General features: G+C 43.3%; 40 protein-coding genes and 4 tRNA genes (1 of these 44 cut by a window edge). 29 read left to right on the top strand and 15 right to left on the bottom strand.

Going from position 1 to position 57671, the window contains the following annotated elements:
• Positions 1–114 precede the first annotated feature (114 nt).
• The 3 genes from FTD44_RS05835 to FTD44_RS05825 all read right to left on the bottom strand — a co-directional run bounded on the left by FTD44_RS05835 (position 115) and on the right by FTD44_RS05825 (position 4587).
• Positions 115–2025: a T9SS type B sorting domain-containing protein gene (locus FTD44_RS05835; protein WP_222165587.1), complete on the bottom strand. Its 1911-nt coding sequence runs from the start codon at positions 2023–2025 to the stop codon at positions 115–117.
• 237 nt (positions 2026–2262) lie between these two features.
• Positions 2263–3252: an aspartate-semialdehyde dehydrogenase gene (locus FTD44_RS05830; RefSeq protein ID WP_222165586.1), complete on the bottom strand. Its 990-nt coding sequence runs from the start codon at positions 3250–3252 to the stop codon at positions 2263–2265.
• 57 nt (positions 3253–3309) lie between these two features.
• On the bottom strand, positions 3310–4587 hold the full coding sequence (locus tag FTD44_RS05825; protein ID WP_222165585.1) for a sensor histidine kinase: 1278 nt from the start codon (positions 4585–4587) through the stop codon (positions 3310–3312).
• A 143-nt stretch (positions 4588–4730) separates the two neighbouring features.
• On the opposite strand from FTD44_RS05825, the gene FTD44_RS05820 reads away from it, so the two are divergent.
• From FTD44_RS05820 to porN, 5 genes are all read left to right on the top strand, one after another.
• Positions 4731–6773, top strand: coding sequence for a thioredoxin domain-containing protein (locus FTD44_RS05820; RefSeq protein WP_222165584.1), 2043 nt, complete (start codon positions 4731–4733; stop codon positions 6771–6773).
• A gap of 353 nt (positions 6774–7126) precedes the next feature.
• Positions 7127–8407, top strand: a complete 1281-nt coding sequence (gene porK, locus FTD44_RS05815) for a T9SS ring complex lipoprotein PorK/GldK (protein WP_222165583.1) — start codon at positions 7127–7129, stop codon at positions 8405–8407.
• A gap of 37 nt (positions 8408–8444) precedes the next feature.
• The gene (gene porL, locus FTD44_RS05810; protein ID WP_222165582.1) at positions 8445–9290 is read left to right on the top strand and encodes a type IX secretion system motor protein PorL/GldL; all 846 of its coding nucleotides are present in this window, start codon (positions 8445–8447) and stop codon (positions 9288–9290) included.
• A gap of 51 nt (positions 9291–9341) precedes the next feature.
• On the top strand, positions 9342–10925 hold the full coding sequence (gene porM, locus FTD44_RS05805; protein WP_449505912.1) for a type IX secretion system motor protein PorM/GldM: 1584 nt from the start codon (positions 9342–9344) through the stop codon (positions 10923–10925).
• A 33-nt stretch (positions 10926–10958) separates the two neighbouring features.
• The gene (gene porN, locus FTD44_RS05800; RefSeq protein ID WP_222165580.1) at positions 10959–11861 is read left to right on the top strand and encodes a type IX secretion system ring subunit PorN/GldN; all 903 of its coding nucleotides are present in this window, start codon (positions 10959–10961) and stop codon (positions 11859–11861) included.
• A 137-nt stretch (positions 11862–11998) separates the two neighbouring features.
• Here the strand turns inward: porN and recA are convergent, their stop codons facing one another.
• From recA to mce, 3 genes are all read right to left on the bottom strand, one after another.
• Positions 11999–12988 carry a recombinase RecA gene (recA, locus tag FTD44_RS05795; protein WP_129020109.1) on the bottom strand — a complete coding sequence of 330 codons (990 nt, stop codon included), beginning with the start codon at positions 12986–12988 and terminating at the stop codon, positions 11999–12001.
• A gap of 160 nt (positions 12989–13148) precedes the next feature.
• Complete coding sequence (locus tag FTD44_RS05790; RefSeq protein ID WP_222165579.1) at positions 13149–13463, bottom strand: HU family DNA-binding protein; 315 nt, start codon at positions 13461–13463, stop codon at positions 13149–13151.
• 179 nt (positions 13464–13642) lie between these two features.
• Positions 13643–14047 carry a methylmalonyl-CoA epimerase gene (gene mce / locus FTD44_RS05785; RefSeq protein WP_222165578.1) on the bottom strand — a complete coding sequence of 135 codons (405 nt, stop codon included), beginning with the start codon at positions 14045–14047 and terminating at the stop codon, positions 13643–13645.
• Between the two features lie 116 nt (positions 14048–14163).
• Here mce and FTD44_RS05780 point away from each other — a divergent pair, with 116 nt between their 5' ends.
• From FTD44_RS05780 to FTD44_RS05740, 9 genes are all read left to right on the top strand, one after another.
• Positions 14164–15303, top strand: a complete 1140-nt coding sequence (locus tag FTD44_RS05780) for a cysteine desulfurase family protein (RefSeq protein ID WP_222165577.1) — start codon at positions 14164–14166, stop codon at positions 15301–15303.
• A gap of 4 nt (positions 15304–15307) precedes the next feature.
• A complete protein-coding gene (locus tag FTD44_RS05775; RefSeq protein ID WP_222165576.1) occupies positions 15308–15634 on the top strand; it encodes a HesB/IscA family protein in 327 nt (108 codons plus the stop codon).
• 66 nt (positions 15635–15700) lie between these two features.
• Complete coding sequence (cyoE, locus tag FTD44_RS05770; RefSeq protein WP_129020104.1) at positions 15701–16612, top strand: heme o synthase; 912 nt, start codon at positions 15701–15703, stop codon at positions 16610–16612.
• Positions 16613–16636: 24 nt separating this feature from the next.
• A complete protein-coding gene (locus tag FTD44_RS05765; RefSeq protein ID WP_222165575.1) occupies positions 16637–17224 on the top strand; it encodes a cytochrome c oxidase subunit 3 in 588 nt (195 codons plus the stop codon).
• A 138-nt stretch (positions 17225–17362) separates the two neighbouring features.
• Positions 17363–18121 carry a cytochrome c oxidase subunit 3 gene (locus FTD44_RS05760; RefSeq protein WP_129020102.1) on the top strand — a complete coding sequence of 253 codons (759 nt, stop codon included), beginning with the start codon at positions 17363–17365 and terminating at the stop codon, positions 18119–18121.
• Between the two features lie 56 nt (positions 18122–18177).
• Positions 18178–18627, top strand: a complete 450-nt coding sequence (locus tag FTD44_RS05755; RefSeq protein ID WP_222165574.1) for a cytochrome C oxidase subunit IV family protein — start codon at positions 18178–18180, stop codon at positions 18625–18627.
• Between the two features lie 66 nt (positions 18628–18693).
• A complete protein-coding gene (locus tag FTD44_RS05750; protein ID WP_161971206.1) occupies positions 18694–19344 on the top strand; it encodes an SCO family protein in 651 nt (216 codons plus the stop codon).
• A 4-nt stretch (positions 19345–19348) separates the two neighbouring features.
• The gene (locus tag FTD44_RS05745; RefSeq protein ID WP_129020099.1) at positions 19349–19894 is read left to right on the top strand and encodes a DUF420 domain-containing protein; all 546 of its coding nucleotides are present in this window, start codon (positions 19349–19351) and stop codon (positions 19892–19894) included.
• Between the two features lie 86 nt (positions 19895–19980).
• Positions 19981–20322 (top strand): phosphomannose isomerase type II C-terminal cupin domain, encoded by a 342-nt coding sequence (locus FTD44_RS05740; protein ID WP_222165573.1) that lies wholly within the window; start codon positions 19981–19983, stop codon positions 20320–20322.
• 46 nt (positions 20323–20368) lie between these two features.
• On the opposite strand, the gene FTD44_RS05735 is transcribed toward FTD44_RS05740, so the two are convergent.
• From FTD44_RS05735 to FTD44_RS05720, 4 genes are all read right to left on the bottom strand, one after another.
• Positions 20369–21139, bottom strand: a complete 771-nt coding sequence (locus tag FTD44_RS05735) for a glycosyltransferase family 2 protein (protein ID WP_222165572.1) — start codon at positions 21137–21139, stop codon at positions 20369–20371.
• Positions 21136–22248, bottom strand: a complete 1113-nt coding sequence (locus FTD44_RS05730) for a glycosyltransferase (protein WP_246625355.1) — start codon at positions 22246–22248, stop codon at positions 21136–21138. Before FTD44_RS05730 ends, FTD44_RS05735 begins: the two co-directional genes overlap by 4 nt.
• Before the next feature lie 86 nt (positions 22249–22334).
• On the bottom strand, positions 22335–24485 hold the full coding sequence (locus FTD44_RS05725) for a peptidylprolyl isomerase (protein WP_222165571.1): 2151 nt from the start codon (positions 24483–24485) through the stop codon (positions 22335–22337).
• A 116-nt stretch (positions 24486–24601) separates the two neighbouring features.
• Positions 24602–27118, bottom strand: a complete 2517-nt coding sequence (locus FTD44_RS05720) for a DUF5686 and carboxypeptidase regulatory-like domain-containing protein (protein WP_222165570.1) — start codon at positions 27116–27118, stop codon at positions 24602–24604.
• Between the two features lie 268 nt (positions 27119–27386).
• Between FTD44_RS05720 and purB the strand changes: the two genes are divergently transcribed.
• The 5 genes from purB to FTD44_RS05695 all read left to right on the top strand — a co-directional run bounded on the left by purB (position 27387) and on the right by FTD44_RS05695 (position 30789).
• Positions 27387–28742, top strand: coding sequence for an adenylosuccinate lyase (purB, locus tag FTD44_RS05715; protein ID WP_222165569.1), 1356 nt, complete (start codon positions 27387–27389; stop codon positions 28740–28742).
• Between the two features lie 125 nt (positions 28743–28867).
• Positions 28868–28943 (top strand) — tRNA-Gly (locus FTD44_RS05710).
• A gap of 46 nt (positions 28944–28989) precedes the next feature.
• Positions 28990–29075: transfer RNA gene (locus FTD44_RS05705), tRNA-Leu, on the top strand.
• A gap of 35 nt (positions 29076–29110) precedes the next feature.
• Positions 29111–29183: transfer RNA gene (locus tag FTD44_RS05700), tRNA-Gly, on the top strand.
• 160 nt (positions 29184–29343) lie between these two features.
• Positions 29344–30789, top strand: coding sequence for an ArnT family glycosyltransferase (locus FTD44_RS05695; protein ID WP_222165568.1), 1446 nt, complete (start codon positions 29344–29346; stop codon positions 30787–30789).
• A 71-nt stretch (positions 30790–30860) separates the two neighbouring features.
• Here the strand turns inward: FTD44_RS05695 and FTD44_RS05690 are convergent, their stop codons facing one another.
• Complete coding sequence (locus FTD44_RS05690; protein WP_222165567.1) at positions 30861–33413, bottom strand: YfhO family protein; 2553 nt, start codon at positions 33411–33413, stop codon at positions 30861–30863.
• Positions 33414–33514: 101 nt separating this feature from the next.
• Here FTD44_RS05690 and FTD44_RS05685 point away from each other — a divergent pair, with 101 nt between their 5' ends.
• The 9 genes from FTD44_RS05685 (at position 33515) to FTD44_RS05645 (ending at position 52952) form a co-directional block, all read left to right on the top strand.
• The gene (locus tag FTD44_RS05685) at positions 33515–33823 is read left to right on the top strand and encodes a hypothetical protein (protein ID WP_222165566.1); all 309 of its coding nucleotides are present in this window, start codon (positions 33515–33517) and stop codon (positions 33821–33823) included.
• Between the two features lie 187 nt (positions 33824–34010).
• The gene (locus tag FTD44_RS05680) at positions 34011–38828 is read left to right on the top strand and encodes a GEVED domain-containing protein (protein WP_222165565.1); all 4818 of its coding nucleotides are present in this window, start codon (positions 34011–34013) and stop codon (positions 38826–38828) included.
• Positions 38829–39172: 344 nt separating this feature from the next.
• A complete protein-coding gene (locus FTD44_RS05675) occupies positions 39173–43831 on the top strand; it encodes a GEVED domain-containing protein (protein ID WP_222165564.1) in 4659 nt (1552 codons plus the stop codon).
• 259 nt (positions 43832–44090) lie between these two features.
• Positions 44091–48146, top strand: a complete 4056-nt coding sequence (locus tag FTD44_RS05670; protein ID WP_222165563.1) for a GEVED domain-containing protein — start codon at positions 44091–44093, stop codon at positions 48144–48146.
• A 91-nt stretch (positions 48147–48237) separates the two neighbouring features.
• Positions 48238–49299, top strand: coding sequence for an A/G-specific adenine glycosylase (gene mutY / locus FTD44_RS05665; RefSeq protein WP_222165562.1), 1062 nt, complete (start codon positions 48238–48240; stop codon positions 49297–49299).
• A 36-nt stretch (positions 49300–49335) separates the two neighbouring features.
• The gene (locus tag FTD44_RS05660; protein WP_129020084.1) at positions 49336–49767 is read left to right on the top strand and encodes a single-stranded DNA-binding protein; all 432 of its coding nucleotides are present in this window, start codon (positions 49336–49338) and stop codon (positions 49765–49767) included.
• A gap of 101 nt (positions 49768–49868) precedes the next feature.
• Positions 49869–51170, top strand: a complete 1302-nt coding sequence (gene gldE, locus FTD44_RS05655; RefSeq protein ID WP_222165561.1) for a gliding motility-associated protein GldE — start codon at positions 49869–49871, stop codon at positions 51168–51170.
• A 191-nt stretch (positions 51171–51361) separates the two neighbouring features.
• Complete coding sequence (locus FTD44_RS05650) at positions 51362–52753, top strand: hypothetical protein (protein ID WP_222165560.1); 1392 nt, start codon at positions 51362–51364, stop codon at positions 52751–52753.
• A gap of 125 nt (positions 52754–52878) precedes the next feature.
• Positions 52879–52952: transfer RNA gene (locus tag FTD44_RS05645), tRNA-Arg, on the top strand.
• Positions 52953–53158: 206 nt separating this feature from the next.
• On the opposite strand, the gene FTD44_RS05640 is transcribed toward FTD44_RS05645, so the two are convergent.
• The gene (locus tag FTD44_RS05640) at positions 53159–53461 is read right to left on the bottom strand and encodes a hypothetical protein (RefSeq protein WP_222165559.1); all 303 of its coding nucleotides are present in this window, start codon (positions 53459–53461) and stop codon (positions 53159–53161) included.
• A 702-nt stretch (positions 53462–54163) separates the two neighbouring features.
• Here FTD44_RS05640 and FTD44_RS05635 point away from each other — a divergent pair.
• Positions 54164–56074: a T9SS type B sorting domain-containing protein gene (locus tag FTD44_RS05635; protein WP_222165558.1), complete on the top strand. Its 1911-nt coding sequence runs from the start codon at positions 54164–54166 to the stop codon at positions 56072–56074.
• Between the two features lie 90 nt (positions 56075–56164).
• Here FTD44_RS05635 and FTD44_RS05630 read toward each other — a convergent pair whose 3' ends face one another.
• The 3 genes in view from FTD44_RS05630 to FTD44_RS05620 are tightly spaced (each overlapping or abutting the next) and all read right to left on the bottom strand, a layout consistent with a single transcriptional unit that may run on beyond the window.
• Positions 56165–56830 (bottom strand): response regulator transcription factor, encoded by a 666-nt coding sequence (locus FTD44_RS05630; RefSeq protein ID WP_129020078.1) that lies wholly within the window; start codon positions 56828–56830, stop codon positions 56165–56167.
• A complete protein-coding gene (locus FTD44_RS05625) occupies positions 56823–57608 on the bottom strand; it encodes a sensor histidine kinase (RefSeq protein ID WP_222165557.1) in 786 nt (261 codons plus the stop codon). Before FTD44_RS05625 ends, FTD44_RS05630 begins: the two co-directional genes overlap by 8 nt.
• Positions 57578–57671, bottom strand: partial view of a hypothetical protein gene (locus FTD44_RS05620; RefSeq protein ID WP_222165556.1) — the 3' end only. It continues 548 nt past the right edge of the window; only the last 94 of its 642 coding nucleotides appear in the window; its start codon lies beyond the right edge, outside the window — the gene reads right to left on this strand; its stop codon occupies positions 57578–57580. The genes FTD44_RS05625 and FTD44_RS05620 overlap by 31 nt, the downstream gene beginning before the upstream one ends.

The raw sequence follows: 57671 nt of genomic DNA, 5'->3' as shown, positions 1-57671 counted from the left end.
TGATGAATGTCAGCCCCTTTTATGATTTTTGTCAGCTTTTTGAAATAGCTGAATCATAAAAAGAGCGGCACGCAATTATTGCGTGCCGCTCTTTTTATATGATGTGGATGAATTTTATCTTACGATAGTAATGTCACCTTTTTTCTCATAAATTTTATTATCCGAACAGTTGTATTTCAGGATATACATAAAGACATCACTGGTATAATAGTTGCCGTTTTTATCTTTACCATCCCATCCTTTGGTCGGGTTTTCGTTGTCATAAATCAGCTGACCATTGCGGTGATATACCTGTAAGGTTACCACTTTCTGACCTACCTGAAGGATCGGGTTGAAGTAATCATTTTTACCATCACCATTCGGTGTGAATGCAGAAGGCATACCGATTTCACAACAAGGATGTACTTTGATCAGAACAGAGTCAGAAGCCGAACAGATATCGCCGTTGTATACAGTTACTTTTACATAACCGGTTTGCGGTACCGCTGCCTCTGCAATACTGTATATACCCAATGAAGTTCTTCTCACGTACTCATCCGGAGTCCATACATATTCCAGGTTGTCACCTGTAGCAGTAGCTTTCAGGGTTACCGTATCCTCAGCACAGAAATTGTTTCTGCTCACATAAGAGATCTTCACTGTTGGGTTTGGTTTAACTTTCAGCTCTACGGATTTCGATGTATCCACACAACCTTTATTAGTCGTGATACGTACACGATAGTTACCCGGAGTAGTTGCAGGCAGTGTATCTCTTGTTGCACCTGGTATAGCACCACCGTCTTTTATCCATTGATAAGTAGCGCCGGTTTGTTTCACTGCTCTGAAGATGTATGTATCTCCCTGACAGATCTTAACGCTGCTGTTTTCATTCAGGGTTACATTAGGACGAGGATTTACGGTAAGTGTCAGGATAATAGTACTGTCACAGCTTAAGCCTGTAGTGCTGAAGGTTGTATCATATACACCTGATTTGTACAGTACTTGTCCGTAGAAATTATAAGTTTCACCCGCACAGATAGCCTGGGAAACATACGCTTTCTTATCGTCATAACGAACATGGATAGTATCAAGGAATGTATAGGTTTGTGTCAGATCACAACCAGCCTGTCCTACATATTCTACTACATAATAAGTTCCGGTTGCAGGAGATGGAGGGTTAACTGGTGTAACCGTCATTGTTGGTCCCTGACCTAAGAATGTACCATTTGCATCATACCATTTCAGTAATGCACTATTTGCATTTTCGATGATCTGCCATGGATTGAACGGAATGCTGTCAATTACATAAAACGGAGCAGTCGCGATTGGTGTGTATCTTCTTGATGAGTTGGTGCTACCGATAGTGCCCCACAGATCTGCCGGAGCTCTGTTTGGTGTAAAAAGCTGGTTAGTAGTTGCACCCGTTACATCACGAAGACCCTGGATAGAGTTACCGCCGTTAGCAGCACTGTTTGTGCTCGGACAAGTTGGTGTACCAGGCATATCAGCTGTATGGAACTCAATGATATTGGAACCTTCATACAGGATAATCTGGTTGGTTACCTTGTATTGGTTACAAGAAAAACCATATTTCGGTACCTGGCAATACTCTACGATAAATCTTCTTGAACCAGGAGTACCGAAGGTCTGGTACTTAAGCGTACCACCTTGACTCAAATCCAGATCCTGGAAACCAAGCATAGCCACTTTGTTTAACTGGCCGTTGGTAGAGTTTAAGGCTGTAGTGTACTGGTAAGAACTATACGCTGTAGCCAGTGTGGTATCAAAAGAGATAAAGTTATTGCCGGAGATCACACATTTATTATATGTCTGTCCGTAAAATACAAATGGGAAACCGATATCAATTACTTCATCGGTAAAGTAGTCATCCGTATTCAGGCCATTCACCTGACCGGTAAATGTGGCCCCCATGGTTATAGTGGTTCCCCTACAGATGAGTGTATCATCAAACGTTAACCCGATCTGCGCCCTGGAAAGGAAGCCGGAGAATATTGCAAGCAAAAGCAATATGGTATACTTTTTCATCGTCATACAGTTTATTGGAGTAAAAAAACTTATTTTATTGCATTATAATATAAAGACAGCCAAGGCTTTATTACTGGTTGGTAAAAATATAAAAAAAATAGAGAAAACGCTCCATTTTGAGTTTGAGCAACTTATAAACAGTGTATTTAAATGAAAAAAAAGCTACAGTACAATCTGTACTATAGCTTTTTAGGCAAATATGTATAATATAATTATTTAATATAATGTTTTTTATTTTTATACGAGGCTGTTTTTTACCAGGTATTCTGCAATTTGAACAGCATTAGTAGCTGCTCCTTTTCTCAGGTTGTCTGCAACGATCCAGCAATTAAGGGTATTGGCCTGGGACTCATCTCTGCGCACACGGCCTACAAATACCTCATCTTTACCGAATGCATCCAGCGGCATCGGATATTGATTCTGCTGCACATCATCTACCAGTTTTATACCATCTGCAGTAGCCAGGGTATCTTTTACCGTATTCAGATCGAAATCGTTTTCAAATTCAATGTTGACACTTTCACTATGGCCACCCATTACCGGTACACGCACGGTAGTTGCAGTAACCTTGATATTGTCATCACCCATAATTTTACAGGTCTCTTTAATCATTTTGATCTCTTCCTTGGTATAACCGTTTTCGGTAAATACATCAATATGCGGGATAACATTCATATCGATTGGGTGCGGATAGAATTGTTTGTCATTTGCCCCGGAACGCTCTGCCAGCAAGTGATCTACGCCTTTCTGACCGCTTCCGGTTACAGACTGGTAGGTGCTCACTACTACACGTTTGATATGATACAATTTATGTAAAGGTTGTAATACAACCACCATTTGTATGGTGCTGCAGTTAGGGTTAGCGATGATCTTATCAGCTTTGGTAAGTGTATCACCGTTTACTTCAGGTACCACCAGTTTCTTGGTAGGATCCATACGCCATGCAGATGAATTGTCAATGACAAAACATCCTGCATCAGCAAAGCGTTCAGCCCACTCCAGGGAAGTGCTGCCCCCTGCCGAAAATAGTGCAATGTCCGGCTTCATTTCCAGTCCTTCTTCAAGCGTTACAACCGGGTATTCATTTTCCTTAAACTTTATCTGTTTACCCTTAGACTTTGCGGATGCGATAGGGATCAGTTGAGTTACTGGAAAATTGCGCTCTGATAAGATCTGGAGCATTGTACTGCCAACAAGTCCTGTGGCGCCGACAACAGCTACTTTCATAAAATTGTTTTCTGTTTTGATTTTTTGGTTAATAAATGAGTATAAAAAGAATTGAGTTTACGCGATTTCTTCTGAAGATAAAGGCAGTTCAATAGTAAAGGTACTTCCCTTTCCCAATGCGCTGTCCACCTTTATTTTTCCTTTATGGGATTCTACAATCGCTTTCACATAGCTCAGCCCCAGGCCGAACCCTTTGATGTTGTGCAGATTGCCGGTATGGGCACGGTAGAATTTTTCAAAAATATGCATTTGCGTCTCTTTGTTCATACCAATGCCGCTATCCTTTATTTTGATCACCACATTGCCCTTGCTGTTAGCCGTAGATATCTCTAGTTTAACGTGATCGCCGGAGTACTTAACGGCATTATCCATAAGGTTATATATAATGTTGGAAAAGTGCACTTCATCTGCCATGATCAGCGATTTTTTGGCCAGCAGGTTAGAGGCCAGTGTGCCGTTTTGCTGCTCAATCTGCAGGGAGAAACTTTCCGTCATTTTCTCGATAACATCATGTACATTAATCGGTTGCAATTTCAGCTTAAGATCATCTTTGTCGATCTGCGCTGCCTGCAGAATTTTTTCAACCTGCTTGTTCATCCGCTTATTTTCCGATTTAATGATGCCGGCATAGTAATCCAGCATATCGGGGTTTTTGCGTACTTTCTCCATCGAAAGGGCATCAGATGCCAGGGAGATTGTAGCCAGCGGCGTTTTGAACTCATGCGTCATGTTGTTGATAAAGTCCGACTTGATTTCTGCGATCTTTTTCTGGTTAAACATGGTTCGGATGGTCAGTGCAAAAGCCGCAATAATGATAATCGTAAATAAAGCTGCGGCACCAAACATCCATGCCGTACGCTGAGAAATATAATTTTTAGGCTCCTCGATATACAGAATCAATCCGTAACTGCCATCCAGCGTAAGTGGTGCCTGGTAAGCACTTTCAAACATTTCTCTTCTGAAATTACGGGAATTATTTTCTACCATTCCCCTTAGGGTAATGCAGTATTCAAAGGGTAGTTTTATCTTTTCCTCATTAAGGTGCGTCTGAATAATATTGCGGATATCAGCCTCTGGTAAGGTACTCACACCAGACCACAGAAAGTTATCTGAATTCAGATCTGTAATACGGATAAAATTAGGGTTAAGCCCCCGGACCATAGCCAAACGGCTGCGTAGGTCAGAACGGGTCTTGTTTATAACATTCTCAATCTCAAAGCTATACTTAATCTTCTGCACCTCCATTGTCGTTTTTACCCAGTTGAGCTGAATAAACATCAGCCCGAAGAGGGAGAGACATATGAGGACAATAATAACAGGAAATACTTTTTTCATATCAGATTCATCCGGGCAGCCTTTGCTGCATATTGCGCAAAGTTAATCTTCCAAATGGCAAAAATGACTAATTTCATCCCTTTATATTTCATTTAACTATATCTAACTGGATTTCACCGGTTAAAAACAGATCAAACACAATTATGGCTAACCGTCTCATACACGAATCAAGTCCTTATCTTTTGCAGCATGCTCATAACCCCGTTGAGTGGTATCCCTGGGGAGAAGAAGCTTTTGAGCGCGCCCGCCGGGAGCAGAAACCTGTCCTGGTCAGTATTGGATATGCAGCATGCCACTGGTGTCATGTTATGGAGAGAGAGAGTTTCGAAGATGAGGCTATTGCGGCATACATGAACGAGCATTTTATCAATATAAAAGTAGACCGCGAAGAGCGCCCTGATGTGGACCATTTGTACATGGATGCCCTACAGGTGCTGAACGGGCAGGGAGGCTGGCCCCTGAACATGTTTGTGACACCGGAGCGTAAGCCCTTTTATGGCGGCACCTATTTTCCTCCTAAAAGGGTATACCAAAGAGCCTCCTGGATGGAAGTCCTGGAAGCAATACACATGACCTGGTTGAAAAAACCTGAAGATATTCATCATCAGTCCGAACAGCTGGTGTCGCATCTGCAGCAATTGAGCCTTACCGAAACTGCTGTTGGCACGGAAACCGAAAACCCGCAGCAGCAGTTTGAAACGGTGTTTCGAAACATAATGGGACAGGCAGATATGGAGAGCGGAGGCTTTGGTGCCGCACCTAAATTTCCACAGACTATGACGATCCAGTTTTTGTTGGACTATTACTTTTTTACAGATAACAAAACCGCGCTGGATCAGGCCCTGCTTAGTCTCGATGTCCTGCTGAACGGTGGTATATATGACCAGATTGGGGGCGGACTGGCACGCTACGCTACCGATAATGACTGGTTGATTCCGCATTTTGAAAAGATGCTGTATGACAACGCACTATTTATCCAGGTTTTATCAGATGCGTATAAGATTACCGGGGCCGAAAGATACCGCCGGGTGATAGAAGAAACAATTGCTTTCTGCCTGCGCGAATTATCTCCTGAGCAAAGCGGAAAAGGCTTCTTTGCGGCGCTGGACGCGGACTCTGATGGTGAGGAAGGTAAATTTTACACCTGGACTTATGAAGAGGTTCTGGAGCTCATCCCGGATATTCATCCGGCATTGCTGGAATACTGGGATATTACTCCTGAAGGGAACTGGGAAGGGGCCACTATTCTGCATAATGATAAACCGTTGCATTATATACGGGAAAAATACAGCTTAACCTCCGAAAATCTGGACGAACTACTGCTTACAATGAAGCAGCAATTATTCGGCCGGAGGGCACAGCGTAACCGGCCATTACTGGACCATAAAATTCTCCTGTCCTGGAATGCACTGATGGCTTCTGCATTGCTGAAAGCTGCTACAGCACTGGGCGAAAAGAAATACAGTGATGCCGCTTCAGTACTTCTGGACTGGTTATTACAGACCTTCCGGAAAGACAGCATTTTATATCGTAGTTATGATGGAAAGCAGGTGAAATTTAATGCCAGCCTGGAGGATTATGCTTACCTGATCAAGGCGCTGCTGGATTACAGCAGTACACTGGCAGACGGCAGGTACCTGGATATTGCTCAAAGCCTTTACCAGTATACCGTAGCGCATTTCAGCGATCCGCAGCAGCTATTCTTTTATTTTAGCGATGAAGCACAGAAAGATATTATTGTGCGCAAGATTGAAACCTATGACGGAGCAATGCCTTCTGTGAACGCGGTGATGGCAGAAAACAGCATTCGCCTGGCGAGATGGTATGAAGATCAGGAGACCGAAAGCCGTGGAAAGCGCATGTTATTGAGTATGCAGGCAAAGGTTATCAGATATCCTACCTCTTTTGCATACTGGGCTACAACATTGCAACGTTATAATAATTTGAACACCCTCCTTATCGCCGGAAATAATATTGAAGAGAGCCTGTCTACCCTACACAGGACCTTTATCCCGCATGTTCTACTTATGCCCGTTCAGCCTGGTAATCAATTACCTGTGTGTGTCGGGAAGAACCTTTCGGGCGAGCAACAACTCTATCTCTGTGATCACTTTGCCTGTTTACCACCCGAGACAGGGCTGAGAAATATTTTATCTAAAATAAAAGTGAAAGAAATGTTGGAATAATTTACAAAATATCTTTATTTAGCCAATTGTTAACTGTTAAATAAGGGTACCCACTCTGTTTTTTAGTAAAAAAAGAGCAAGACACTTGTTTATTTAAAAAACTTTTTAAATATTGTGCTGTGATTTTTTAGAAAATATTTGATTTCTGAAGTTTTTTTTAGATATTTGGAAATTAAATTTGGTTAAAAAACTTGTAAAAAATCGTTAAAGTGCTTTATCTTTAAGTGTTTTATGAATTTAGACGAGTTCAGGCCCTGAAAGGTTAGATATCATTATTTTAATATTTTGCTAAAACTTTTGTTGGGCAGAAAACTTAAAAATCAAGAAGCAATAACAAAGAAAATTACAAACAGATGAGAAAACAATCCTTGAGTATTGCCGTTGTCGCTATGTTGTTCGCCAGTTGCGGAAAACCTGGTTCGCAAGGTCAGGTTGTGGGTGATTACAACACAAATCCCAGCTACAGACCTCCTACACCAGTAGGTATGGTTTGGGTTCCGGCGGGCTATCTAAGAACTGGCTACAGCGATCAGGATGTTCAGAATGCATTAGATGCTGAAGTGCGCAACGTTCAGGTGCAAGGGTTCTATATGGATGCTACCGAAATCACTAATGCAGAGTATCGTCAATTTACGAACTGGGTAAGAGATTCAATCGCACATACGCAATTACAGCATTTTGTAGATAACGAAGATGGCTCCCAACGTATTGACTGGAAGCAAAAAATCAACTGGAAAGACGCTGATGTTCAAGATCAGCTGATGAACTTATACATCCCTGCAGAGCAATCGGGTTGGGGTAAAAAAGAGTTTGATAATTCCAAACTGGTATATAACTTCTCTTACTTCGATTACGAAGAAGCGACTAAAAATCCGGGAAAACCAAGAACGGATTTCGTTGTAAAAAAGAGCATTTCTTCCTACCCGGATACAGCTGTTTGGGTAAGACAGTTCAACTACTCTAACAATGAGCCGATCGCTTTACAATACAACTGGTCTCCTACATTCAATGAGTATCCTGTAGTAGGTGTTACCTGGTTCCAGGCTAATGCTTTCGCTCACTGGAGAACACAATTGTGGAAAACAGACAGAGAATCTCGTAAACTGTACTTCGAAGGTTACTTCGCACTGCCTAGCGAAACGCAATGGGAGTGGGCAGCAAGAGGTGGTCGTCAACTGTCTCCATATCCTTGGGGCGGACCATATGTGGCCAACCAAAAAGGATGTTACCTGGCTAACTTCAAACCTGGCCGTGGCGACTACGCAGCAGACGGTGGTCTTTATACCACAAGAGCTGATGCTTACTGGGCGAACGACTACGGTCTGTTCAACATGTCCGGAAACGTTGCAGAGTGGACAAGCACAACGTATACTGTAAGTGCTTATGACCGCAACTTCCTTTCTGATATGAACCCGGATATCAATATTAAAATTAAAGATTCTGACCCAGCGTGGATGCGCAGAAAAGTAGTTAAAGGTGGTAGCTGGAGAGACCCTGCTCCGTTCTTACAAATCCAAAACCGTGACTATGAATTTGCTGATACTGCTAAGGCATACATTGGTTTCAGAAACGTTTATATCCGTACTGCTGAGGCAATCGGTATCGCTGAACCTGCACCTGGTACCAGAAAATAATTAATCATTAATAACAATAATTAAACAACTCAAAATAATGAATTCAATAGTCTTATTTTTTGAAACGAAGAAAGGTAAATATATCAAAAACCTGATCATTGGTGTGGGTGCGGCTGTAGTATTGGTGGGAGCCCTGTTTAAACTGGAGCACTTACCAGGAGCTGGTACCATGTTGACTATTGGTCTGTTAACTGAAGCGTTTCTATTCTTACTGTTAGGTATCTTACCTCCTCATAAAGATTACTACTGGGAGCGTTACTATCCTAACCTGGATGAAAACCCTGTAGTTGAAGGTTATAAAAAAGGTATCAAATTCGTTCCTCCTACACAACCATTAGGTGCTGGTAGCGGAAGCGGTGCAACAGGAGCTGGTGCAGCACTGGATAAAATGCTGGACGAAGCAGATCTGAAAGCAGATTACTTCAAGAGCCTGAAATCAAACTTTGATAAATTCGGTACTACCGTTAGTCAAATGAAAGATATCACTGATGTAACTGCAGCAACAGGCGAGTTCACTCAAAGTGCTCGTGAAGCAGCAACTTCATTAGGTCAGATGAAAGATACTTTCGCTGGAGCAGTAGGTACAATGCAGTCTTTCAACAATGCTGCAGAAGATACTCAGAAATTCCACTCACAAGTACAGACATTGTCTAAAAACTTAGGTTCCCTGAACCAGATTTACGAAGTAGAATTGCAAGATGCAAACAATCACCTGAAAGCAATGAACAAATTCTACGGTACATTGGCAAGCGCTTCAGAAGCAATGTCTTCTACCGCTCAGGATGCAGAAGCAGTGAAAACACAAATTGCTTCCCTGAACAGAAACTTAACTTCATTGAACAGCATTTACGGTAACATGTTATCTGCTATGCAGGGACGTTAACCTGAGATTGTTTCAACTTAATTAATTCACTATATAACAAAAGGATAAAGGATGTCAATACCTAAGGAGCCCCGGCAGTTGATGATCAACCTTATGTATTTGGTGTTAACAGCGATGTTAGCTCTGAATATCACTAAGGAGGTGTTGGATGCATTTAGCACGATCAATACCAGTATTGAGACTTCAAATGAGGGTATAGCAGATAAGAATAAGAGAATGTATACTGCATTCCAGCACATTGCAGATAAGAGACCTGAATTAAAAGTTAAGGCAGACTCATTATACAAAATAGCGGAAATTATCCGTACTGAATCTCAGTCAATGGATGATAAGCTTTCCAAATGGAAAGACCAGATCGTTACCTCAGCAGGTGGCTGGGTAACAGAAGGAGGAACCAAGCGTATCAAATTCATGGATGATATTGATATCGCTGCAAGATTATTCATTGAAGAGAAAAAAGGTGATGTGGTTAAAAAGCAACTGGAAGATTATATTAACTCCATGGTTGCAAAAGTTCCACAAGATCAGCAAGCGGATATCCGTAAATCGCTGCCTTTAAAAATTAACGCAATTGAGAAGAGCGATCTGAACCCTGGTGGTGACTGGTCTTTCGGTACCTTCCATAACATTCCTGTTATTGCTTCCGTAACCCTGTTCTCTAAATGGCAGAGTGATGTGAAGAATTCAGAGAGCGTAATGATCGAGCACCTGATGAGTCAGGTAGGAGATGAGGTATTTGACTCTACCGTTTATAAGATTGATGGTCTGATGGCTGTCGCTGTACCAAGCACAAACTATGCACTGGCTGGTGATGAAATTACTGCAAACATTGCATTAGCTTCTTACAGTAAGTCTGCTAATCCGGTTGTTACTTCTAACGTAGGTGGTGCAACTGTAAAAGATGGTGTGGGTGTAATCAAGTTCAAAGCAAATGGTACAGGTGTACAAACAGTACGTGGTACGATCTCTCTGACTGTAAAAGGTAAAACGGAAACACAACCTTGGACATTTAATTATACCGTAGGTACTGCAGGTGCTTCTTTACAGCTGGATGCGATGAATGTAATGTATATCGGTCTTGATAACCCGGTTACACTGTCTGCTTCTGGTTATAACATTGAAGATGTATCATGGGATATGCCTGGTGCTACAATCTCTAAAGTGTCTTCTGGTAAGTATACTGTAAAAGTAACTACCCCGAATTATCAGGGTGTTGATTATACAATCTCTGCCAAGAACAAGGCTGGTCAGGTTGTAAAAGTTGGCGGCGGTAAAATGCGTGTCAGAACAGTACCTGCTCCTGTGATCAAGTTCGCAAGCAAAACAGGTTCTATCATCTTACCGGCTAACCAGGCGAAAGCTCAGTTAGGTCTGGTAGCAGAATTGGAAAACTTCATCTATAACTATAGATACACCGTTTCTTCTTTCCGCTTTACCCGTATGGCTAAAGGATCTGATGAAGAGCAATATGCAGATATTACCGGACCTACCTTCGCTGGTTCAGCAGCTGCACAAGCCCTGATCAAAGCCTCTAAACCTGGTGACGTATGGTATTTTGAAAATATCAAAGTTATTGGTCAGAACACAACTAACGTTAGACCAGTTGACGGTGCGGTTATTGTGAAGTTGAGATAATATTATTAATAATATAATTAAGAAAATTTAGATATGAAAGCCCTTTTAAGATATTCATTAATCCTTGGTAACCTGGTTATGGTTGGCCCTGCTGTTATGGCTCAAGGATCCTTAAACGCTGACAGAGCGAACAGTGAAGCTCGTCCTAAGGAATATGTAACCCAAGAGTGGCAGCCTTCATTAGTTCCGGATGGGATGATTGATCGTGTAAATCACGACAACAAAGCTTTACAATGGCACAATATCCGTGAAATTGATGTAGCCTTCAAACGCCGTGTCTGGAAGCGTATCGATGTAAAAGAAAAGCAGAACGTAGCATTCCTGTACGAGGGTGATGAATATACTGGCGGTGGTGCTTTCATCGAGATTTTAGTTGACGCAGCCCGTAAAGGTAAAATCAGAGCGTTCTCTGACGATAAGTTTACACGCGTATTGTCTACTGAAGAAATCGATAATAACCTGTTAGGTTCTTCTACCACTCAAACGGTTGTTGATCCTGTTACCGGCGAAGAGCGTCAGGTTACTGTTGCGGGTTCTTTTAACCCTGCAGACGTGGATAACTACGAAGTTCAGGAAGACTGGATTTTTGACCGCAATGCCGGCCGTATGATCTCCCGTATCCGTGCGATCTCTCCGAGAATGATCACTTATGATGATCAGGGTTTACCGAGAGGTTTCAGAAAACTGTTTACAATTTACTATCCTGAAGCCAGAGATGTACTGGCGCAGTATGAGGTATATAATCCTGAGAATGATGTACGTCGTATGTCATGGACCGATTTCCTGGATCGTGGTTTCTTCTCTGCTTATGTGTTCAAAACAAGCCATAATAATCCTGCCAATGAGAACTACAAAGGTGGATTTGATGGTCTGATTAAAGGACAAGATGAGATGAATGCAATCATCGAGAAAGAAATGGATATGTGGGAATTATAATCCTTCTATAGCAATATTAAAAGAGCGCAATCAGACAATGATTGCGCTCTTTGTTTTTAAGGTCGTTTTGTGCCCGTATTTAAACGAAAAGGGTACGCATTGTATTTGCGTACCCTTTTCTGTTTTATTGGTCAGAATTAAGCTGTTTTCAGCTGCTCTCTTATCTTTGCTTCAATCTCTGCGGCAAATTCAGGATTGTCCTGCAGGAAGTTTTTCACTGCATCACGACCCTGGCCTATTTTGTTATCACCATAGCTGAACCATGAACCACTTTTGGTCAGGATAGCCAGTTCAACACCAAGATCAATCAATTCTCCGATTTTGCTGATACCCTCACCATACATAATGTCGAATTCTGCTACGCGGAACGGAGGGGCAACTTTGTTTTTAACTACTTTAACCTTAGCGCGGTTACCCAAAACTACATCACCATCTTTAATTGCAGTAGATCTGCGGATATCAAGACGTACAGATGCATAGAATTTAAGGGCATTACCACCGGTAGTTGTTTCCGGGTTACCGAACATTACACCGATTTTTTCACGTAACTGGTTGATGAAAATACAGGTACAGTTAGTACGGGATATAGCGGCAGTCAGCTTACGCATGGCCTGGCTCATCAGACGAGCCTGCAATCCCATTTTGCTTTCACCCATTTCGCCTTCCAGCTCACCTTTCGGTACCAGGGCTGCTACAGAGTCAATTACAACTACATCCAGTGCTCCGGATAAGATCAGGCGCTCTGCAATCTCCAGGGCCTGCTCACCATAGTCTGGTTGAGAAATCAGTAACTCATCTACATTTACGCCGAGTTTGCGGGCGTAAGCAGCATCAAAAGCATGCTCCGCATCTATAATAGCGCAGATGCCGCCTGCTTTCTGTGCTTCGGCAACAGTATGTATAGCTATGGTTGTTTTACCAGAAGATTCCGGTCCGTATATTTCTATAATTCTTCCTTTAGGCAGACCGCCTACTCCTAATGCAATATCCAGTCCGAGAGAACCCGTAGAAATAACTTCCATCTCTGACTGATTCTTCTCACCCAGCTTCATCACAGAACCTTTACCAAAGTCCTTATCAATCTTATCCAGCGTCATTTTGAGCGCTTTCAGTTTTTCCTCTGACATATTATTTATTTTTTAAAACAAAGATACATTTACATAAAAAAAATTCTATGAAAAGTTGTGCACAATTTCATATTTACAAAAAACATAATGTCGCCCGTGTAACCAAGGCGACATTATGATTTATTTCAGTAAGACTCTTCTTGCTCTTTTTCTATAGGGTTTAATCCTCACTTCCGTCATCGGAAGTGGTTGATTTGCCATAATCCTTGATGGATTGTGCAAATTCCTTAGCAGGTTTGAATGCCGGAATCAGGTGCTCCGGAATCTCAACTGCTACGTTTTTCTTAATGTTGCGGCCGATTTTTGCCGCTCTTTTTTTGACGATAAAGCTCCCGAATCCTCTTATAAACACTGCTTCGCCGTCGGTAAGAGAGTTCTTAACTTCTTTGAAAAATGTTTCTAAGGTTACGAGTACGTCAACTTTCGGAATGCCAGTTTTGTCAGCAATCCTTGCTACCATGTCTGCTTTTCTCATAGGTCAGTAGTACAATTGTTAAAGAGATGAAAAATGACGTTACACATAATACTTATACGCCCACTACTGTACGAATAGTGGTATACGCCAACAAAATTACTGAAATATATGTATAGCTATGTCTTACGCGATTGTTAATGAGAAAAGGTGATATGTGTATTTATTTGTAGAATAGATTGTTATCTAATTTCTTGACATAATTCGATCAGCACACTATTTGTACTTTTAGGGTGTAAAAAGCATACTAGCTTGTTATCTGCGCCTTTTTTGGGTTGTTCGTTGAGTAAAACAAAGCCCGATTCCTTCAACCTGGCCATCTCACTTTCGATGTTTTCAACCTCGAAAGCAATGTGGTGAATGCCTTCTCCTTTCTTCTCAATATACTTCGCAATGGTACCGTCCGGGCTGGATGAGGCAACCAGCTCAATTTTAGTTTCACCGGTCTGGAAAAAAGCGGTACTTACGTTTTCACTTTCAACAGCTTCTGTCTTATAGCTTTTGACATTCAGTAACTGCTCGAAGAGGGAAATGGAGGCATTCAGGTCTTTGACAGCGATGCCGATATGTTCTACATTTTTAAACATAAAATAAAATTATAAATATTGCAAATCAAGGAATCAAAAATCATGATACACTTGAAGCTACAAAACTAAGTTAAAGCCCTTACTTTTGTATTTAATTTTCTCAACCCTGATCGGCTTTGGTATATCTCGATTATAACGCAACAACTCCCTGTTCGGAAGAAGTGGTGCAGGCGATGCTGCCTTATTTCTCAGAAAAATTTGGGAATGCCGCAAGCAGAACGCATGCTAAAGGCTGGCAGGCGGATGAAGCGGTTCAGATAGCAAGGAGGCAGGTGGCGGAGTTAATACATGCAGAAGACCAATCTATTGTATTTACTTCCGGAGCTACAGAAAGCTGTAACCTGGCCCTGAAGGGGGTATTTGAGGTGATGAAGGGATTTGGAAATCACATCATTACCTGCAGTACGGAGCATAAGGCAGTATTGGATACCTGTGCGCACCTGGAAAGCCAGGGTGCCAGGATTACATATCTTAATCCGGATGTGTCCGGAAGAATAAACCTGGAGGAGCTTACAGCGGCTATTACTCCGGAGACGATCCTCATTGCCCTGATGTATGCCAATAATGAAACCGGGGTTATACATCCGGTAAAAGAGATTGGTGCCATTGCGAAAGCACACAAAGTGTTCTTTTTCTGTGATGCCACACAGGCTGTGGGAAAGATACCCGTTAATGTGCAGGAAGAGGGCATAGATCTTTTAGCGCTTAGCGCACATAAGTTTTATGGTCCCAAAGGAGTGGGTATTCTGTACACCCGGCGCAGATCACCAAGGGTCCAATTGGTTGCCCAGATCGATGGGGGAGGACACCAGAACGGAATGCGCAGCGGTACTTTAAACGTGCCGGCTATTGTAGGCCTGGGAAAAGCTGCAGAGCAGTGCCGTCTGCATATGGAAGAGTGGATGAGTGCAGTACATACGCTTAGAAATGAAGCTGAGGAGGCATTGCTGAAAATTGAAGGGGCCGTGTTGAACGGAGACCTGGCGCAGCGATTGCCCAACGTGCTGAATATCGCATTTGAAGGGATAAAAGCAGAGCGACTGGTGAGCAGGCTAAACAATGACATCGCCTTTTCGGTAGGGTCGGCCTGTACCTCGGCACAACAAAAGGCTTCTCATGTGCTTACAGCGATGAACCTGCCTCAAACAGTGATAGAGGGTTCAGTACGCCTGAGCTTTGGAAGATATAATACTGTGGAAGAAGTCCGCTTCGCAGTAGAGAAAATTAAAGCGGCAGTAAATGAACTGAAAAAATAATAACATGATATATATTTCTGATAAAGCCGTTGCACGTGTGTTGCAGATTCAACAGGATGAAAGCCTGGGAGAGAATTTTTTCGTGCGCGTTAGTGTAGTAGGTGGTGGCTGTTCGGGCCTTTCTTATAAGCTGGATTTTGATAATCAATCACAATCCGGAGATCAGATATTTGTAGATAAAGGTATTACCCTGGTAACAGATATCAAGAGTTTCCTGTATTTATGCGATACCACCCTGGATTATTCCGATGGGTTGGATGGTAAAGGATTCCACTTTATCAACCCTAATGCCAGCCGTACCTGTGCCTGTGGGGACAGTTTTTCTGTCTAAAAAATTAAATTTTTATCCACCCGAAAGCCTTAATTTTGCAAGCTGATCATATAACACTTCTAGAAATTGAGTACCACGGTGGCAATTACAGATGACAAAAATAAGACGCAACCCTCTAAACTGAAGGATTATATACAACTGACCAAAGCTAATCTGAGCTTTATGGTTGTGTATTCCAGTTTAATCGGTTATTTATTGGCACCTCATGGCAACTTTACCTGGGTAACGGCTTTATTGCTGGCCATAGGGGGTAGCCTGATCACAATCAGTGCCAATATCGTAAACCAGATCCTGGAGCGGGAGAGCGACAAGCACATGCGTCGTACGCAGAACAGACCTTTGCCGGACGGGCGCATGAAGACCTCTGAGGCCTGGGTGCTGGTGTTTATCTTTGGTGTAATTGGTGTGGGCACCATTTGCTATTTCTTCAATGTTTTTGCAGGCATGCTTGGCCTGTTATCCCTATTACTTTACGGGTTTGCCTATACCCCGATGAAAAAGATCCACCCGATCGCAACGTTCATCGGAGCTATACCGGGCGCATTACCGCCGATCATCGGCTGGGTTGCGGCCAGCAACTCGCTCAGTGGCCTGGAAAATGTAGGCGGCTGGGCACTCTTCCTGATACAATTCTTCTGGCAGTTTCCTCACTTCTGGGCTATCGCCTGGGTGGGCTACGACGACTATCTGCGTGCAGGTATCCGTATGCTGCCGAGTCATGCCGGAAAGACCCGCTATACCGGTCTGCAGTGTATGTACTATAGTCTTACCCTGATTCCGATCAGCATGATCCCTTATGCCATAAAGCTTACCGGAACGTTTTCTATGTATGTTGCCGTAACCCTGGGACTGGCTTATTTTGTGGCTTCTTTCATGTTCTACCGCAGAAGTGATAATTCCAGCGCTAAAGGATTGATGTATACTTCATTCTTTTACCTCCCGATAGTGTTGCTGGCATTTTTATATGACAAACTCTAATTAAATCAATATATTTAAATAATAATGGAAACAGTAAAGGACCCGATGATGACTGAACAATTACCAGCGCCTACCCGGAAAGTGCATCCGCAGAAGTTTGCAATGTGGTTTGCCTTAGGGAGTATCATGCTGATGTTTGCCGGCTTTACCAGCGGTTACCTGGTACGCCGTGGTCAAGGTATGTGGGAGCAATTTGAAATGCCGCAGATATTTACCGTTTCAACCGGTGTAATCCTGGTGAGCAGCCTGACATATTTCCTGGGATTGAAATCATTTAAAAAGAAAAACTGGGGTGCCTATAATGGACTGATGTTGCTGACACTGGCTCTGGGTATTACCTTCATGGTGTTACAGTACCTTGGATTTAAAGATATGTATGCGCATAACATCCGCATCAATGGTAATGTGAGCAACTCATTCTTCTATGTTATTGCCGGAGCGCACCTTGCGCACATCCTGGGTGGCGTAGTAGCCCTGATTGTTGTACTGATCAAGAATCGTTTCTTTAACCCTCAGAAAAGTGCTGTGGGACTGGAAATTTTCGGTGCATACTGGCACTTTATCGATATTCTGTGGTTATACTTATATGTATTCCTGCTGATGTATCGCTAAAAAGCAGTAGGGGACTAATTATAATAAAAAATATTTTAACAAAAATACAGCAAAAGTGAATTTCTATTACTAAATTGCACCCAATTTAAAAAGTAATTTGGCATAGAAGTATACCAATAAAATTGTTTTTACAAAATTATGACACACGCAACAACAAATGCTAAATCCCCTTCTATCTGGGGCGGAGGGCAGTCGCCGTTTAAGTTGAGCTACGGTAAAGTAATGATGTGGTTTTTCCTGTTATCAGATGCTTTAACCTTCAGCGGTTTGTTAGCCTCAATGGGCTCTAACAGATTTATGCACAAAGTATGGCCTGATCCAAACCATGTATTCCATTCTGTACCATTTTTCGAAGGTTGGAATGCTCCACTGGTATTTGTAAGTTTTATGACTTTCGTGCTGATCGTATCTTCTGTAACCATGGTACTTGCTGTACATGCCGGTCACTGTAATGATAAAGCTGGTGTAATAAAATGGATGCTCTGGACCATTATCGGTGGTGTGATCTTCTTATCTTGTCAGGCTTGGGAGTGGACCCACTTATACCACAGCGGTGCATGGTGGGATTCTTACAATGATCTGTCTAAAACACCTGTTAGCTCTTTTGAACACCTCTTTAATACCCATAAGCCTTATGTAACGGATGTGTTGCAGAAGACGCCTGAGGTGGCCCTGAGCGCAACACATGAGTTCTATAACTACTTCTTTACCATTACCGGTTTCCACGGTATGCACGTAACATCAGGTGTAATCATCAACATCATTATCTTATTGAATGTTGTAAATAACACTTACGAGCTGAGAGGTCACTATGAAATGGTTGAAAAAGTAGGTCTGTACTGGCACTTTGTAGATCTGGTTTGGGTATTCGTATTCACCTTCTTCTACCTGTTGTAACCGATACCTTGCGAGGAAAAAATATTATTATTCAGATTATCAATATCAAATAAATTATGTCTCACCATCACGATACTCACGATCTGACTCACTTATACGAAGGAGATCAGTCTAAATTATATTCCGGTGTTCTGGCTCATCATGAAGATATCAACTCTGATGAAAGCCGTGCTAAGGTTAAGAGAATCTGGAAAGTTACCGGTATCCTTACCCTGATCACTATTATCGAGGTATTCGCAGGTCTGATGTTATATACATCTAATGCCAATGTACCGCATGTTCTGATCATTACTTTCTTCGTAGCTTTTACTTTGTTAAAAGCATACTACATTGTTAAAGTGTTCATGCACTTAGGTGATGAAACCAAAGTATTTGCTAAATTCGTACTCTTCCCGATGCTTTTAGTAGTATGGCTGGCAGTAGTTTTATTAGTAGATTCTACTTATCACTTAGGTATTGGTGAAACTTTCGGCCATACGGTTAAAGCTATTGTAGGAGGTCATTAATATTTTAAAACATATTTATCCATAATGTCTTCAAAAAAGTCAAAAGGATTTTTAATAGGAATAGCGGTGGCAGTTTTGCTCCCGCTTTCTTTTTTCCTATACTATAACAAATCCGTAAGCAGCGCACTTAATATCCCGAAATTCTATCGCCCGGAAAAGGTAGATAGTCAACTGGTAGATGGTAAAATGAAGTATGATACTGTATTTCATACCCTGAAAGATATACAACTGACCAATCAGTTAGGCCAGCAGGTAAGCCTTAATAAAGATCTGAGGGGAAAGATACTGGTGATCAATTTCTTCTTCTCTAAATGCCCGACTGTATGCCCGGCAATGACACACAATATCCAGGGAGTGGTAAAAGCATTTGATAAGAAAAGCCGTGACCTGGTTCAGTTCATCAGCATCTCTGTAGATCCGAATGATAGTGTGCCAGCGTTGAGGGCCTATGCCAATCGATTTACGACACAGCATGACCGCTGGTGGTTCCTGACCGGTAATCAGCAGGAAATATTTGACTATGCTAAAAATGAGCTGGGATTGAAGCTGGATGCAGAAACTCCAGATGAGTTCATCCACTCTCAGCAGGTAGTACTGGTCGATACCTTCCGTAATATACGCGGTTACTATGATGGATTAGATGGCCACGCCCTGACCAAGGTTGCAGATGGTGTCATCTTACTGGATCTCGAAAAACGTAAAAATCATAATAAATAGTTCTATGCAAGCCATTATTAATAAGAATGACCGCCGGGCTCGTTTCTGGATTATCCTGGTCTCTGTGATCATTTTTGCAGCAGTTGTTTTACTCGACAGTAAAGTGCTGAAAATCCCATACCCGTTTAGCTTTGATGTGCACCAGTTTGCCCTGGCTAATGCAATCATCAATTCACTGGTTTCTCTGTGCCTGATTATCGCCCTGGTTGCGATCAAACAGAAGAATATAAACCTGCATAAAAATGTAGTGTTGCTGGCCATTATTCTTTCAGTACTATTCCTCGTATCTTATATCTGCCACCATTTATGGGCAGGAGATACTAAATATGGCGGTGCAGGAGTCATCAAACTGGTATATTACTTCATCCTGATTACACACATCATCCTTGCAGCAGTGATCCTGCCATTCATCCTGTTCACAGCATACAGGGGCTTGACCGGAGAGTCTGACCGTCATCGCAAGATTGCCAAGTATACCTGGCCTTTATGGTTTTATGTATCAGTAACCGGTGTGGTGGTTTACCTCATGATTTCGCCTTATTATTCATAATTTACTTTTTTGTTATAATATTTTTCCCGAATTTTCAGTTCTATAATTCGAGATCGTATTTTTTAAAAGTTTTGACGCAATAACAGATGGAGACAGATATCAGACCATGGGGGCAATATTGGGTATTGGAAGATGCACCGACACATAAAGTAAAGCGTATCGTAGTGAAGCCAAAAGGGCGGTTAAGCTATCAGTATCATCATCATCGTTCTGAAATATGGACTATTATTGAAGGTGAAGCAACTATAACCCTTGATGGTGAAGTGTATACTTTAGGTCCCAGTGAAGTATTCAGAGTACCGCAAGGTGCCAAGCACAGATTAGAAAACAGGCAGGAAACTCCGCTGACCATAATAGAGATCCAATATGGTACCTATTTTGGTGAGGATGACATCATTCGTTTGGATGATGATTATCAAAGAGTATAAAATATTCAGTGTAAATAAAAAGCCGCAGAAATTATTCTGCGGCTTTTTATTTTTTCCTGGAAGGCCAGAGCGTACTCAGCAGGTGCTTTATGCCACTCCAGATATATAAAACCGGTATCAGTAAGGTAAAGGCGGGGTTTAACTTTGCCAGGTGGCCATAGGCCTGCATTTCACCTATACGCATGCGTTTTCGGTTGGCACTCAGTCCGCCTTCACTCAGTACCGGTCTGTCGAGCTGAGTAAGGAATAAGGGCAGTAACCAGGTCTGGTGACTATAGGTAAATCTTAATGCAAGATCATAATCTTCACAATACCGCATCCTGCTATCGAATCTCAGGCCCGTATTTCGCCTGAATAATACGCAGCTGGTAGATATGGGGTTTTGGTGCAAAAGGCTCAAAAATGAGGTTCTGAGGGGCCTTGTGGCGGGGTTGAATGTTTTGGGTAGATCAGCAGTCTGGTAATAATGCCAGAGCAGGTCGATCTGAGGTTGTGCCAGCAGTACCTGATGGCATAAAAGCAATTTTTCCCGGTGCCATTGATCATCGCTGTCGAGGAAGGCTACAAAATCGCCGGAGGCATGGTCCCAGCCACTGTTGCGCGCCGCAGCAGGTCCAGCATTGGCGGCCTGTTGCAATACCCTTACTTTATCTCCGAATGTTTGCTGCACCAGTGCTACGCCATTGTCCGTACTGCAATCATCAACAACAATGACCTCATGCGGCAAGTACTCCTGTTCGAGACAGGAAGTAATTGTTGCGAGTATCGTCCGGCTCGCATTATACATCGGTATGACTACAGAGAAGCGTAAACTCATGAGCCGGTTAATAATTTTTTATAAATATCCAGCAGGACTTTTTCATTTTCCTGCCAGTTATACACCTTACGGGCTTCAAGGCTGTTTGCAACCAGCTTATTGTAATAATCCTTTTCGTGCAGCAGGTAATTGATTTTTGCTGCAATCAGTTCCGGACTCGGATCTGCGGGCAGCAAAAGTGCAATTTCATATTGCTCATTTACCGCACGGTATTCCGGGTAGTCCATAGATAATTGTGGCACGGCATTGTGCATATAATCAAACAGGCGATTGGCCAGAGAATACACATTATTCTGCGATACACTATCCAGTAAGATGAGGCCTATCTTAGCCTCACGGGTAATATGGTACAGATCGTCCGGTGGTACAAACCCTTTAAAAGTGATCTTATCACTCACATTATATTCCTTTGCCAGCTGCTGTGCCTCTTCAAAAAAGTTTCCTCTGCCGCAGATAAGCAACGGGGTATCTACCCACTGCATGGCAGGTATCAATTGTTCGAAACAGCGCCCTTTATTCACCGCACCCTGATATAGTATAAACGGTTTACTATCCCGGTCCGGTATGGTTTCCAGTGGGCGTAAAACCGTTGCATTTGTAATAGTAGGATAGTGTACTCCATGTCTTTTAAGCAGGTACTGGCCACAGTAATTGCCCACAGTGTAGCCAACCGGAAATTGCGGTACCGCATAATCAGCAATCCAGTTCCAGATCTTTGCTTCACGGGGTTTAGTAACCACCTCTTTCATTTCTGTAAATAGCTCATGTGCATCATAAACCCGCTTGCAGCCTTTGATCTTTGAGGCCCAGAGTACGGACATAATAGTATCCAGGTCTATGGCACAGATCACATCTGCTCTTTTGAACAGCAGGTAAAAGAACAGTACTATCCAGTAGCTACCGTAGAATAATTTGCCGGCTGGTGCCAGTACCCGTAATTGTGTCTGGCGGAATGGCCGTTTGATCAAAGGCTGCCCTCTTTTCCGCCAGGGACCTACCAGCGTAACATCATACCCGGCCTCGGCGAGGGTAGTGCAGATGCGAATCATGCGCTGGTCATAATTCAGGTCATTGGTTACAGTAAATACGAGACGTTTGGGTGCCGGCATTGCTCAGAACATTTTGGGTATGCAATATTACAGAAAAAGGGTTATGTAGTGATACATAACCCTTTTTATATACGAAAAGTAGTAGTCTAGTTATACAGGCTGCTTCTCATGTCTTTTACATCAGCAGACTCACGGATGGATTGCATAATCATTTGCGTTGCATTTGATTTCATCATCATATCGTTCATCATGCGCTCTGTTTTCAGATCACGGCCCATTGCAGCATTTACAAAACGTTTGTTTACCAGAACGAAGTATACGCCATTCAGACCACCGATACCAGGAGAAACAGTGTTGTCTTTGAAGTTTTTATTGAAGATATAACCCTGTACTTTAGGTTCGTTACCGATACCCTGGATAGAGTTAGCAACAAATGTTACTGAATCTGCAGTAGCAATCTGTAACTGGTTGTTTTGTGCAATTACATCCAGTCCTTTGCCTTTGTTGGCATCGATCAGTAACTGAGCTTTCTTCTGTTGTTTCAGGTAGCTTTCCAGCGCTGTTTTAGTAGCACCGGTAGGCTTAATGATACCTTTAGGATTGATCTCCGTAAGTTTAGCTACCACCAGGCGGTTGCCGCTTAAAGGGAAGATCTGAGAAGCATCACCAACTTTAGCATTATATACCCATCTTACCATATCGTTAGATGCACCTACACCAGGAATGATAAAGCTGTTTTGGTTGATACCACCAGCATTTTGTTTGTTCAGACCATTAGCCAATGCTTCTTTATCGAAAGCTTTAGGGTCAGTAGTGATCTTCTGAGCAAACTGAGACGCTTTTGCGTAAATCGCATTATAAGTATTGTTGTCAGCGCTTAATTGTTTACCAACAAACGCAATTTTGCTGCTGGAGATTTCTTTACCTTTTTTCAGGATCTGGATATAGTGGAAACCGGCATAACCCTGGTTGTCAACTTTTACCACTTTGGTAGCGCCTACAGCAGCACTGCTGAATGCGAAGTCACCAAATTCTTTGCTGATACCTGATTTCTGAGACAGCGGGAATTCATATTCACCTTTCTGTGCATCAGGTCTCTGAGCATTATAGTCATCAGAGAAACGTACAACCAGTGAATCGAAAGGTACACCTGCTTTTTCCATAGCCAGAACACTGTCAATACGAGCCTGAGCCTGAGCATCGGTGCGCATTGCATTAGGACCTTGTTTCGTCATCACCAGAATGTGGCGCACTTTTACAGAATCAGGGAAGCTGCCGCGATCAACCACTTTTGCCAGTGTAACATTCTCACCCACAAAGAACGGGCCTACAACGCTACCCGGAGCAGCTGAAGTAATTTCTGCAGCATTAGGTAAAGTTTGTAATGCTTCGTTAGTCTGGTATGCTACCGGAATTGGGTTGTCAGAATTTCTTTTTACAAATGCCTCATCATCTGTAGCTGCAGCAAAGTCTGCACGCAGTGCATTGATAGAAGTCATTACACGTGCAGTATCATCTTTGGAAGGCAGGATGTTGAAGCTTACATATTCAACAGCACGAGTCTCTTCTTTAGATTCGAATTGTTTTTTATGAGCCTGAATGTATTTGTTGATATCATCATCAGTAACCTTTACTTTATCATCACTAACCAGTGTGAATGGCAGGTTTACATAGCTGATGGTCGCGTTGTTGGCTCTGCCTTCGTGCTGGTCATCCAGTACGAATTTCGGAGTATATACGCTACCGGCTACCATAGCAGAAAATTTATTCTGGATTTTAGCCTCTCTCAATTGTGTTTTGAACTGCTCCCATTGTGCTTTTTGCTTAGGGTCTTTAGTACGCTCCAGTTGCATTACCTGAGCAGCCACCTGTGCAGGATCTACCTGCTGGCCACCAGTCAGTGCCTGCATTACCATAGGGTCCAGGTTATTGCCGGAGAACATTTCTTTCATCTCTGATTCTGTAACCGTCAGGCCCAGTTTATCATTGATGTCAGCCATCAGCTTTTCCAGTACCATTTGGTTGAACACCTGGTCTCTTGCCTGTGCACGGGTATTTTCGTCAGTCGGTTGTCCCTGTTGTTTCAGCTGATCTTCATATGCCGTAATACGGGATTCATATTCTTTAAAATCGATTTTGCTGCCGTTTACATTCGCTATTTTGGTAGATTTCCCAAATAACCCTCCGCCGCGACCGCCACTGGTAGCATCCATAAGAACAAAGCCTACTAAGGCCACAACGATGACCCCACCTGCTATTTTAGCGTATTTGTCACGGATGTTTTGAATTATTGCCATTTTCCTACTTTATGTTTTTAATAAAATGAAAGTGCGCAAATCTAATAAAAATTAATATCATTTCAAAAATGTGCGCAATAGTGATTACAAAGGGGTAATATACAGCTTTTCCCAGATTATTTCAAGGTTGAGAAAATTCCGCTTAAACCGAGGCGTAACCCATAATTCGGCCGTGCCTTACCCTGCTCGTATCCGGCAACCAGGTCAACCCTCAGCACTTTCATAAATTTGAAGCCTATATTTTCCAGTCCGACAGAATATTCACCGTAATACTGGTTCTGGTTAATGTACATCAGGTTACCGGCAGCAACCAAATGCCAGTTCAGGCGTTTAAACAGGGGCACTTTGTTGGTAAGCCAGCCATTAAAATGCCATTCTGCATGCATTTCAGTATACAGGGAGGGAATGCTGCTGAAGCGGTAATAAGGGGCCAGCTGGAAGCTATTCAGGTACTGCCCCGACAGGATAGTCTGGTTGCCCATAATATGATACATATCCGGGTTGCCTACATAGCGCTTATTCAGAAAGCCCCCGGCCAGTACATTGTAGCGGATATTACCCAGCAACTTCATGGAGAATTCATCTTTTATCGAAACCGTCCAGCGGTCAAAATCGCTGCGGCTGCCCATAATACCTGCTATACCTTTACTGTAGGATAAGCCGAACAGTGGAGCATTGCCTTTTACGGCTGCTTTTTGGTGCGGGTATTGGATGTATTTCCAGCCTGGCTGATAGTTCAGGCTGATGGTGGCGATGGCCGCTTTATGTGCTTCAAATGCGGGCAATTCGGGAGGATTGTTAGGCGTAAATTCGCCTCTTCTTTTTTGATAGAAAGTATAATCCGTATGATTCTCCATCGGGCTTCTGTCTTCGTAACGCAGATCTGCCGATAAGGACAATCCGTTGCCCCAACGGTTTTCAAAATTAAGCCTGCCGATGCTTGCCTGGTACAGTTTCATATAATTCGCCCCGTAAAAAAGGCTTACGGAAGTATTCCAGGGTGCACTGATCGGGTTGTCCGGGTTAATCTGGAATACATAACGGCCGCCACTGAGCTGTACTTTCCAGCCCTTATCTGTTCGGGTAGTATCCTCATGCGCATATTGTGCGGTGTACATATACTGGTATTGCTGATTGGCCCAGCCATAACGGTTGTTGGCAATGAGTTTTACCATATCTCCTTTGTGCGGATTGTATTGCCAGTAAGGCTCCAGTCCGGTGTATAAACCCTCAACAGTATTATATCCTACTTGATTGAGCAGCCCGCTTAATCCGAATTCATGATGGCCTTTGCGGATATACGCACCCATGGTCAGGAAGGAAACGAGGTCCAGCCGGCGGGAGCTTGGAGGGCCGAGCGAGTCCCGCATTTTCTGGATTATCTGTGCCGCACTGTCTTTTTTATGATAGTTGGTCTGCTCTTCCGTACTAAGGCTTATGGGCCTTTGCTGCTCCCAATAGCTGCTGTCTCTTGATAAAGATTCCGGATCATAGGTGCTGATTATTTTGCTGCTGAACAGCTTTTCATTTACCGGTTTGTTGATCACCATATTGCCGTAATTGGTCACAAAGTCGCCGGAGAATTTAAAGCCCAGGATAGACATATACGGGTACATAATCTGCTGTTGTATCACCCATAATTTACTGTCTTCCGTTTTGCGGTATTGCTGCTCAAACACAAGTGTGTCCAGCATCTCCATCTGTGCTCTCTTGTCCAGCGATAGCTGCACCTGCTGGAAAACCCAGTCGCCCTCTACCACATAAACCGTACCCCGGAACAGAGGCTCAAATTCTCTTTTCGGGATAACCGCAATTTTATGAATCATCAGGCCATTGTCCATATAGGATTGCAGCAGCCGGAAGCGGTAATAGAAAAACGCATTGTTGTGTGCCGGAGAGATGAAGCCACGGCTACCGATACCGGAGAGCAGGCTTACATTATTTTCATAAATATTGACAATAGCAGGCATTTGTGCAAATCCCAGTCCCTTGGGGTCCCCGCTGGTCTTTATCGCTTTTACCTCATTGTAGGTACTTTTGGGGGCCTTATAGGTATAATGCGTCATTTGCTCCAACAGGTATAAGATGCCCCTGTTGTTACTGTCCAGCATCAGGTCCTTTTGCATGTCAGCCGCATCTTTCTCTTCTATCTTTACTCCGAAAAAAGATTTAGGTATATCGCGCATCAGGAGCTTACCTTTAAGATACACATCTGCCTCCAGGGTTTTGATGGCCTTACTGTGCTTCGATTTTTGTGCAATAACTTGGCGCATGATGGCATATGCAGGATCTTCTGCATTAGCTTTTACCGTAACCTCTGTCAATTCTTTCGACTCTTCTTCCAGGACGATATCCAGCGTTTCAGTACTGTTGCTTACCATAAGGGTTTTATAGGTCGGTTTATAACCGATCATACGTACAACCAGTGTGGCTTTGCCTTCGGGCAGCCGCAGCACATAGTAGCCATCTTCATTGGCCGCAGTACCATTGCTCGTTCCGCTGACCTGCAGGGTGGCAAATGGAATGGCCTCGCCTTTAGGGTCTGTAATTTTTCCTTTGAGTGTGACTGCCCATATTACCTGGCAGCAGAGTAAGCTGCAGCAAAGCAGTAACAGTGTTTTACATTTCATCATGATAGGGTCTATAGGGGGTGATATATACCAGAACGGACCACATCGTAATCTTATGCGGTCAATAGATACTTAATCGGATTAAAGGCAAAAAAGTTACAAAGAATCTTAAATATTTTTTAATATCATCTGTATCAGATGCCGGATAAGTATGGATTGTCCGGCTGTAACAAGCATATTTCGAAAGCGGTCTGGTCACAGTATTTTATGATTCTAACAATAGTTTGTACTTTTGCGCTGTTCTATATAAAAAATATTTCATATCAATATTATGCAGTCATCATTTTCTCCATTAGGCGCCATAAGCCCTGTAGACGGTCGTTATCATAAACAAGTACAGGAACTGGCCGGATATTTTTCTGAATTCGGTCTGATCCGTTATCGTGTACGGGTAGAAATTGAGTATTTTATTTTACTGGCAGATAAAGGTATTTTCACGATGCCGGAATCGGTAAAGCCAGCTCAGTTGCGTGCGATCTATGAAGAGATGACTGAAGAGGATGCACAGCAGATCAAGGAAACCGAAAAGGTAACCAACCACGATGTAAAAGCGGTAGAGTATTTTATCAAAGAGCGGCTGAATCAGCTGGGCGGGGAAAGTGTTGCAGAATGGGTACACTTTGGGCTTACTTCTCAGGATGTAAACAATACAGCTATCCCGCTTTTATGGAAAGAAGCCGTGGAGGAAGTATACATGCCTTACCTGCTGAATGTAATGTCTACAATACGCACGATGGCCCGCTCCTGGAAAGATATTTCTATGCTGGCTAAAACACATGGTCAGCCTGCTTCTCCGACCACATTGGGTAAAGAAATTATGGTGTTTATCGAACGCCTGCAAAACCAGATTGACCTGTTCGGATATGTTCCTTATGCTGCGAAATTCGGAGGGGCAACCGGTAACTTCAATGCGCACCACGTGACCTTCCCTGGCCATGACTGGGTTGCTTTCGGTAACGAATTTGTAAATGAGCGCCTGGGCCTGCAGAGAATGCAGTTTACTACACAGATCGAGCACTACGATAACCTTGCTGCACACTTTGATACCTTAAAACGTATTGACAATATCCTGATCGATTTCTGTCGTGATATCTGGACATATGTATCGATGGAGTACTTTAAGCAAAAGACAAAGAAAGGAGAAGTTGGTTCTTCTGCAATGCCGCATAAAGTAAACCCTATCGATTTTGAAAATGCAGAAGGAAATCTGGGTGTAGCCAATGCTTTATATGAGCACCTGAGTGCCAAATTACCGATCAGCCGCCTGCAGAGAGACCTTACGGATTCTACAGTGTTAAGAAATATCGGCGTGCCTATGGCGCATGGTTTGATTGCCTTAAAATCTATTGAAAAAGGTTTAGGTAAACTGTTGCTGAATGAGGCGAAAATCAGTGCAGATCTGGATAATAACTGGGCTGTAGTGGCAGAGGCTATTCAGACCATTCTGAGAAGAGCACAATATCCGCAACCATATGAAGCGCTTAAAGAGCTGACCAGAGGACAGGAGGGTATAACACAGAAAACGCTGCACCAGTTTATCGAAGGACTGGATGTTTCAGGCGAAATCAAAAAAGAGCTTAAAGCGATCACTCCGCATAACTATACCGGAGTAGACTTTGAATACTAGTATAACCAGAATATTGGAAAAATTTTTTTGAATTTTTTGACAAAAAAATTTGTGCGATTAAAAAAGAATCCTATCTTTGCAATCCCAAACGGGAAAAGAGTTCTAAAGTTCTTTCAATATTCAATGCAGAAGTAGCTCAGCTGGTAGAGCACAACCTTGCCAAGGTTGGGGTCGCGCGTTCGAATCGCGTCTTCTGCTCCAAATTCTTTAGGGAATTTTTAGACGATCATTTTTATGATTTGCCTAAGCCCTGGTGGTGAAATTGGTAGACACGCAGGACTTAAAATCCTGTGGGCAGCAATGTCCGTGCCGGTTCAAGTCCGGCCCGGGGCACAAAAAACCAGTAGGTACGCAAGCGTACCTAACCTGCAGAAGTAGCTCAGCTGGTAGAGCACAACCTTGCCAAGGTTGGGGTCGCGCGTTCGAATCGCGTCTTCTGCTCTCTTCAAAAGTCCAAACAATATGTTTGGACTTTTTTTATGCCCTTTTTTGAAAGATCTGCTATCTTACCAGCATCTTTTATTGCCCGCTTATTTTTACGTAGACATTAGTAATATTGCGTTCTGTTATGTAGCAGATCTAAAAATGTTTTCATAGTCTCATGCCTCAACAATTCCGTCAGAACCGAGTTATATATGCTGCCCTGTTTATACTGGTCTGCATTCCCTTATTCGCCGGTTTGGGTAGTTTGTCTATCCGGCTCTGGGATGAATCGAGACTGGCGGTAAATGCCATAGAAATGTATGAAAACCACAATCCCTGGGTTACCTATTTCGATGGCAAACCTGATATGTGGAATACCAAACCGCCATTGATGATATGGCTGCAGGTATACTCCCTGAAATTATGGGGCATTAATGAATGGGCTATACGTTTTCCTTCTGCAATGGCTGCCCTGCTGACACTGATTTTTTTGTTCCGGTTTATACAACAACGCATTGGCAACTCGGTATGGGCAGTACTTACAGCCGGTATACTGGTGACGACGAAAGGTTATGTAGACTTGCATGTAACGCGTACGGGAGATTATGATGCCCTGCTCACTTTATGGACTACAGTAGGAGGGATTAATTTATGGCAGTATACCGAAACTAAATCTACCCGCCTGATTTGGATAGCGGCTGTGGCATTCGGCTTGGGCGTGCTTACGAAGGGGGTTGCCGGATTATTATTTGTGCCTGCTCTCGTCTTTTATCTTCTGCTCAGCGGGCAATTACAGGCTTTCCTCAGCAATAAAAATACTTATTTCGCAATAGCGGTTTTCCTGCTGATAGCTCTGCCTTATTACTTTATCCGAGAGCGGTATAATCCCGGCTACCTTCATGCGGTGATGGAAAATGAACTGGGCGGGCGTTTTCTGGAAGCGAAAGAAGCTAACGACGGGAACTGGGCCTTCTACCTTTCCTGGATGACGGGCAGAGACTTTATTTTCTGGTTCCTGTTTGTACCAATAGGCATGTGGCTGGGGTATCGGCAACGCCGTGCCGCACATGGCCGCTTTGTTCTATTTACGGCTTTAATGGGCCTGGGATTTTTGCTGATGATCTCTCTGGCTAAAACCAAGCTGGGCTGGTATGATGCCCCGGTATATCCTTTCTTAGCCATTGTAGCGGCTTATGCTTTGTCGAGCGCATATCAATACCTGCATCATGCGGCAAACATCAGTCGGCTGCAGCGCAGGATGGGGGTTGGTTTCTTGATATTATTGTTTACGACGGCCTATGTTGTATTGTTGAAAGATACCCTTTCGGGAAATGATGCACATGCGGAAATCAACGTGCAGCACATCCGTCAATACAGCAGTAAAGAGGGGCCTGAGAAAGAAGCTGTATTGGTTTTTGATGATCACTATAATGCACCCTTAAAATTTTATTTGTACCAGGCTAAGGCAAAGGGGTTACTAATGAAAAAACAGGACGTGCCGGATCTTGTCGGAGCGTATATACAGAGCCAGGTCGGAGATAGTGTTGTTAAGGTGTCGGATCCTTACCTGATCAGGCATCTGCTTCATTATCATGGTGCCGTTATATGGCAGATAAAGAAGTAAACCTATACATAGAAAGTATAAAAAAAGTGCGGACAGTTAAACTGTCCGCACTTTTTTTATACTTTCTGTATTTACACCAGTTCGTCGGTCGATGCGTCCTCTTTATGCTTGTTTCTTTTTACGAATGCCATAGCAATAGCAGCCAGAATAATTAAGGTGAGGACAATACTACCGATAGTGGTAATATTTTCTGCTTTCTTAAACGCTTTATCCTCGTAGGTAAACTTGATTTCATGTTTACCTGCTGGTACTTTAATACCTCTTAAAACATAGTTTACGCAATAGATCGGCGTTTCTTTACCATCCACAAATGCTTTCCAGTTTTCCGGATAATAGATTTCGGAAAATACGGCGAAACCATCATGATCATTTACAGATTCATAGGTTAATGCCGGCAGATCATATTTGGTCAGTTTGATGCGTGCAGTAGAATCTTTCGTGTATTTGTCGGCTCCTATTGCAGCACGGTACTGATCTCGGATTACAGCCGTTTTCAGTGCATTGAATCCATTGTTAAGGCTATCCGGTTTTGCATCCTGGATACTTGGGGCATTCATGCTCAGAATCGTCTCATCAGCTGTTTTGGTAAAGTGAATTTCTGATACAAACCATGCATTGCCCAGTGCATTAGGATTCGGAATTAATCGCTCCTGTCCTGGTTGCTGACCCTGTGTAATGATGTATTTTGTATTCAGCATGTTCAGTACTGAACTGTTCAATTTGCTGATTTGTGTTTCGATCAGATCCTGGTAAATCTGCAGTTTTGCAGCGTGATACCCGCCTATTGTTTTATAGAAATAGGAAGATTTGGCATCATTGAATGTATTGATAGACAGATCCAGCACACGGAAGTCAGGGTCTTTGTCTTTCAGGATTTCGACATCTACCGGGCGCGGTGTATAATAGTTCTGCTCCAGGGTTGCCGCATCGGTATAAGTCTCTTCATGCTCATAGCGGTGTCCTACACCCCATAAGTCAATAATACAGAACAGTCCCAGTAAGGCAACCGCAATATTTTTCTGTAATTTCTCTGTAGCATATGCCCATATTGCACCAGCGGCAATCAGAATGAATAACAGGCTGCGGAAGCTGTCTTTCAGTGCCAGTGACTGGCGGTCTTCTCTGATGGCTTTCAGTAGATTATTGGCATGCTCTCCGTAAGATTTTGCCATTTCTGCATCGCCGTCTCCTTTAAAGCTCATCATCGTCTGGCTGTACAGCAGGATCAGTACCGTTAAGCCACCGGTAATGTACAATGCTTTTTTCAGCATAGCTATGCGCTGCTCCTTTGTATAGCGATCGCTCATGAACTCGTGCAGTCCCCAGAAGCCCAGTAAAGGGAATAATATTCCGGTGATAGACAGCGCCATGCTCGGCGTTCTGAACTTGTTGTATAATGGCAGATGGTCGAACAGGAAGTAGTTGAATGCTTCGAAGTTTTTACCCCATGACAGCATCATAAATAATACTGACAATGCCGTAATCCACCATTTTAAAGGGCTCTTGATTGCAAACAATGCTAATACAAACAGGAAGCAAACAATCGCACCAAAGTAGATAGGGCCGGAAAGGAATGGTTGTGGTCCCCAGTAGGTTGGTGCTCTGGAAGTCATCTGCTCTACCTGGTAGTCCTGTACACCCAGCTCAGAAAGAGCCTCGCCGAACTTGGAATTTGTACCGATGTTTTCACCACTCTGTCCGCCGTACAGGTTCGGTACCAGGATACAGAATGTCTCTCCGATACCATTGCTCCACTGGAAGGCATAGTCTTTGGATAAGCCACTTTTATTCTTATTCTCTTCGGGGTTGTCTTTTTTGTTGATGGTTAACTCGCTGGCATTACCCCTGATAGAATACTTACTGTAGTCTGAGGTGATGATGATGCTGGCATAGTTAAGCAGGAGGGATACCCCTGACAGCAGCAGGATCAGTAAAGAGCCTTTGACAAAAGACATCAGCTGGTTTTTGCGAATGGCAATAAACAGGAATGCCAATCCTAATACTGCAAAAACGATAACGCCGTAATAAATAATCTGGAAGTGATTGGCCCCGATAAACAAAGCCATGTATATGCCGAATAACAATGTACCTAAGGTATACTTGCCACGGTAAATATAAATGATACCTGCAATGACTCCGGGGAATAGCAACAGGTCTATCATTTTGGTCACGTGTCCTGCCGCAATAATGATGAAGTGGTAGGAGGTGAATGCAAATGCAACCGCGGCTATTCCGCTTAACCATGTATTGAGTCGCAGTGCCTTCATGAGCAGGAAAAAGCTCACCATAGCCATGAAGAAGAGCGTAATCGGGTTAAGGCTGCCGTCTTCCGGCTGCAATTGTACTTTTCCAAATATGGTATTGTACCAGTTGGCAGAGCTTGGCTGATAGATCATTGAAGCAGGAGACCCGCCGAACATGGAGTTAGACCAGCCCGGTCCTTTACCATTTACGGCATAATAATCTCTGGCTTCTTTACTCATATACATCCAGCTGATGGTATCATGTGGAGCTATGCGGTTACCTTTAAGGGCCGGAGCACAGTATAGTGCGCTAATAATCAGAAATGCAATGATGACTATAGCATCAGGCAGGAATCTTTTTATTCCGTTTGTTTTTTGCATGTGATAAAAAAAGATTTTGGATAAGCAACAAAAATAAAAAGTTTATTCAATTTTTGCATTAATTCAATCTTTAATCAGAAAACAAGAAAGAACATTGTAATATGGATAGAATCGCTAGACTTAAAGAATTTTTGGCCCAATCACCTCAAGATCCTTTTCTCGTGCATGCTTTGGCACTGGAGTATGTGAAAAATGATGCCCTTGAAGATGCAGAAAAATATTTTTATGATAACTTAAAAGACAGGCCGGAATATGTTGCAACCTATTATCATTTAGGTAAGCTGCTGGAGCGTACAGGTAAGGAATCGGCTGCTGCGGAAATATATGAGGCGGGGATTGAGCGTGCCCGTGCTGCCGGTGATATGCATGCCATGGGGGAGCTGCGGTCTGCCCTGGATAATCTTCTTTAAAAAAAATATTGCCCTGTAAACCAACCCTTTTATTTTAGGACCTGTCTACCTTGTTAAGGGTATTTGTATGTACAAGTTATTGTTAAGAAACTTTAAAATTTTTTTCCTTTAAAATATAAGAAATTGATAATAATTTTTTTATATTCGTGAAGCAAACTACTATATAAGGAATTTTAAAATTTAAAGTATGAAGCAAAACTTTACGTTTATAGAGAGAGCGAAACATTGGCTTTTCTCTTTACTGCTTATCCCGCTGGCGTTTATGCCGCGTTTAAGCCATGCTGTTGTCTATACAATAGGTACTACGGGTACAGCAAACAGCACAACTGGGGTTGTGCCGTACTCTACCTACTATCATGATAACAGAATACAATATCTGTATCTTGCATCTGAGCTGACTGCTGCAGGTGCTACTGCCGGTAATATTAACAGCCTTGGCTTTAATATTACTGCATTGGGTTCTCCGACTCCGTTGAATGTAAACATCAAGATTGCTGGTATATCTAATACCATCACTACGATTAGTGCATTACAGACAACTGGTATGACGAATGTGTATACTGCTGCCACTATGACTCCGGTTGTAGGATGGAACACGTATACCTTTACAACTCCATATTTCTGGAATGGTGTAGACAATATCCTGATCGAGGTATGTAGAGACAATACCAGCTATAGTGCAAACTATGGCTTTAGATGTACTACATTCACTACCACCCGTACGTTTGGTTACTATGCTGATGGTGTTGCAGGTTGTTCGATGACAACTGGGAACACTGCCGGTGCAACTGCATTTTTAAGCAGACCGGATGCACAGTTCGATATCGTAACTGGTCCTGCATGTACTAACCCACCTCTGGCCGGTACTCCGGTTCTTGTAGATTCTACCTGTCCTAACGTAGCATTTGCGTTGGTAGACACCGGTGCTACAATCGGTAGTGGTATGACTTACCAATGGGAGCAATCAGCAACCGGTGCTGCCGGTTCCTGGTCAAATGTAACCGGTGCGGTAAGCCCTAACTCTTTCCTGTCTGCAGGTATTACAGCTAATACTTATTTCCGTATGAAAGCGGTATGTAGCGGTGGTACTCCGGTTTACTCTACTGCTAAAATGGTTGCAGTAAAAAGCTGGCTGAACTGTTTCTGTGTACCAAGCTTCCAATATGGTTGTACTTTGGGCCAGATCAACAGCTTCTCTACTACAGGTGCTATGGTGAACATCAGCAACCTGAACTCTGGTTGTTCTCCTGCCAGCTATGGTAACTTCATGGCAATGGCGATTTCAAATGCTGCAGGTTTCCCGTTCAACTTTAATGTAAGCTTACTTACTTATGGTAGCGGTGTTATGATCTGGGCTGACTGGAACCACGATGGTGTGTTCAGTACTTCTGAGATTTGTGCAAACTCCGGCGCTACCCTGGTAACCAGCGGTACCTTTACCGGTACGATCACTCCTCCTGTAACTGCACTGGCTGGTCCTACGCGTTTACGAGTAAGAGTGGTATATAATACTACTAACTTTGATCCATGTGCAACATACAGTTATGGTGAGACAGAAGATTACACAATCAACGTTGTAACTCCTCCTGTTTGTAGCACAGTTACTTTCCCTACTAACGTTCACTCTGATGCATCTCCTGGTAAATTATGTGTTACCGGTAATGTAGTATTGACTATTGACTCCCTGATGCCTCAGGCCAGCGGAATCACTTATCAATGGCAAAGTGCACCTGCTGCTACTGGCCCATGGACTAACCTGGGTACTGCTTCAGCAACTCCTGGTGGTAGCGTTACCGGTCTTACTACAACTACATACTATCGTATGCAGGTACTGTGTAACGGTTCTCCGGCAGTAACCTCTTCTGTAGATACTGTTATTGTAAATAACCCTGGTACCGTAACCGGTACAAATGGTCAGCGTTGCGGACCTGGTCAGGTATCTCTGAGTGCAACACCTTCTATCGCAGGTACGCAGATCAACTGGTACACTGGCGCAACAGGTGGTTTACCTGTAGGTACCGGTGCTACATATGTAACTCCGTACATCCCTACAACTACTAACTTCTATGCTGCTGCCGCTTCTGGTACCAGTCCGGTTTCTCAGTGGGTAGGTACAGGTACGACTGCGTTAAGCACACCTAACCCTTATTATAACTATTACTACGGTTGTAAAAACCAATTCCTGATCCGTGCATCAGAACTGATTGCAGCTGGTTTCGGTCCTGGTACTATCCAGTCTCTTGCATTCAAAGTAATCGGTGCCAATTCCCTGGCTCTGACCAACTTTGAAATCAAAATGAAGCAAACGTCTCTGACTGCTTTATCTACATGGGAAACTGGTCTGACTTCTGTATATACCAATGCTTCATACTTACCGACTGCTTCCAGCACTAACGTGCACACACTGAGCACTCCGTTTGTATGGGATGGTGCATCTAACATTGTTATTGAAACTTGTTTCAACAATACCTCATATGTATCTGGTAACACCGTAGAAGGTAGTACTACAAGCTTTACTTCATCATTATATTACTATGGTGATAATGCAGTAGTATGTTCTGCTCCGGCTACTGTGTACACGAGTACAACACGTCCTAACATCCGTTTCAACATGCTGGTGGGTTGTGAATCTCCGCGTGTACCGGTTACTGCTACAATCAACCCTGGCCCTGCTGCAACTAAATCAGCTCCTCCGGTTGTATGTAATAATGCAGTTGCGACTTTATCCATGACCCCTCCGACTCCGAATCCTTATACTCCATATAAATGGTATCCTATTACAGAATTATATACTGATGCTGCTGCAACTATTCCATACACTGGTGGTTCTGCGAATACAGTTTATATGAAATCTTCTGTAGCTGGTCAGCATACTTATTATGCAATCGGTGGCGATACTACTGTAGCGGCTACTACTTGTTCAAGAGCTGATACCTTTAATGTATGGGTACAACCAGGTAACCAAACAATTACCGGATTCCCGGATACGATCTGTAACAGTGGTACAACTGTACTGACAGTAGTACCTACCAATAACTATTATCCTAACAGCCTGCAATGGCAACAGTCTAATGACAATGGTGTTACTTATGTGAATATAGCCAGTGCTAACGGTACAAGCTATACCACTGCATCGCTGACAGCTAACAAATACTATCGTCTGATGGTAAATGCGGGTTCTAGCGTATGTGCTTCACCTACCAAATACATTGTAGTTTCTACACCAAGCTTTGTATCTAAGAAAGACAGTATGCATTGCGGACCGGGTTCTGTAACCCTGGAAGCTAATACTGCAGGTAACAGTACACCAAAATGGTACGAAAGTGCAAATGGTGGTATTGCAATCGGTTCCGGTTCTCCTTGGCAGACACCATACCTGACACAAACAGATACTTTCTGGGTAGTTGCAGGTGGTGGTATGACGCCAACTAATGTGAATATCGGTACAGGTACTACGACCAGTACTGGTGCGGTATCTCCATTCTACGGATCTGGCGGTGGTTTCAGACACCAATACCTGATCACTGCTGCGGAAATGACTGCTGCAGGTGCAACAGGTGGTTCTAAAATTCTGAACCTGGCATTTGATGTAGTTACTTCAGGTGCTACTTATAACGGATTTGCGGTGAAAATGGGTAATACTACAGCTACAACTTTAGTAACCAGCTCATGGTTACCGGTTACAGATGTAAAACTGCCTGCTAACTGGACTACAACTACTGGTTATAATACCCTGACATTTGACGTACCATTCGTTTGGGATGGTGTATCTAATGTGGTAGTACAAACTTGTTGGAGTAATAACAACTCTACTAATACATCTAATACTGTTAGATATCATACAACTACAGCTGCTGCTACACACTATAATACTTCTTATAGCTTTACACCAGCCGATGCTTGTAACTATACTGCAACCGGTTCTGTACTGAGTCAAAGACCAAATATGCGCTTCCTGATCACTAAACCTTGTGAATCAACACCACGTCAAATGGTAATTGCGTATATCCGTCCGGTACCAGCTCCGAACCTGGGTGCGAACATCGATACTTGTATCAACCAGGGCAGCACAATTACCCTGAACCCTGGTACCCTGCCTGATAACCCTGTATTTGTATGGGATAACGGTGCAACTACACCGACAAGAGGTGTGATGCAAACTGGTATCTACAATGTGAAAGTAACCAACACATATGGTTGCGTAGGCAGAGATACGATTGATGTAAACATGAAATGGAATCCTGTTGTAGACTTAGCGGCTAATGGTACAGGTCTGTGTCTGGGTGGTACAAAAGTTCTGGATGCCGGTACAGGCGGTCTGAACGGCGGTAACTACTACTGGAACACAGGTGCAACCAGCAGAACGGTTACTATTTCTAATCCAGGAACATATATTGCTTATGTAACCAGCAACCAAGGCTGTCTGACCATTGATACAGTAGATATCGTACCAAGCGGTTATATGCCAACAGTTGATGCGATCATTACTCAGCCATTATCTGCAACCGGCTTCAAGTTCTCTGTACTGAATCCTCAGAATGTTGCCAACTTCGTTTGGAACTTTGGTGACGGATCTGCACCAGTTACTGTGCCTGTTACTACGTCAACAGTAGGTTTAACTAACCACACATTCCCTGGTGGCGGTAACTACAACGTGACACTGAAAACATACAGCGTCTGCGGTGATATTACAGACAGTACTATGGTAACTATTATCGGCGGTACAAGTATCAATGATATGGACAAAGATGCCAAACTGGTACAGGTTTATCCTAACCCGAATAATGGCGATGTACTGTATGTTGAATCTGTAGGAGCAGTTAAAGTGAAAGAGCTAGTTATCTACAATGCTATCGGACAAGAGGTCTTAAAAGTGAATGCTTTTGAATCTACTACCAATAAGCATAAAGTAACCCTGCCACAACACCTGGCTGCCGGTATATACAACATCCGCATCAGTACTGATAAAGGATTGACAACACGTAAACTTGAAATTGCTAAATAATTTATAGCAATTCCATTATAAAAAAAAGGCCAGCCGTAAGGTTGGCCTTTTTTTTATGGCTATGCCTGCAGGCAACCACCGGAGTCGGGGCAAATGGGCGCCCTAAAACGGGTGGAATACAGGAATATTACCGGTCTTTTTTTGCTTAAAGAGGATACTTAATTTTTTATATGGAATATTTTTAAAGATATACCAACCTTTATTTACAGGGAGATGTCTAATTAAAGATGAGAGAGCTGTATTTGGATCATAATCATATTATGATCTGTTTATGGCTGTCTCCATTGCTGTAATATTTAATTCAAACCACTTATCACTATTACCAACTAATAAATTTTAGAAGTATGAATCGGAAATTTACATTAGGCAGGCAGCTGTTTATGCTGCTAATGCTGGTGTTGGGTACCGGGGGTATAATGAAAGGCTATGGCCAGTATTGTACACCACCATACACGTCCGGCTGTACGGATGACTATATTCAGTCATTCTCCACAACCGGTGGTACAACCAACATTTCGAATCTCAACTCTGGGTCTTCCTCTGCCACCTCATGCTTCAGCAACAAGACGACGCTGGTGCATACGGCTACGGCCACGACCACAGTTAACTTTACCATTCTGAACTGCCCCGGTTGGGGAGAAGGCTACAAAATATTTGTAGACTGGAATGAAGACGGGGACTTCCTGGATGCAGGAGAAATCGTGTATAGCCCCACTGCAATACAAGCTGCCGGAGCCACTGCCACAGGATCATTTGTGATTCCTGCAGGAACTACTCCTGGTAATAAACGCCTGAGGGTGCGTTGTGTATTTAATACCACTACATTCGACGGTTGTAGTAGCCAGGGTTTCGGTGAGACAGAAGATTACACCTTAACTGTAATCCCTTCAGCACCTTGTACCAATCCTGCTACACCAGGTACTATAGCTACCAGCGTTCCGGATTCTACTTGCCCTAACGTTGCATTTACTTTAGCGACTACAGGTACATCTCTGGGTTCTGGTATGGCTTATCAATGGGAACAATCCGCTACCGGTACTGCCGGTTCCTGGACCAATGTTACCGGTGGTACTACGCTGAACTATACTGTAGCCGGTATTACCGCGAATACTTACTATCGCCTGAAATCAATCTGTAGCGGTGGTACACCAGTATTCAGCAATGAAAAACTGGTTGCTGTAAAAAGCTTTATCAACTGTTACTGTACGCCTGTATATACTTCCGGTTGTACCAATGGTGGTACGATCAACGGCTTCTCCACTACCGGTGCGATTGCCAATGTAAACAACCTGAATACCGGTTGTGCCAGTGGTAACCTTGGTTATTCCAACTATGCCGCATTTACGGTAACCGCAGCGCAGACATTTGCATTCAACTTTAAAGTAGATATCTCTGCTTTCGGTTCTGGTGTAAAAATCTGGGCAGACTGGAACCATGATGGTGTTTTTGACCCTACAACAGAACTGTGTGCTGCTTCTGCGGCTACAATTGCTGCCGGTAGCTCTTACACCGGTACCATCACTCCTCCTGCAACAGCCCTTACCGGCCCTACACGTTTGAGAGTAAGAGCCGTAGAAGGTTCTACAACCTTTACGCCTTGTGGCAGCCAGACCTGGGGTGAAACAGAAGATTATACGATCAGTATCATCGTACCTCCTGCGTGTAGCACCGTTACTTTCCCTTCTAATGTTCATGCGATCGTAGATCCGAGTGCATTATGTGTAACCGGAAATGTAAGTCTGACTATCGATTCATTAATGCCTCCTGCAACTGGTATTACCTACCAATGGCAGAGCTCTCCTAACGGCCTTGCACCCTGGACCAATGTAGGTACTGCAGGTGCCAGCTCAAGTGCTACGGCAAATGGCGTTACTGCAACTACTTATTATCGCTTACAAGTATTATGTAATGGCTCTCCGGTAGTTACCACATCAACCGATACGGTGATTGTAACCAATCCGGGAACGGTAAATGCCGTAAACGGACAACGTTGCGGACCAGGCCAGGTACAGATCGGTGCTACACCAACCATCCCTGCAAGCCAGGTATTATGGTATACCGCTGCAACCGGTGGTCTGTCTATCGGAACGGGTACACCATTTAATACACCATATATTACCGGTACAACGACTTTCTACGCTGCGGCAGGTTCGGGTACAACCAACTATGCTACAGGTAAAATAACCCCTACTTCTACCAGCGGTAACTCCGGCTTCAGTGATGTAGGTTTAATGTTCAATGCATTAGCTCCGTTCACTATTCAGAGTGTGGATGTATACCCAATGAGTACTACATCTACCACCGGTACAATTACCATCGCGCTGAAAAACTCAGCAGGTACGACTTTACAGTCTACAACGGCCAATGTAACCGTGAGCGCTGCAGGTGCCTTGAATACAGTACCACTGAACTTTACCGTGCCTGCAGGGACTAACTACCGTCTGGTAGTAACCGCTGCGACAGGTATGACTACACTGATCCGTGAATCCGGTACAGGATTTACCTTCCCTTATAATGTAGCAGGTATCAGTTCTATCACTTCATCTTATACTGGTGGTGCCTCAACTGCATTCTACTATTACTTCTATAACTGGATATTAAAAGTAGGTTGTGAATCTCCTCGTGTACCAGTTGTGGCTACTGTAAATGCCGGACCGGCTGCAACCAAATCTGCACCACCGGTAGTATGTAACAATGCTGTTGCTACACTGTCTATCACCCCTCCGACACCAAATCCGTATACTCCATACGTTTGGTATCCGACTACAGATTTGTATACCGACGCTGCTGCAACTATTCCGTACACCGGAGGTTCTGCAAACACTGTATATATGAAATCATCAGTAGCAGGACAACACACTTATTTTGCAATCGGTGGTGATACTACAGCAGCATCTACTACCTGTTCCAGAGCAGATACCTTTAGAGTATGGGTACAACCAGGTAATGTAACAATTACTGCAGCTCCTGATACGATCTGTACCAGCGGTGCATCACTGTTATCACTGAATCCTGGTACCAATTATTACACCGGCAGCATTCAATGGCAGGAGTCACTGAATGGCGGTGCAACATATACCAATATTGCCGGTGCAACAGGTGTGACTTATATGACACCTACACTGACAACAAACAGATTCTATCGTGCGCTTATCTCTGCAAGCAGTGCAACCTGTCAGCAACCTGTGAAACAGATTGTGATTGCTAACCCGACGCTGATCTCTAAAACAGATAGCTTCAATTGCGGACCAGGCCAGGTTACACTGAAAGCCGTAACAGGCGGTAACAGTACTGCAAAATGGTATGAAAACAGTGCCGGCGGTTCTCCTATCGGTACCGGTTCTCCATGGCAAACTCCGTTCCTGACACAAACCGATACCTTCTGGGTTGTAGGTGGTGTAGGTGGTTCTGCACCAAGCAGTGTCGCTATCGGAAATGGTACAACAGTTAGTACAGGTGCCGTTACACCATTCTATGGCGTATGGGGTGGATACAGACACCAGTTCCTGATTACAGCCTCTGAATTACTGGCTGCGGGTGCTACTATGGGTGCTACGATCAACTCCCTGGCATTTGATGTAGTGGCTCCGGGATCTGCCGGTGGTACTACCTACAGCGGCTTTGCTGTAAGCATGGGTCAGACTACTGCTACGGCATTGACTACTGCAACATGGATTGCCACTACTCAGGTAAAAAATCCAGCGAACTGGACAACGTCTATCGGTCTGAATACACTTAATTTCGATGTTCCGTTTACATGGGATGGTGTATCTAACATCGTAGTACAAACCTGTTGGAGTAATAATAACAACTCGAATCCGATCAGTACGGTAAGATACCATACAACATCTTTTGTATCGACACACTACAACAACCAGGATAATGTAACGCCTGCTGTAAAATGTAGCAATACCGGTACAGGTTCTACCATTACGCAGAGACCAAATATGATACTGGGTATCAAACCTTGTGAATCGGCTCCACGTCAGATGGTTATTGCAACCATCCATCCGGTACCAGCTCCTAACCTGGGACCAAACATCGACACCTGTATTAATCAGGGCGCTGCGATTACTTTGAATCCGGGTACGATACCTAATGTACCAGTATACTTATGGGATAATGGTGCGACTACTGCAACAAGAGATGTAACACAAACTGGTGTATACAATGTAAAAGTGACCAATACATTCGGTTGTGTGGGCAGAGATACTATTAATGTAAACATGAAATGGAATCCTGTTGTAGATCTTGGTGCAAACGGAACAGGCCTGTGTCTGGGGGGTACTAAAGTACTGGATGCCGGTACTGGCGGTCTGAATGGTGGTAACTATTACTGGAATACCGGTGCAACAACCAGAACCATTACGATCACTAATCCGGGTACATACATCGCTTATGTAACCAGTAACCAAGGCTGTCTGACTATTGATACTGTAGCGATCACACCTAGTGGTTATATGCCTACAGTGGATGGTATTGTAACACAGCCATTAACTGCGAGCAGCTTTAAATTCTCCGCACTGAATCCTCAGAATGTAACCAGCTTTACCTGGAACTTTGGTGACGGCTCGGCTCCGGTAACGGTACCTGCAACTGCTTCATCAGTAGGGCTGACCAATCACGTGTTCACAGGTGGTGGTAACTACAATGTAAGACTGACTACATACAGTGTCTGCGGCGATATTATGGACAGCACTATGGTAACGATTGTAGGTGGTACCGGTATCAATGACATCGATAGAGATGCCAAACTGGTTCAGATCTATCCTAATCCGAACGATGGTAACATCCTGTACATCGAAGCGATCGGTAATGTAAAAGTTACAGAGATCACTATGTACAATGTTTTAGGACAGGAGATCTATACGCTTAAATCGTTTGATGGCAGCACAAATAAACATAAAGTGACACTGCCTCAGCAACTGGCTTCCGGTGTGTACAATATCCGTATTAATACGAATAAAGGCATGACGACCAGGAAACTGGAGATAGTGAAATAGTACTTTTTCTTATCCTTAAATACCTAAAAGAGGCATGTAGTTTACTGCATGCCTCTTTTTTATGCATTATGAAATTGATTGTTTAATTAAAGTTTACATATTTTACACTTGTATGTGAAAATATTCATACTTTAGCAATTGTTTCTCATTTCTGCTAATAGTTGTTTTATAAGTTGTACCTACTATTACCAACAAGATAAAGCTACAATTCATTACAGGGCATGAGAGATATGCATTCTCCACATGTAAACCTTTAAGTATGAACCTGAAATTTATTCATCTTCGCGGCATCATCTGCATTATGATGCTGCTCGGACTGGGTATCAAAAGCAATGCCCAGACCTATTGCAGCCCCACTTACAACTATGGTTGTGATGACGACTACATCCAATCTTTTTCTACTACCGGGGGAGTCACCAACATTACGAATCTGAACTCAGGATCCTCAGTTGCCACAGCATGTATCAGCAACCAGACCTCGATGCTCCACACGACTACAGCAGGCGCAACAGTTAACTTTACTATTGTCAATAATCCTGGCTGGAGTGAGGGTTATAAAATTTTCGTTGACTGGAATGAAGATGGCGATTTTACCGATCCGGGTGAGATTGTTTATGATCCGACAGCAACACTTTCTTCCGGAGCTACTGCCTCAGGTTCTTTTACAGTTCCGGCCAGTACAACAGCGGGAAGTAAGAGAATGCGTGTAAGATGTTCTTACAGCTCTACCGTATTTGATGGTTGCAGCTCGGCAGATTATGGAGAAGTCGAAGATTATACCCTTCTGGTTACTCCATCTACTCCTTGTACTAACCCTCCGACTGCAGGTACAGTAGCGACCAGCGTTCCGGATTCCATATGTCCTAATATCTCTTTCGCTTTAGCGAGCACAGGTACAGGCCTGGGCGGTGGTATGACCTACCAGTGGGAGCAGTCTCCTACCGGAGTTGCAGGTAGCTGGACAGATGTTACGGGTGCAACCAATATCACATACACCCTTTCTGCAGGTATTTCAGCGACTACCTATTTCCGTCTTAAAGTTATTTGTAGTGGTGGTACACCAGTATATACCAATGCAAAACAAGTATTGAAGAAAAACTTCATGAACTGCTTCTGTACACCTACCTATTCGTACGGCTGTACTTACGGTGGTACCATTAATGGTTTTGCGACAAGTGGTGCGCAGGTGGATATCAGTAACCTGAATACCGGTTGTGCAAGCGGCGGTGCGGGTTATTCTGACTATACCTCTATGGCCATTTCTGCAGTACAATCTTTACCATTCACATTTACTGTAAATATTTCTGCTTACGAAACCGGCGTGAAAATCTGGGCTGACTGGAACCATGACGGTATCTTTGATCCGGTTACAGAATTATGTTCAGCGTCTGCAAATACCATTCCTGCAGGTTCTTCATTTACTGGCCTGATCACTCCGCCATTAACAGCACTGACCGGTCCTACCAGGATCCGTGTACGTGGGGTAGAAGGTTCTACAACCTTTGGTCCATGTGCTTCTGCTTATTATGGAGAAGCTGAAGATTATACCATTAATATTATTGCATTACCACCTTGTACCAATCCGCCGACACCAGGCGCTATTGCTGCAAGTGTGCCGGATTCTATCTGTCCTAATATCGCCTTTGCGCTTAATACAACCGGTACCAGTTATGGTAGTGGTATGGTATACCAGTGGGAGCAATCTCCTACCGGAGCAGCAGGTAGCTGGACAGATGTTACGGGTGCCAACACTGTGTACTATATGATGACAGCAGGTATCAATACCGCTGCTTACTATCGTTTGAAAACATCATGTAGCGGTGGTACACCGGTATACAGCAATGCCAAGCATATTACGATTAAGAACTTCATTAACTGTTATTGTACACCGACGTATACTTATGGTTGTACCTATGGTGGTACAATTGATGGCTTTGCCACAACAGGTGCTATGATAGATGTGAGCAATCTGAGTACCGGTTGCGCCAGTGGTGCACTTGGATATTCCGATTACACTTCTATGGCCGTTACGGCAGCCCATTCATTCGGGTTTGACTTTGCGGTAAATATTGCGTCTTACAGCACAGGTGTACGCATCTGGGCAGACTGGAACCATGATGGTGTGTTTGATCCGGTTACAGAATTATGTGCCGCCTCTCCGAATACCATTCCTGCAGGTAGTGCCTTTACCGGTACCATCATTCCTCCTGCTACTGCCTTAACAGGTCCTACCAGAATCCGTGTACGTGGAGTAGAAGGTTCTACCTCATTTGACCCATGTCCGGATTACTATTATGGAGAAACAGAAGATTATACAATTATCATTATTAATCCTCCGGCATGTAGCACCATAACGCTGCCTGCTATACATTCAGTAACAAGCCCTAATTTCCTGTGTTTAAATGGTAATAGTACCTTAGGTATCAATATCAGTATGCCACCGGCTACAGGCTTTACCTATCAATGGCAACGTGCTACTGCAGCAGCAGGTCCGTGGACTAATATCGGCAGCCCGCTGACGACAGTTAACCTTCCGGTTACCGGCATTACCAGTACAACATATTACCGCATGCAGATCCTTTGTGACGGAACACTGGTGCAGACGACTTCTGTAGACAGCGTAGTCGTAGGTGATCCAGGATCTATTACCGCGACAAATGGCCAACGATGCGGAGACGGTTCTGTTGTAATTGGTGCTACGCCAACCAGCGCTTCCAGCCAGGTATTATGGTATGAAGCGGCAACCGGCGGAAACAGCATTGGTACAGGAGCTACATTCAATACTCCTTCCCTGACGGCAACAACTACATTCTATGCAGCGGCCAGCGCAGGTACTTCCGTTTATAATACGGGTAAACCTACACCTACTTCTACTTCCGGTAACAGTGGCTTTAACGACATCGGTTTGATGTTCAATGCCCTGGCACCATTTACCCTGGAAAGTGTCAATGTGTATCCAATGGGTACCTCACCTACTGGAGCGGTAACAATTGCCCTGAAAAATGCTGCCGGTACAACTTTACAATCTGCTACTGCCAGCGTAAATGTTAGTGCAAATGGTACCATGAATGTTGTTCCGCTGAACTTCAGCGTGCCTGCAGGTACTGGTTACAGACTGGTTGTAGTTGCTACATCCGGTATCACTAACCTGGTGCGCGAGTATGCTACCGGTTTCTCTTATCCTTATACCGTTGCAGGTGTATCCAGCATTACCTCAGCTTACTCCGGTGGAGCAACAAGTGATTACTACTATTATTTATACAAATGGGTTGTCAAAACATCTTGTGAATCAGTAAGGGTTCCGGTAGTGGCTACAGTTAATCCTGTACCTATGCCAGACCTGGGACCAGATGTTAACACCTGTGTAGACCAGGGTACAACCATTACACTGGATCCGGGTACTATTCCGAACAGTCCTGTATTTACCTGGGATAATGGTGCGGTTACGCCGACACGTACAGTAGGTCAGAGCGGCATGTATCATGTTGCCGTAGACAATTCATACGGATGTATCGGAAGAGATACTATCGAAGTGCGCCTGAAATGGAATCCGGTTGTAAACCTGGAAGCAGGCGGAACAGGTCTGTGTCTGGGAGGAAGCCGTATACTGGATGCGGGTCCTGGCGGACAAAACGGTGGTACTTATTACTGGAATAACGGTGCAACCACCAGAACAATTTCAATAGCAGGTGAAGGTACGTATGTAGTATATGTAACCAGCAATGAAGGCTGTCTGACAATTGATACCGTTAAAATCATAGCTACCGGATATATGCCGATAGTAGATGGTATCGTTACACAACCTACAGCGGCGAGCAGCTTCAACTTCTCTGCAGTTAACCCTCAGAATGTAACCAGTTTCAAATGGAACTTTGGTGATGGTTCTGCTCCGGTAACGGTTTCTGCAAGCTCTTCCAGCACAGGACAAACTACGCATACTTACCCTGCAGGTGGTAACTACAACGTGAGCCTGACTACATACAGCACCTGCGGTGATGTATTAGACAGCACAATGGTGAGCATTATCGGTACCGGTCTTAATGATGTAGACCAGGTGGGTAAACTGGTACAGGTATATCCAAACCCCAATGACGGAACCATTGCTTATATCAAAATTGATGATGTATCGGTTAAACTGCAATCTCTGGCGATCTATAATGTAATGGGTCAGGAGATAATGCAGGTGCCTTCTTTCGAACAGCATAATGGTACATACAAAGTAGTATTACCAGAGCACCTGGCCGGAGGTATGTATACCTTACGCATTCAGACCAGTAAAGGTCATACGACCAAGAAACTGAATGTAGTTAAGTAAGATACGATCATTTAAACTATATTTGCTTTAACAGAGTAATGGCTGCCTGTATGTTACAGGCAGCCATTATTTTTGTATTTTACCAATAAGAATGAAAACTGTTTCTGCTTTTGCCAAAGCCTTGCTGCGCTGGCATACCGAGTCTAATGATAGAAGTCTGCCCTGGAAAGAGGAAAAAGATCCGTATAAAATATGGCTCTCTGAAATTATATTGCAGCAAACCCGTGCAGAACAGGGATTGCCTTATTACCTGCGTTTTATCGCACAATATCCGACCGTAACCGATCTGGCCAAAGCCCCGGAAGACGAAGTGTTCCGGCTATGGCAGGGGCTGGGTTATTATGCCCGCTGCCGCAATCTGTTGCATACCGCGAGGGAAATTGCAGAACGATACAAGGGCCGTTTCCCGGATCAGTATGAAGATATTATTGCCCTCAAAGGAGTAGGGGCCTATACCGCAGCAGCCATTGCCTCCTTTGCATATGGCTTGCCCTATCCTGTCATTGATGGGAATGTGTACCGCGTACTGTCGCGCTACTTTGCAGAACCCACACCAGTCAATACTCCTGAAGGGAAAAAGATATTTACAGAACTGGCGGATGCCGTATTTGATGCACAACATCCTGCGGCTTACAACCAGGCGATAATGGATTTCGGAGCAGTTGTATGTAAACCAAAACAACCCTTGTGTGCTGAATGTTGCCTGTCTGCACAGTGCAAAGCTTACAATCAGGGCACGGTAGCTGAGCTGCCGGTTAAGTTGCAAAAGATAAAAGTGAAAGAACGCTGGCTTAATTATTGGGTACTGGTTTGCGCAGATAAAGTATATGTGCAGCAACGAACGGCCAGAGATGTATGGCAGAGCCTGTACGAGTTTTTCCTGGTAGAAGATAACATGCCGGAGCAGCTGCACCGTCTTTTGAATGATACGCAATATATCAGCAGCAAGCAGGAACAAGTACTGCAGACCAGGCAGCGGTTAACCCACCAGCTCATCCATAGTACCTTCTCTATTGTGCAGCTGAATGCTATTCCAGATTACTTCACAGCCGATGGAATATGGATCCCTTATACCGAATTGAATAATTATTCCTTCCCCAAAACAATAGTTTCGTTTTTGGAAGAAAAACCTTATTTTTATTTATTAAATTAGAAAAAGCCATATTTTTAACAGTAAAATTTATATCGTATGAGAGGCGTGAATAAAGTAGTACTAATTGGAAATTTGGGTAAGGAACCGGATCTGCAGTATATAGAAGGAGAAATTCCTGTGGCAAAATTTCCATTGGCAACTACTGAGATGAGGAAGGAGAAAAACGGAAATGTGGTATCAGAAACAGAATGGCATACAATTGTTTTATGGAGAGGGTTGGCAGAACTGGCGGGTAAGTACTTACATAAAGGCAGCCTCGTATATATAGAAGGAAGACTGAGAACCCGCAGCTGGGAAGATAAAGATAAGAACAAGAGATTTCAGACAGAGATTATAGCTGAGAACCTGGTCATGCTGGATAAGCGTAAAGAAAGTGACCACCAGGGATCGGGCAAACCGGACAATATTGATAACACTTTCCTGAACCCGGGCAATGATCCGGAACTGGATGACATATTGCCTTTTTAAGATTAAATTTTCTGCAGTGGCAGAGCAATACTGAATAATCAAAACCATGCGTTTTGATTATTTTAGCGATAGGACGTTTTATTGACAGATATTCAGAGATTATGGTTGTGATTTTACAGGCGGCATTGGCGGTATCGCCAACAACAATTACCACATTATGTATCCTTGTACTGGGTATACTCTTTCTTGCATCTGTGGCTGCAGGGGCAGAGGTAGGTTTCTTCAGTCTTAAACTGAAGGATATCAATTACCTGAAAACAAAAGAGGATCAGAATTCCCGTATGATCATTACCCTCCTGGAAGATCCTGAACTATTGCTGTCGACTTTAAGAGTATCCAAAATAACCCTGGCAATACTGATCATCTTCCTGATGAATCATATGGCTCACTTACTGTTACCCCAAGAGGCTCATTTAGTTGTTATACTCGGCATTGTATTGCTGGCTTCCATGTTCCTGTTATTACTTTTTGTAGAAGTATTACCGAAGGTTTATTCCCGTCAGAATAATATACGTATGGCAGGATTCTCCGCACCAATTGTGAATGTGCTGTTTCTTACGTTTAAAGGAATAGGTCAGGTACTGGTAGACTCTGATGAATACCGCGATCAGAAACGTAACCGCAAACTGGAAGAGATCGATAACCTCAAAGAGCTGGAAGATGCTATAGAAGCCAGTCTGGGTCATGCAGCTTCTAAAGAGGAAGTGGAGATTTTTAAAGGCGTACTTAAGTTCGGCAGCATCAGTGTAAAACAGATTATGCAGCCCCGCCTTGATGTAGTGGCTATCCGTGAGAGCTGGAACATTACCAAAGTAAGAGAGAAGCTGCTGGATGCAGGATATTCCCGTTTACCCGTATACCGTAATAATATAGATGAGGTTGTGGGTATGGTATTCACTAAAGACTTTTTGCCTTATATCGGTTTAGATGACTTTGACTGGCACACCCTTATACGTCCGGCATATTATGTGCATCAGCATAAACTGATTGATGACCTGCTGAATGATTTCAGAGATAACAGGGTACACTTCGCAGTGGTTGTAGATGAGTTTGGCGGTACAGCCGGTATCATTACCCTCGAGGATATTATGGAAGAAATCATCGGTGATATTAAGGATGAGTTTGATGAAGATGAACATAACTTTAAGAAGATAAGCGACACAGCATATATATTTGAAGGGCGAATGCTTATTAATGATATGTGTCGTATAATGGGTATCCCACTCAGTACCTTTGCCGAAATACGCGGAGAGAGCGATTCTCTGGCCGGCCTTGTGCTGGAGATTGCCGGTAAATTCCCGACGATCAATGAACAGATCAGTTTCGAAGACTATGACTTTACTATACTGGCAGTAGATAAGCTGCGTATTGAGAAGGTCAAAGTCGAATATATAATGGATTAAATAGATTACGCTATAAAAGGATAAGGCGCCGCAACTGCGGCGCCTTATCCTTTTATAGCGTGGCTCAGACTGCTGGTAACAATTCGGTAATAATGCGATAATATAAGCGTAATAGTGAAATAACAATTTGGTTATACTGGTAGGGTACTTTTGCCCCAAAGTTTATAAAAAACAAATTTAATCAAGCGATTATGAAAAAGGGTTTATTACTCGCAACCGTTGCCGGCTCACTGTTTGCTGCAACATCTTTGACATCTTGTAAAGATAAAACTACTGTAGATCCGACTCCGGAGAGTAACGTGCTGAAAGGTGATATTACTGCTAACAAAACCCTGAAAGCGGGTGTTAAGTATACCATCGAAGGTTTTGTGTATGTAATGGATGGCGTAACCCTGACTGTTGAGCCAGGTGCGATCATCATGGGCGATAAACAAACTAAAGGTACCCTGATCATTACCCGTGGTGGTAAAATTATGGCAGAAGGTACTAAAGATAAACCTATCGTATTTACTTCAGAAGAAGCTGCAGGTTCTCGTCGTGAAGGTGACTGGGGTGGTATCATCGTATTAGGTAAAGCGCCTATCAACCCAAGTGGTGGTACAGCGCGTATCGAAGGTGGTCTGGTTCCTACAGTTGCTGGTCAGGAAGCTAAATACAATGAGTATGGTGGTACAGCTGCTAACGATAACTCTGGTGTATTAAAATATGTAAGAATTGAGTTCGCTGGTATCGCATATTCTCCGGATAACGAAATCAACGGTCTGACTATGGGTGGTGTTGGTAACGGTACTACTATCAGCTATGTACAGGTTTACCGTTCTGGTGATGATGCCTTCGAATGGTTCGGTGGTACTGTAAACTGTGATCACTTAGTAGCTACTTACACATGGGATGATGATTTCGATACAGATTTCGGTTTCTCTGGTCAGGTTCAGTTCGGTGTGGCACAACGTGCTAAAAACGTAGCGGACGTAAGTGGTTCTAACGGTTTCGAATCAGATAACGATGGTAACGGTTCTACTCAGACTCCTCAGACTAAAGCGATCTTCTCTAACATGACCATCGTAGGACCTGGTAAAGGAACTTCTCTGAGCGGTATCAATGCTAACTTCCAGAATGGTGCGCAGATCCGTCGTAACTCATCTATGTCTCTGGTAAACTCTATGTTATTAGGTTTCCCTGTTGGTGTATACATCGATGACACTAAAGGTACTGCTACTTCAGGTAATGCTACTTCAGGTACATTAATGTTCAAAAACAACATCATAGCTGGTTGTACAACTCCTAAGAAAGCATCTTCTTCTTCTTTCGATATCAACACATGGTTTGATGCCAACAACAACAAAAGCTATGCAAACGGCGATACAGTTATGTTAGCTGATGCATACAAATATTCACCAGCTGTATCTGCAACAACCGGTACACCTAGCTTCCTGCTGAAAAGCGGTTCTATGGCCTCTACAGGTGCAAGCTTCGCAGGTCTGACAGGCTTCCAGCAAGTTGCTTATATCGGTGCATTTGACGGTACTACTGACTGGACTGCAGGATGGACTAACTGGGCTGCTGAGACAACTAAATATTAATATCCAAAGCGTTACGCTTCAGAATAATAAAGGCCGGGTTTTTATACCCGGCCTTTAATTTTTTTTCAAAAAAAATTTGGTAGAAAAAAAACAACTTCCTATCTTTGCACTCCAATCAAGGGAATGGCCTCGTGGCGCAACTGAATAGCGCATCTGATTACGGCTCAGAAGGTTTTAGGTTTGAATCCTAACGAGGTCACAAAAGGGAAATAGCAATCACGCTGTTTCCCTTTTTCTTTGCGCATTACAGCCGATTTCACATCTCTGAATATTCCTGTTATTAATGTGTATGTCTGGTATAAATCGGAGCAAGAAATATCAGTACACATAAATGCTGTCCATAAATTAAGCCTACCCAAAATGGGTAGGCTTAATCATATAATGGGATATATACTTACGCATTATTTAGGGACCAGGAGGACCTATTACCGGACCTTCTGTATAACACGCTATATTAGCACCACTATTCCTTTCGTAAGGCACAGGTGGGTATTGTTCTAATATATACGTAAACGCATCGGTTAGAGAATTAAAATAATAGTATGGGCCATAATATGTGGTAACACCTGTAGTAGGGTTATACGTATAATGTCTTACAGAAGCAGTATATACACATGGTATTGTTCCGCTTCCAACTGGGGTAACCGCTGCATCTGCAGTAAAGGCTGCAAACAAACTTAAAGTAATTGCAAAAAAGAATTTTTTCATAATCAAATTAACTTTAAAGATTAAAAAAACCGAAAACAGACAAATAGGCCTCTTTGTTTATTTTCAATATTCACAAATGTGTTAATTATTAAACGAAAACAACTCTATAGAAATTATAGGAGGGATGCATTTTTTTTATTTTTTTAAACAAGTAAATGTAAATCAGTCTTTTATGATCTTTTGGGTATAAATAGTTCGGTCTCCTGCAACACATTTAATAGTATGCAGGATCTGCTGTAAGTATACGAGTGAAGGCATATAGAGTCTGCCCTCGGTTGCCGCGACTGTTCTGCTGACAAGAAAATGGGCGCTTTCTCTAAAGGTATTGCAGCCCTTTTTATTCCTTAAATAGTGCGACCCGCTCAGGGTATTTCAATACGTCATATACTGCTCATCATCACCTTGCTTTAACGCAAATGGTGCATTGCCCGGGAGCTGTGTAATGAGGAAGGAGAAAAAATAATTAATGCGATACAGCATCATTAACGAATCGGTAACTTATATACATATAATTATAGTCAATTTGTACTACATCAATCTTCAAATACTTACCTGATTATTTTTTTAATACAAACTAAATCTGCTTTCAGCCTGTCTTTTATAGATAGCAAGGAGCTCAAAAATGTCTGTCAAAAGTTTCATTTCCACAAAACGCAGCTCTATTTTGTGCTAGCATCTGAAAACAATTTTATCTCATTTTATATGAAAAATCTGAATTATCGTCTCGGATTATTTTTCTTATTTACCGGTATTTTAAGCTTAGGGAAAGCCCAGGCGCAAAATCTTGTAACCAACGGAACCTTTACTGCCGGCAATGCCAGCTGGACATTTTTTGCCCCGGCTACTACCGCCGAGGTGATGGCAGAAAATGTATATGGTGGTACCACAACCAACCTTACGGCAGAGATAGATAACGGCTCTAATTTTCGCCAGGTAAATATCGCTGTAACACCGGGAGAGACCTACAACCTTTCCTTTAAATGTACGCGAAGAACCGCAGGAGGTGCGGGCTTTAGCCTGCCACCTATTCCTTGCACCATTAATGCAAAAGTATATAATGGTACCGCGGTTTTCTTAAACCAGAATGTATCATCTTCCAATACGGTTTTCAACCTGCAGTGCCAGAATTACCAGTTTACCCCAACCACGGCTACGGTAACTTTAGATCTGGCCAATGTAAATAATCCATCCACGCTGGGTATGATCATGGACGATATTACCATTACCCCCGTGAATCAGGTGATCAATTTTTCAGGCCAGGCTTGTGTGGGAGGCGACTTTACCCTTACTGCTCCGGCCAGCACTGCACCCAATGCGGTATACACCAATTACCAGTGGACCGGGCCTAATGGCTTTACCGCTACCGGGCAGACCGCAACGGTTACCAATGCACCGGTAGCAGCTGCGGGCACCTATACCTGTACCATGACCCTGAATGGTTGTGTGCAGGTTACGGGTCAGTTTGCGATTACCTTAAGCACTACAGCCACTAACGATATTGCATATATCTGCCAGGGAGACTCTATTAATATCTTCGGGCAGTTTGTACATAATGCAGGTATTTTTGACAGTACCTTCCAGAATATAAACGGATGTGACAGTGTCTCTACGATTACGGTAAATGTTATGCCGTCACCGGGTAAGATTCTGGCACCGGACAGCCTGATTGTATGCCAGTATGATACTGTTCGTTTAGAAACGAGTACCAATCCCATTAATCCTAATTTCAGCTATTCCTGGACCCCATCTACGGGCCTGAACAGTACTACTGCCCCCAATGTATGGTTTATTGCAGATCAGTCCCGCAATTACACCCTGAGAGTAGCAGCACCGGATCCTAATCTCACCTGTTGGATGGAGCATACCATACATGTGATTGTCAATCCCGGAGACTTCCTTAAACTCAATCTTAATGAAGCCGCAATCTGTCCGGGCAACTCTGTACAATTACAGGCCACAGGAGCACAACAGTATAACTGGTCACCCGCTCTGTATGTAGATAATACAAGCAGCGCCACTCCGCTGATTACACCGACAACCAGTGGCACCTATACGGTAATCGGTACAAGCGATAAAGGATGTACCGATACGCAGCAGGTACAGATCACCGTACACCCGGCCGCCGTGCTGAGCATTCCCGATGTAGTCAATATCTATAGCGGAGAGCAGTATTTTATGGAGCCCGCCACCAACGCGGTACACTTTACCTGGTTCCCGGATGCAGGGCTGAACTCAGCACATGTCAGTAATCCGGTGATGAGTCCCGAGGTAAATACACGTTACTTTGTAGTAGCCACTACCGAAAACGGTTGTACCGTTTCCGACTCTGTAGATATACTGGTGATGAACACAGCCATTGATATGCCTAATGCCTTTGTTCCGGGAAATGGTAACTTTAAAGTAGTGAAAAGAGGTATTGCCGCATTGAATGCCTTTAAGATATTTAACCGTTGGGGAGAAGAGATATTCTCTACCACCGATATAGAGCATGGATGGGATGGTACCTGGCAAGGCAAGCCACAGGCAGCCGGAGTATATGTGTACCAGATCGATGCCCGTACGGCAGAAGGTAAGCCATTCAAAAAACAGGGAACGGTAACCTTACTGAGATAGATTATTCAGATAAGTTTGGATATTGGTGAATATAAAAATTGTGGCCCTCTTATACAGAGGGCCACAATTTTTATATTCATTTCAGCAGGATTAGTCCAGTACTACAATACCATGTTTGATGGCATATAAGACCAGTCCCACCCTGGATTTAACCTGGAATTTCTCAAAGAGACTTTCCCGGTATCCATCTATGGTGCGCGGACTCAGGAACATCGCTTTGGCGATTTCGGCATAGCTCATTTCAGAGCAGGCCAGTTTCAGGAATTCCTTTTCCCGTTCGTTCAGGTTGATGATCGTAGCAATCGGAGAACTGCCATTGATCACACCACCTATGGTGCTGATTACTTTATGGGTAATATGATTATTGTAAAAATACCCTTGCTCCAGTACAGCTACAATAGCTTTCTGCAGCTCATCCGTATCTGCATTTTTCAGTAAATAACCTTTGGCTCCTCTCTGGATCATTTTAATAATCGCCGCCTCATCATCCATAGTACTCAGGGCCAGGATGGCGATCTGAGGGTAATGATGACTCAACCAGGAGGCCGTTTCGTAACCATCCAGCCCCGGCATACGGATATCCAGCAAGGCAATATCCGGCAACTTATCTGAGGGCAATGCCTCGATGAAGGACTGGCCGTTATCGGCTTCCATAATCACCTCGAAGTTGTCGATGCTGTTGATGAGCATTTTAAGCCCTTTCCTAAATAAGGCATGATCATCAATAATGGCAACATTAATATATTTACTAGTCATAAGAAGGGATGTTGAGGTGTATGGTTGTGCCTTGTCCGGCATTACTTTCTATTGCAAACTCGCCCTGCAGTAAATGCATTCGGCGTTCCATGTTGCCAATACCCAGCCCTCTGTTCTGTTGATCTGAAACATTAAAGCCAACACCATTATCCTGTACCGTCACTTTCAATCCTTGATCTTCAGTGTATGCAGTACGCAGAATAATTTCGGTAGCCTGTGCATGTTTGATGATATTCTGCAGGCACTCCTGCAAAATACGGAATAGGATAATTTTATGTTGTACCGGTATATTTTTTTCAGTACCGGAAGTGTACATTTCGCAAAGATGCTGACCTCCTTTGTTCAGCTGTCGCCGTTGTTTTTGCAGAAACTCATTGATGCTGATCTGTTGCAGGTAACCACCGTTAAGGTTACGGGCTATGCCCCTGAGATCTTCCAGCGCAAGATCAATGTTTTCTTTGATTTCGGCAAGTTCAATTTTTGCTTTTTCAGGATGCTGAATCAGCATATTCAGTTGTATGCTGGATAGGCTCAATACCTGTCCTACATTATCATGTATCTCCTCACTGATGTTGCGGGAGGTCTGCTCCTGTATTTCGAGCTGGGCCTGGAGCAACTGTTCCGAAAATGCCTGTTTCATATTGTCCTTTTCTTCCACATGCTTTCTCTTCCGTTTATTATAGACCGCAACATAAGCAAGCAAAAAAATGACGACAATGAGTGTCATTGTGGTAATGAGTCCTACAATTAAGATGATATCCGTTGCTGATACTTGCATACAAAGGCATAGCTCCAGGAGCCGTACAAGATAAAATTAAGAAAAAGAATGATGACTTGCCGT

Source organism: Edaphocola aurantiacus, assembly GCF_019797745.1.
In the GTDB taxonomy this organism is placed as follows: domain Bacteria; phylum Bacteroidota; class Bacteroidia; order Chitinophagales; family Chitinophagaceae; genus Edaphocola; species Edaphocola aurantiacus.
The sequence above is the reverse complement of the archived record's forward strand: the minus strand, read 5'-3'. Positions and strand labels throughout refer to the sequence as shown.

What these genes read in the sequence shown, in the direction of transcription:
- FTD44_RS05835 (WP_222165587.1), bottom strand. Translation starts at nt 2,025, where the DNA reads ATGAAAAAGTATACCATATTGCTTTTGCTTGCAATATTCTCCGGCTTC.
- FTD44_RS05830 (WP_222165586.1), bottom strand. Translation starts at nt 3,252, where the DNA reads ATGAAAGTAGCTGTTGTCGGCGCCACAGGACTTGTTGGCAGTACAATG.
- FTD44_RS05825 (WP_222165585.1), bottom strand. Translation starts at nt 4,587, where the DNA reads ATGAAAAAAGTATTTCCTGTTATTATTGTCCTCATATGTCTCTCCCTC.
- FTD44_RS05820 (WP_222165584.1), top strand. Translation starts at nt 4,731, where the DNA reads ATGGCTAACCGTCTCATACACGAATCAAGTCCTTATCTTTTGCAGCAT.
- porK (WP_222165583.1), top strand. Translation starts at nt 7,127, where the DNA reads ATGAGAAAACAATCCTTGAGTATTGCCGTTGTCGCTATGTTGTTCGCC.
- porL (WP_222165582.1), top strand. Translation starts at nt 8,445, where the DNA reads ATGAATTCAATAGTCTTATTTTTTGAAACGAAGAAAGGTAAATATATC.
- porM (WP_449505912.1), top strand. Translation starts at nt 9,342, where the DNA reads ATGTCAATACCTAAGGAGCCCCGGCAGTTGATGATCAACCTTATGTAT.
- porN (WP_222165580.1), top strand. Translation starts at nt 10,959, where the DNA reads ATGAAAGCCCTTTTAAGATATTCATTAATCCTTGGTAACCTGGTTATG.
- recA (WP_129020109.1), bottom strand. Translation starts at nt 12,988, where the DNA reads ATGTCAGAGGAAAAACTGAAAGCGCTCAAAATGACGCTGGATAAGATT.
- FTD44_RS05790 (WP_222165579.1), bottom strand. Translation starts at nt 13,463, where the DNA reads ATGAGAAAAGCAGACATGGTAGCAAGGATTGCTGACAAAACTGGCATT.
- mce (WP_222165578.1), bottom strand. Translation starts at nt 14,047, where the DNA reads ATGTTTAAAAATGTAGAACATATCGGCATCGCTGTCAAAGACCTGAAT.
- FTD44_RS05775 (WP_222165576.1), top strand. Translation starts at nt 15,308, where the DNA reads ATGATATATATTTCTGATAAAGCCGTTGCACGTGTGTTGCAGATTCAA.
- FTD44_RS05765 (WP_222165575.1), top strand. Translation starts at nt 16,637, where the DNA reads ATGGAAACAGTAAAGGACCCGATGATGACTGAACAATTACCAGCGCCT.
- FTD44_RS05760 (WP_129020102.1), top strand. Translation starts at nt 17,363, where the DNA reads ATGACACACGCAACAACAAATGCTAAATCCCCTTCTATCTGGGGCGGA.
- FTD44_RS05755 (WP_222165574.1), top strand. Translation starts at nt 18,178, where the DNA reads ATGTCTCACCATCACGATACTCACGATCTGACTCACTTATACGAAGGA.
- FTD44_RS05745 (WP_129020099.1), top strand. Translation starts at nt 19,349, where the DNA reads ATGCAAGCCATTATTAATAAGAATGACCGCCGGGCTCGTTTCTGGATT.
- FTD44_RS05740 (WP_222165573.1), top strand. Translation starts at nt 19,981, where the DNA reads ATGGAGACAGATATCAGACCATGGGGGCAATATTGGGTATTGGAAGAT.
- FTD44_RS05735 (WP_222165572.1), bottom strand. Translation starts at nt 21,139, where the DNA reads ATGAGTTTACGCTTCTCTGTAGTCATACCGATGTATAATGCGAGCCGG.
- FTD44_RS05730 (WP_246625355.1), bottom strand. Translation starts at nt 22,248, where the DNA reads ATGCCGGCACCCAAACGTCTCGTATTTACTGTAACCAATGACCTGAAT.
- FTD44_RS05725 (WP_222165571.1), bottom strand. Translation starts at nt 24,485, where the DNA reads ATGGCAATAATTCAAAACATCCGTGACAAATACGCTAAAATAGCAGGT.
- FTD44_RS05720 (WP_222165570.1), bottom strand. Translation starts at nt 27,118, where the DNA reads ATGATGAAATGTAAAACACTGTTACTGCTTTGCTGCAGCTTACTCTGC.
- purB (WP_222165569.1), top strand. Translation starts at nt 27,387, where the DNA reads ATGCAGTCATCATTTTCTCCATTAGGCGCCATAAGCCCTGTAGACGGT.
- FTD44_RS05695 (WP_222165568.1), top strand. Translation starts at nt 29,344, where the DNA reads ATGCCTCAACAATTCCGTCAGAACCGAGTTATATATGCTGCCCTGTTT.
- FTD44_RS05690 (WP_222165567.1), bottom strand. Translation starts at nt 33,413, where the DNA reads ATGCAAAAAACAAACGGAATAAAAAGATTCCTGCCTGATGCTATAGTC.
- FTD44_RS05685 (WP_222165566.1), top strand. Translation starts at nt 33,515, where the DNA reads ATGGATAGAATCGCTAGACTTAAAGAATTTTTGGCCCAATCACCTCAA.
- FTD44_RS05680 (WP_222165565.1), top strand. Translation starts at nt 34,011, where the DNA reads ATGAAGCAAAACTTTACGTTTATAGAGAGAGCGAAACATTGGCTTTTC.
- FTD44_RS05675 (WP_222165564.1), top strand. Translation starts at nt 39,173, where the DNA reads ATGAATCGGAAATTTACATTAGGCAGGCAGCTGTTTATGCTGCTAATG.
- FTD44_RS05670 (WP_222165563.1), top strand. Translation starts at nt 44,091, where the DNA reads ATGAACCTGAAATTTATTCATCTTCGCGGCATCATCTGCATTATGATG.
- mutY (WP_222165562.1), top strand. Translation starts at nt 48,238, where the DNA reads ATGAAAACTGTTTCTGCTTTTGCCAAAGCCTTGCTGCGCTGGCATACC.
- FTD44_RS05660 (WP_129020084.1), top strand. Translation starts at nt 49,336, where the DNA reads ATGAGAGGCGTGAATAAAGTAGTACTAATTGGAAATTTGGGTAAGGAA.
- gldE (WP_222165561.1), top strand. Translation starts at nt 49,869, where the DNA reads ATGGTTGTGATTTTACAGGCGGCATTGGCGGTATCGCCAACAACAATT.
- FTD44_RS05650 (WP_222165560.1), top strand. Translation starts at nt 51,362, where the DNA reads ATGAAAAAGGGTTTATTACTCGCAACCGTTGCCGGCTCACTGTTTGCT.
- FTD44_RS05640 (WP_222165559.1), bottom strand. Translation starts at nt 53,461, where the DNA reads ATGAAAAAATTCTTTTTTGCAATTACTTTAAGTTTGTTTGCAGCCTTT.
- FTD44_RS05635 (WP_222165558.1), top strand. Translation starts at nt 54,164, where the DNA reads ATGAAAAATCTGAATTATCGTCTCGGATTATTTTTCTTATTTACCGGT.
- FTD44_RS05630 (WP_129020078.1), bottom strand. Translation starts at nt 56,830, where the DNA reads ATGACTAGTAAATATATTAATGTTGCCATTATTGATGATCATGCCTTA.
- FTD44_RS05625 (WP_222165557.1), bottom strand. Translation starts at nt 57,608, where the DNA reads ATGCAAGTATCAGCAACGGATATCATCTTAATTGTAGGACTCATTACC.